The 42,295-nt window shown below is 69.5% G+C and carries 34 protein-coding genes and 3 pseudogenes; 11 read left to right on the top strand and 26 right to left on the bottom strand.

Annotated features, from left to right (window positions below; translation table 11 throughout):
- The 3 genes from ADK86_RS35935 to grpE all read left to right on the top strand — a co-directional run.
- Window positions 1-785, top strand: a 785-nt coding sequence (locus ADK86_RS35935) for an Hsp70 family protein (protein WP_159394041.1), incomplete at its 5' end; no start/stop codon positions are given.
- Window positions 786-787: 2 nt separating this feature from the next.
- Complete coding sequence (locus ADK86_RS45060; protein WP_234346270.1) at window positions 788-949, top strand: hypothetical protein; 162 nt, start codon at window positions 788-790, stop codon at window positions 947-949.
- On the top strand, window positions 943-1,293 hold the full coding sequence (gene grpE / locus ADK86_RS35930; RefSeq protein WP_234346268.1) for a nucleotide exchange factor GrpE: 351 nt from the start codon (window positions 943-945) through the stop codon (window positions 1,291-1,293). The genes ADK86_RS45060 and grpE overlap by 7 nt, the downstream gene beginning before the upstream one ends.
- 1,025 nt (window positions 1,294-2,318) lie before the next feature.
- Here grpE and ADK86_RS35925 read toward each other — a convergent pair.
- From ADK86_RS35925 to ADK86_RS35915, 4 genes are all read right to left on the bottom strand, one after another.
- Entirely contained in the window at window positions 2,319-2,960 is a 642-nt protein-coding gene (locus ADK86_RS35925) for an SMI1/KNR4 family protein (protein WP_053700401.1), read from the bottom strand.
- Window positions 2,961-3,442: 482 nt separating this feature from the next.
- The gene (locus ADK86_RS43540) at window positions 3,443-3,616 is read right to left on the bottom strand and encodes a hypothetical protein (protein ID WP_159394040.1); all 174 of its coding nucleotides are present in this window, start codon (window positions 3,614-3,616) and stop codon (window positions 3,443-3,445) included.
- A 329-nt stretch (window positions 3,617-3,945) separates the two neighbouring features.
- Window positions 3,946-4,089 (bottom strand): hypothetical protein, encoded by a 144-nt coding sequence (locus ADK86_RS35920; RefSeq protein WP_159394039.1) that lies wholly within the window; start codon window positions 4,087-4,089, stop codon window positions 3,946-3,948.
- A 166-nt stretch (window positions 4,090-4,255) separates the two neighbouring features.
- Entirely contained in the window at window positions 4,256-6,208 is a 1,953-nt protein-coding gene (locus ADK86_RS35915) for a hypothetical protein (protein WP_053700399.1), read from the bottom strand.
- 378 nt (window positions 6,209-6,586) lie between these two features.
- On the opposite strand from ADK86_RS35915, the gene ADK86_RS35910 reads away from it, so the two are divergent.
- Window positions 6,587-7,987 carry an SMI1/KNR4 family protein gene (locus ADK86_RS35910; protein WP_053700398.1) on the top strand — a complete coding sequence of 467 codons (1,401 nt, stop codon included), beginning with the start codon at window positions 6,587-6,589 and terminating at the stop codon, window positions 7,985-7,987.
- A 793-nt stretch (window positions 7,988-8,780) separates the two neighbouring features.
- On the opposite strand, the gene ADK86_RS35905 is transcribed toward ADK86_RS35910, so the two are convergent.
- The gene (locus tag ADK86_RS35905; RefSeq protein ID WP_234346266.1) at window positions 8,781-9,839 is read right to left on the bottom strand and encodes a cytochrome P450; all 1,059 of its coding nucleotides are present in this window, start codon (window positions 9,837-9,839) and stop codon (window positions 8,781-8,783) included.
- Window positions 9,840-10,797: 958 nt separating this feature from the next.
- Between ADK86_RS35905 and ADK86_RS35900 the strand changes: the two genes are divergently transcribed.
- On the top strand, window positions 10,798-11,184 hold the full coding sequence (locus tag ADK86_RS35900; protein ID WP_030594083.1) for a hypothetical protein: 387 nt from the start codon (window positions 10,798-10,800) through the stop codon (window positions 11,182-11,184).
- A gap of 655 nt (window positions 11,185-11,839) precedes the next feature.
- On the opposite strand, the gene ADK86_RS35895 is transcribed toward ADK86_RS35900, so the two are convergent.
- The 12 genes and pseudogenes from ADK86_RS35895 to ADK86_RS35855 form a co-directional block, all read right to left on the bottom strand.
- Complete coding sequence (locus ADK86_RS35895) at window positions 11,840-13,177, bottom strand: cytochrome P450 (protein ID WP_234346264.1); 1,338 nt, start codon at window positions 13,175-13,177, stop codon at window positions 11,840-11,842.
- Between the two features lie 271 nt (window positions 13,178-13,448).
- Complete coding sequence (locus ADK86_RS35890) at window positions 13,449-14,789, bottom strand: cytochrome P450 (protein WP_053700395.1); 1,341 nt, start codon at window positions 14,787-14,789, stop codon at window positions 13,449-13,451.
- Between the two features lie 500 nt (window positions 14,790-15,289).
- A pseudogene (locus ADK86_RS45050) lies at window positions 15,290-15,496 on the bottom strand (DUF6009 family protein); the annotation flags it as partial.
- Window positions 15,497-15,746: 250 nt separating this feature from the next.
- Complete coding sequence (locus ADK86_RS35885; protein WP_053700394.1) at window positions 15,747-16,079, bottom strand: hypothetical protein; 333 nt, start codon at window positions 16,077-16,079, stop codon at window positions 15,747-15,749.
- A gap of 48 nt (window positions 16,080-16,127) precedes the next feature.
- Window positions 16,128-16,658 (bottom strand): hypothetical protein, encoded by a 531-nt coding sequence (locus tag ADK86_RS35880; RefSeq protein ID WP_053700393.1) that lies wholly within the window; start codon window positions 16,656-16,658, stop codon window positions 16,128-16,130.
- Window positions 16,659-17,393: 735 nt separating this feature from the next.
- Window positions 17,394-17,633, bottom strand: a complete 240-nt coding sequence (locus tag ADK86_RS35875) for a PLDc N-terminal domain-containing protein (protein ID WP_063789171.1) — start codon at window positions 17,631-17,633, stop codon at window positions 17,394-17,396.
- 1,162 nt (window positions 17,634-18,795) lie between these two features.
- Complete coding sequence (locus ADK86_RS35870) at window positions 18,796-20,439, bottom strand: MFS transporter (RefSeq protein ID WP_078952493.1); 1,644 nt, start codon at window positions 20,437-20,439, stop codon at window positions 18,796-18,798.
- Window positions 20,440-20,584: 145 nt separating this feature from the next.
- Complete coding sequence (locus tag ADK86_RS35865; RefSeq protein ID WP_053700390.1) at window positions 20,585-21,058, bottom strand: MarR family winged helix-turn-helix transcriptional regulator; 474 nt, start codon at window positions 21,056-21,058, stop codon at window positions 20,585-20,587.
- 695 nt (window positions 21,059-21,753) lie between these two features.
- Window positions 21,754-21,864: pseudogene (locus tag ADK86_RS45840) on the bottom strand (BTAD domain-containing putative transcriptional regulator); the annotation flags it as partial.
- A 46-nt stretch (window positions 21,865-21,910) separates the two neighbouring features.
- Window positions 21,911-23,581: a nitronate monooxygenase gene (locus ADK86_RS35860; protein WP_053700389.1), complete on the bottom strand. Its 1,671-nt coding sequence runs from the start codon at window positions 23,579-23,581 to the stop codon at window positions 21,911-21,913.
- Window positions 23,582-23,760: 179 nt separating this feature from the next.
- Window positions 23,761-24,153 (bottom strand): hypothetical protein, encoded by a 393-nt coding sequence (locus ADK86_RS43535; protein WP_159394038.1) that lies wholly within the window; start codon window positions 24,151-24,153, stop codon window positions 23,761-23,763.
- Window positions 24,154-24,619: 466 nt separating this feature from the next.
- Complete coding sequence (locus ADK86_RS35855) at window positions 24,620-25,447, bottom strand: S1 family peptidase (RefSeq protein ID WP_420718904.1); 828 nt, start codon at window positions 25,445-25,447, stop codon at window positions 24,620-24,622.
- 1,187 nt (window positions 25,448-26,634) lie between these two features.
- On the opposite strand from ADK86_RS35855, the gene ADK86_RS43530 reads away from it, so the two are divergent.
- On the top strand, window positions 26,635-26,892 hold the full coding sequence (locus tag ADK86_RS43530; protein ID WP_159058076.1) for a hypothetical protein: 258 nt from the start codon (window positions 26,635-26,637) through the stop codon (window positions 26,890-26,892).
- Window positions 26,893-27,130: 238 nt separating this feature from the next.
- Here the strand turns inward: ADK86_RS43530 and ADK86_RS35850 are convergent, their stop codons facing one another.
- The 3 genes from ADK86_RS35850 to ADK86_RS35840 are packed head-to-tail and all read right to left on the bottom strand — an operon-like array spanning window position 27,131 to window position 29,702.
- Window positions 27,131-28,354 carry a beta-ketoacyl-[acyl-carrier-protein] synthase family protein gene (locus tag ADK86_RS35850; RefSeq protein ID WP_053700387.1) on the bottom strand — a complete coding sequence of 408 codons (1,224 nt, stop codon included), beginning with the start codon at window positions 28,352-28,354 and terminating at the stop codon, window positions 27,131-27,133.
- Window positions 28,351-28,617, bottom strand: coding sequence for an acyl carrier protein (locus ADK86_RS35845; RefSeq protein WP_030604099.1), 267 nt, complete (start codon window positions 28,615-28,617; stop codon window positions 28,351-28,353). Before ADK86_RS35845 ends, ADK86_RS35850 begins: the two co-directional genes overlap by 4 nt.
- A gap of 41 nt (window positions 28,618-28,658) precedes the next feature.
- A complete protein-coding gene (locus tag ADK86_RS35840) occupies window positions 28,659-29,702 on the bottom strand; it encodes a 3-oxoacyl-ACP synthase III family protein (protein WP_053700386.1) in 1,044 nt (347 codons plus the stop codon).
- 192 nt (window positions 29,703-29,894) lie between these two features.
- On the opposite strand from ADK86_RS35840, the gene ADK86_RS35835 reads away from it, so the two are divergent.
- A complete protein-coding gene (locus tag ADK86_RS35835) occupies window positions 29,895-32,147 on the top strand; it encodes an MMPL family transporter (protein ID WP_053700385.1) in 2,253 nt (750 codons plus the stop codon).
- Complete coding sequence (locus ADK86_RS35830) at window positions 32,147-33,049, top strand: AurF N-oxygenase family protein (RefSeq protein WP_053700384.1); 903 nt, start codon at window positions 32,147-32,149, stop codon at window positions 33,047-33,049. Before ADK86_RS35835 ends, ADK86_RS35830 begins: the two co-directional genes overlap by 1 nt.
- Window positions 33,050-33,052: 3 nt before the next feature.
- On the opposite strand, the gene ADK86_RS35825 is transcribed toward ADK86_RS35830, so the two are convergent.
- The 3 genes from ADK86_RS35825 to ADK86_RS45835 all read right to left on the bottom strand — a co-directional run bounded on the left by ADK86_RS35825 (window position 33,053) and on the right by ADK86_RS45835 (window position 35,275).
- Window positions 33,053-33,925, bottom strand: coding sequence for an SDR family NAD(P)-dependent oxidoreductase (locus ADK86_RS35825; protein ID WP_267888830.1), 873 nt, complete (start codon window positions 33,923-33,925; stop codon window positions 33,053-33,055).
- A 365-nt stretch (window positions 33,926-34,290) separates the two neighbouring features.
- Window positions 34,291-34,581 carry an Lrp/AsnC ligand binding domain-containing protein gene (locus ADK86_RS35820; protein WP_199834537.1) on the bottom strand — a complete coding sequence of 97 codons (291 nt, stop codon included), beginning with the start codon at window positions 34,579-34,581 and terminating at the stop codon, window positions 34,291-34,293.
- A 445-nt stretch (window positions 34,582-35,026) separates the two neighbouring features.
- Entirely contained in the window at window positions 35,027-35,275 is a 249-nt protein-coding gene (locus ADK86_RS45835; protein ID WP_078952490.1) for an AsnC family protein, read from the bottom strand.
- Window positions 35,276-35,913: 638 nt separating this feature from the next.
- On the opposite strand from ADK86_RS45835, the gene ADK86_RS35815 reads away from it, so the two are divergent.
- Together ADK86_RS35815 and ADK86_RS42800 are read left to right on the top strand one after the other, a co-directional pair.
- Window positions 35,914-36,837 carry an endo-beta-N-acetylglucosaminidase H gene (locus ADK86_RS35815; protein ID WP_053700381.1) on the top strand — a complete coding sequence of 308 codons (924 nt, stop codon included), beginning with the start codon at window positions 35,914-35,916 and terminating at the stop codon, window positions 36,835-36,837.
- Between the two features lie 102 nt (window positions 36,838-36,939).
- Window positions 36,940-37,190: pseudogene (locus tag ADK86_RS42800) on the top strand (leucine zipper domain-containing protein); the annotation flags it as partial.
- Between the two features lie 968 nt (window positions 37,191-38,158).
- On the opposite strand, the gene ADK86_RS35810 reads toward ADK86_RS42800, so the two are convergent.
- Entirely contained in the window at window positions 38,159-39,175 is a 1,017-nt protein-coding gene (locus ADK86_RS35810) for an amidohydrolase family protein (protein WP_053700380.1), read from the bottom strand.
- A gap of 98 nt (window positions 39,176-39,273) precedes the next feature.
- A complete protein-coding gene (locus ADK86_RS35805; RefSeq protein ID WP_053700379.1) occupies window positions 39,274-39,990 on the bottom strand; it encodes an SDR family NAD(P)-dependent oxidoreductase in 717 nt (238 codons plus the stop codon).
- 291 nt (window positions 39,991-40,281) lie between these two features.
- Between ADK86_RS35805 and ADK86_RS35800 the strand changes: the two genes are divergently transcribed.
- Window positions 40,282-41,319, top strand: a complete 1,038-nt coding sequence (locus ADK86_RS35800; protein ID WP_078952489.1) for an Lrp/AsnC family transcriptional regulator — start codon at window positions 40,282-40,284, stop codon at window positions 41,317-41,319.
- Window positions 41,320-41,813: 494 nt separating this feature from the next.
- On the opposite strand, the gene ADK86_RS43525 is transcribed toward ADK86_RS35800, so the two are convergent.
- Window positions 41,814-41,990 (bottom strand): hypothetical protein, encoded by a 177-nt coding sequence (locus ADK86_RS43525; protein WP_159394037.1) that lies wholly within the window; start codon window positions 41,988-41,990, stop codon window positions 41,814-41,816.
- Between the last annotated feature and the right edge of the window lie 305 nt (window positions 41,991-42,295).

Genomic DNA, 42,295 nt, shown 5'->3' with positions numbered 1-42,295 from the left:
TGGACGTCACCCCGCTGTCCCTCGGTATCGAGACCAAGGGCGGCATCATGACCAAGCTCATCGAGCGGAACACGACGATCCCGACCAAGCGCTCGGAGACCTTCACCACCGCCGAGGACAACCAGCCCTCCGTGGCCGTGCAGGTCTACCAGGGCGAACGGGAGATCGCCGCCTACAACAAGAAGCTCGGCATGTTCGAGCTGACCGGTCTGCCCCCGGCCCCGCGCGGCGTGCCGCAGATCGAGGTCACCTTCGACATCGACGCCAACGGCATCATGCACGTCGCGGCGAAGGACCTCGGCACCGGCAAGGAGCAGAAGATGACCGTCACCGGCGGCTCGGCGCTGCCCAAGGACGACATCGACCGCATGGTTCGGGAAGCGGAGCAGCACGCCGAGGAGGACCGCAGGCGGCGCGAGGCGGCCGAGACCCGCAACCAGGCCGAACAGCTCGTCTACCAGACCGAGAAGCTCATCGCGGACAACACCGACAAGATCCCCGCAGACGCGCGGAGCGAGACCGAGACGGCCCTCGCCACCTTGAAGGAGCGGCTGAAGGACGAGAAGGCGGACACGGCGTCGGTCCGGCAGGCCATGGACCGCGCCGCACAGGCGGCCCAGAAGATCGGCACGGCGCTGTACGAGCGGTCGCGCGCCGAGACCGCGGGCACGTCCGGGGCGCCCGGCGGCTCCGACGCTTCCGGCGGTTCCGGAGGGCCCGGCGGTTCCGACAACGAGGTGGTGGACGCCGAAATCGTCGACGACGACCGGCCGGAAGCGAGGTAGCCATGGGAAACGGCCGACCGCGCACGGAGAACACCGAGCTGCAGCGCCTGCTGGAGGAGCGCACAGCGGATCTCCAGCGGGTGAAGGCCGAATACGACAACTACCGCAAGCGGGTGCGGCGGGACCGGCTGGCCGTGCGCGAGCCGCCGTGGCCAATGTGCTGACCGCCTTGCTGCCGGTACTGGACGCCGTGGACCGCGCGTGCGAGCACGAGCCCATCACGCCGGGCCTCAAGGACATCACCAGCACGCTGGAGACCCAGCTCGCGACGCTCGGAATGCGGGAAGTCGGCGAGGAGGGAGAGAAGTTCGACCCCACCCGGCACGAAGCCGTGACCCACCACCTCGACACCACGGCCAGGCACCTGACGTGTACGAAGGTGCTGCGCTCCGGCTACCGGCTCGGTGACCGTCTGCTGCGTCCGGCGTACGTGGAGGTCACCGGGCCGCCTCCGGCCGACGGGCAGCCGGGCCCGGAACGAACCACGGGTGGCCGACAGCCGGGCTGAGAGACGGAACATTCCCGACCTTCACCGCTGGCGCCGAGTTGGTCAGCGACGCTGCGTGCCGGTTCAGTGGTGGTCGGCGACGACGGGCGGGCGCGTCGGGTATGAGTCCTGGTTGACGGGACCAGGTGATGCTGCCGGACTTCGATCCGGCGGTGGCGGGGATCTTCTCGCAGCCCTTCCGGTTGTTCTGGTCGGCGGCGAGCGGCCGACCGGTCTCGCACGCACCGGACTACTTCATCCGCCGCGAGGACGGGGGCGGCCGTCGTCGCCTGCCGTCCGGCCGTGCTGATCGGCTTCGGCCTAGGCATGCCCGTCAGCCATCTCGCCGACCTGTCGCTCGCCGAGATGGCTGACGGGGTTTCCGCCTCCGCGGCGCCGCCGGACACGAATCGAATGGCACCGTGGAACCTGCAGCGGCCCAGCAGCCAGCGCTGGTCTTCCTCGCGGGCCGCGGCCCCAGCTCTCCCCGACCTTGACCACCCAGCCCCCCGCGCACGACTGCCGTACGCGCGCACCTGCTTGTACGTGTGCAGCACACGGGAGACCCGGCTTATTGAGCGTTTTGAGCGGCCTCTACGCGCGCACGCGTACGGATCGCCGCTCGGCGCCCGGAGCGGATCACAAGACGACTGGATCGCGGACTTACTGCTGGACGTCGTACGGCAGCTGATAGAACACGTCGCCCGGCCGCGGGTGTCTCGGGGGTGGACTGGGTGTCAGGCACATGAGGCCAAGCCCGGGTCAGCTCATTACAGTGGTGGAATCGGCAACCGCCGCCACAGTCTCTGCGTCGGACGTATGGTCGCCCGCAGTCCGCCATCCGGTCTTCCTGTAGCCCTTGGCGTCCCTGGGTACAGAATTCTTGTGGTCGTGCTTCGTGCTCTTGAACAACAAATCACTTCTGCTCGTGTGGCGTTTTGTCGCTCCGTACATGGTCGCAATCCGGGCGAGTGACCGCCGTTCAGGTTCGCGGAGGCCGCGGACCATTGCTGAGCCGGAAGGAAACAGGCCGTCAGCTCTGTGATCTATAAACGGATCTCCCAGCCGATGCAGGTCCTGCCGGAGGAGTGCTCAAAGGTGGTGGGCCAGTAGGACAGGAACGGAGTGCCCGTTTCCAAGGCACCTGTCACAGCCCCGACGAACTCGGTCAGGCTTGGGCCCCAGAGCGTGCCGTCCAGATCACCGGAGCCGATGCCCATCTCAAAAGCGTGTCCGTACGTGGGCCCGGGCTGATGGTCGATGAACGCGACACCTCCGTCGTTGGGCAGCGCGAAGGGAACGCACTGGTGCAGATGGCCGGCGACCTCCTCTTCGTCCGTGAGGTCGGGATCGACGTGGTTCTCATGGACCTCCACGAGCAGCTGATGCGTCGATGGGATCTCAGCGGTGGAGAGGAGCCGATGTCTCAGCGGCAGGATGCCTCCGGCCGGGAAGACACCCGGCACAGGGCCGCCGTCCTGCTCCGGCTCGGCAACGCCGTTTCGGCGCTCCAGCAGCCTCCTGAGCTGAGGATGGAGGGCGAAGCCCAGCTGTTCCTCCACCGCGGCGATCTCCGTGGCGGTGGCCGGCGGCCGAAGCGCGGCGTGATCCGCAGGTGCGTGGGCAGCGAGCCAGGATTCCAAGCGGTCCCACGCCTGATCAAACGAAGCAAGATCCATTGATGCCATGAGCAGACGGTAAGCGACGGGACTGACAGACCGGTGGTCGAGCTGTCCACCATCGAGCTCCGCGCACAACCGGCCTCGCCCGCCTCCTCGCCGTCACGGAGGCAGGAGCGCGCCCCGGCCGGCCGCGCTCACCGTGCGGCGGCCTCCGGCGCACGGTGGACTGAGGGCGCCCCGAGGTAGTGGCGGGGCCGGCACCTGGAAGAGCAGCGGGTACCGGCCCCGCACGCGTGCCGGCATGGCAGTGGTCGGCCGCGGGCCCCGCCGGTCCGGTGCGCCGCGGGCCGGCGGCAAAAGCCTGCCCGGTTCGGCGGGGCAGCGTACGGCCCCCCGATCACTTATCCCAAGGCAGCTTCCTCGACCACGCGCCGACGTGGCTACCGAGAACCACTTTCCTGTTGTTCACCCCTACAGCGCACCGACGCCACATCGTCATGTGCCGAGCACTAAGGCCATAGCAATGAAGATCCAGAGCGTCATGGACATCATGCTACACACGCGTTGAGGAACGTCACCCAGCTTCCGTGTCTCGCATTCTCCACCGAGACGGAGAGGTCGTCCTTGCCGCCATCGGCGTCCATCAGCGCCCACGGCTTCTTGGTCTTGTCCTCCCGATAGCCACTGATCTGGTAGCCCTCGGCCTCCAGCTTCTTGCGCATGGCGCGGATCGCCTTGCCGTGCTCGGCCTCCGGAACTGTGGCCCGTACCGCATACGTCAGGTCGAAACGGCCGTCGGAGGGGGACCCACCCTTCCTTCCGTAGCAGTGCCGGAACTCCGCAATGGACGGTCTTGCTGTCCACTTTCAGGCCGTACTCCCCGGCCGGCGAGTCGACCAGGCTCCGGACCAGGTGTTCGGCCTGTCCCCGGCTCTGGACCGGAAGCGGGTCGTTTCCTCCGCCGTCGTTCATACATCCCCTGTCACGAACAGGGGTGTCAGAGCGATTCCCAGCATTCCGACGCGGCAGGCCCGCTTGGATATCGGCTCAGTCATGAGTGGTAATCGCCTTCCGGGGGATCCATGCCGACGATGATGCGGCCATAGTTGCGCAGGCTCCGACTGCCCTCGTTCCAGTAGCCGTCGTGCTTATGAGTGTCCACCTCGAAGACCTTGCCGCCGAACTCTTTCTCCATGGGGTCTTCGCCCAACGTCAGTTCCGAGGTGTGATTGGAGACGAAATCGTCTGTGACACCGCTGGCCCACACATGATCGGGTTCGATGTTCAGGTCCTTGGCATGCTACGGAGGGAAGCCGGGCCGCCGCTTCCCGAGGACAGCGACGCGGAGCGAACCCACTCGTTCATTGCTCCCCCGGGCGCGGTGCACAGTGTTTCTCCATCTCCGCCGCCGCCCACCGGATCGACGGCAGCGGGTCGTCATGCAGGTGGCGCAGGGCGGGCAGTACCGCCCGCACCGCGGCCCGGTTCTCTTCGCAGTCGCAGTCGGCGATGTCCGCGATGAGCAGCAGCAGAGTGGGGCGGGCCTGGTTGTCGGGGTCGGTCATCAGCTCCGTGAGGAACGGCACCGCGGGTACCGCCGCGGTCAGCCCCGGGCTCTTGGAGACCAACAGCCGGTAGAGGTCGTGGACCGCGTCCATGGCGGTCTTCTGGTGGTCGGAGGCTACTTTGCCGATCAGGCCGGGCACCGCATGCGCGGGACCGCGCGCGCACCACAACGCGCCCCAGTCGACCTCCTTCAGGCGGAGCATGAGTTCGCGGTGCGGCCAGAGCCGCTGGGTATCGAGGCGCAGCGGCACCGGGCCGGACGGCCCGGTGACGTGCAGCGTCCCATCGTTTTCCAGGGTCAGGTCCGTGATGCCGGTGCCGAGCGGCAGCCGGGCCACTGCGCCGGAGCGCAGGTCCCAGATGCGGACCAGCCCGTCCGCCCAGGCGCAGGCCATAGCAGGGCCGGTGGCCAGGCCGACGGCGGTGAGCGCGGTGACGGCGGTGCGCCGCCGGTCGAACGGCAAGGGCCGCGGAGCGCAGTCCGTGCGCCAGTAGCGCAGCACGCCGTGGGCGTCGCCGCTGACCACGGCCCGGTGGACGTCGTTGAGCCGGACACAGGCGAGGGCGGTCACCGGGGCACGGTGCAGAGACCGGCTGACGGCCGCGGAGGGCCCGGCGGCCGCCTCGGCGGCAGACTCGTACAGGTGGACGTGCCCCTCACTGTCACCCACCGCGGCCAGGGTGGCTTCCTCGTCGAGGGCGGTGGCGGTGCGGTCCGGTACAGCGCGGAGCACGGCAGGGGCAGTGACGGCGGCGGGGGCGCTGCCGGTGGACTCCACCTGCCAGCGTCCGCGGTCGTCGGTGTCGCCCTCGGTGAACGCGAACGGGTCGAGGTCTTCCAGGGGTTCGGGGATCTCGCTGGGCGGCTTGATGTCCTTGTCGGTGCAGGCGATCCCCAGCGTTTCGACGGCCTGGAGCAGCGCCTCGCGGGTCCGGCCGTGGATCACCAGGACGAAGTCGGAGCCCGGGGCGCGGCTGTGGGAGATGAGCACGTCCGGCCCGCCGTACATCAGCGCATCGCAGTCCAGCTCCTGCCACGGCAGCAGCCCCAGCTCCCGGTACGAGGCCGTCAGCCGGTCCAGCGCCGCCGGGGCCTCCTCAAGGTCCGCGTGGCGCACCTGGACGGTCCAGCCGTAGGTGCCGGGCAGCCGCTGAAGGGCCAGCTGGAGGAAGAACTCCGAGAGCGACCGGCTCTGCAGTTGCCACCCGTCGCTGGTGCTGACCAGCACTCGGGGGTCGGGGCGGGAAGCCTCGGCGGCGAGATAGCCCCACTGGTTGCAGTAGTGGTACTCGGACATGAAGACGCAGATCCGCCGGTCTACGACATCCGGCGGCAGCAGTGGGTTGTTCTTGGGCAGTCCGTCGGCCCGCGCCGGATCCAAGTTCGCGTCGTCCTCGGCGTCCCCACCGTCGGAGTCCTCGCAGAGGTTCTCGTCGGCGTCCGACCCACCGTACTCATCGACCCAGATGCTCGGCGGCCACTGGGTGTGTGTCCAGTACAACCGCGGCCGGAACGCGAAGGAGTTGACCGGCGAGTCCCACCATTCGGCGAGCGCCGCAGGGGCGGGCAGGCTCCCGTCGACACCGTAGCCAGCGTTCTCCCCATCCCGGCGGGAAGCGACCGGCTCACCTCCCGGGTCCTCGTACCCCCACTCGCGCTGTACTGCGTCGAGCAAATCCCACCGGGGCCGCTGCTGCTGGTGCCGGAGCCGCTCCGCGAACTGTCCGTAGTCGATGATCTCTGCCACGCGGGCATCGTACGAGCGTTCCCGTCGGTGCTGTTGGCCAGCCCTGATGTCGGCTACGCACGCAGGTACCGATCCGGCTGGAGGCGCCGATCGAACGCAGGCATTTTCCCCACAGCAGGTCCGAGTCACCGCACGCACCGTGAGCCCGGGGCGCGCCTGGCGCGGCCGGCCGTCACCGCTCACGTAGGCCCATGGCCCGAAGGCGCGGCCCCTTCGTTCGTCGGTCGCGGACGGGAGGGCAAGGCCGGGCTCAATGAGCGTGGTGTGACGGAACACTGTAATCGGTCCTGGCCTGCCCAATGGCCCGAGCGCGCGTCCAGCAGGAGCAAGGCGCAGCCCGGGGCCTGGAGTGTCAGTCGGCCCGCATACGGTCTGTGCATGGTTGATCAAGGATCCATCGTGCCGCCGATACGCGACTTCGCGACCTGGGAGCCCGTACTGAAGCTCTTGCTGGCCGCCAAGGCTGACAGGCCTGCCGCCGAGCCCGTCCGCGTGGCGGGGCGCATCGGCCGGCACAGCTGGAGTCTCGGCCTGCGGCGCCGCCAGCCGCCGCCCGGACGAGCTCTGCGGAGCGAGGACATGCAGGACGAGCTCGACGCCGTGGACCGGGTGCGGAAGGCGATCGTGGACGCCGGCGTCGACGAGATCTCGTTCACCGCGACGATCACACCGACGGGTAAGGCCGTGCTGCGCCTGCTGGGCCCCAGCCCGGCCGTGGAATCCGGGATCGGCAGCGCGCACCCGGGGGCGCTCATCCTGGTCGAGGGCGCGCTGCCCGAGCCCTGGCGCCGCCTCCCCGATCCGCACCCCGCAGCGGTGCCGGCCCCTTCGGCAGACCTCGAACTGCTGGAACGGACGCTGCGCGAGCGACTGCCCGATGCCATCGGCGCGACGGAGGAGGAGATCACCGCGGCCGAAGCACGCCTCGGCATCGCCCTGCCCGAGGAGCTGAAGGTGCTCTACCGGGTGACGCGTGCACGGTGGCAGGACTGGTCGGTCGACCGCGAGGCAGCGAACCGTGTCGCCGAGGCAGTCGGCTGCGAGCTCGGCGCCCTGAAGGAGCTGCAGATCGCCGACGCGTCGACCCGTGATTACCGCTGGGAGTTCGCGGCCCTGGAGGCAGTCATCACCCCGCCCGACGCCGCGGTGCAGGGCCTGGTCGGCTCACCCGGATGGATCGTGTTCGGCGAGAACGGCGGCGGCGACCAGCTGGCGGTCGACCTGACACCCGGCCCGTGCGGACACACCGGGCAGATCATCATGCTCAGCCACGAACTGAGCATCGGCGCCGACCTCATCGCCGATTCCCTCACCGACTTCGTCCTGGGCCAGGAGAAGCAAGAGGACAGGGGGCGTCATGAACAGCCCTCCCCCGTGGCCAGGGTCAACGTCGCACATCTCCAGAGCGTTCAGGAGGCCGCCCACCCCGGTCTGGAGGTTCTGTCCATCGGTGTGTGGGACGCCGCGCCGCTCAGCCTTGCTCCGGTCACCGGACTCCCCCGCCTGCGCACCCTGACCGCCTACCCCGGCACGCTCGCCGACCCGCTGGAGATCGCCCATCTGCGTGGCCTGGAGTTCCTGGAGCTCGGTCCTCAGGATTGGCGCGTCCTCCTCGACGCCGGAGCTGTCCCCCGCACCCTGTCAGCCGCCGCCGTCACGGTGCTCGGCGACCAGGACCCGCTGCCGATCGTGGCCATCGCCAACGAACTCCTCGCCCTCTGGGACCGGCCCCAGATCATTCAGACCGTGCTCGAAGGACACCTCGGACCCGCGACGTAGACCCTTCGAAGGCTGGAAGGCCGGCGAGCCGCGTGGCTGCTCGCCGGGCCGTGACGGGTTCTCCGCAACGGCGGCCCGGCAGCACCGCGCCACGCCGCGCCACGAGTCGCGGCTGCAACGTCCGGTGCAGTGAGGACGTCGTCAGCACTGCCGAACAACCTGGTCCGTTCCTGGGCCTGTTCTCCGTGTGGACGGCACCGGGACTGTCTACGGCGACGCTGCGCGTATGGACCGGGAGTCCGAGGCCGCCCTGTGCATGTCCCTGGGACTGGAGTTGACTCGTCCAGTTCCAGGGTGCCGACGGCCCCGGTGGGGACGTGCAGGAAGTACGCGCCGGAGACCGCGCTGTCGTGATGGGCGTGCAGCAGATGAGATCCGCCGCGCTGGTAGTGGACAGCTCCGGCGGTGGCCGCCAGGCGGGGTCGGACCGGGCGTCGGGGCACTGAGGGTGTGGCAAGGGCCGGCGATCTCGCGGGGCGGGAACTGCTGGGCCAGTCGGTCGGTGTCCGGGCCGGTGCGCACGGTGCACCGGTAGAGGGGGTTTGGCCGCGGCAGCAGCACCTTGGACGAGATGCCCGCCGCTCTCACCCTGAATCCGCAGACCATACGGGCCTCGGGGGCTACGCCGTCGGAGACAACCGGGGAGGCCGGGGACGGTCAAGTGGCCCGCGCGCCATTGGCCATGGCACGCGGGCGACCGGGGTACACCGGGTTTTCTAGAGCCAAACGTCCGGCTCCCAGTAACTGGCGGGCTTGTCCCAGATGATGCGTCGGATAGCAGCGATCATGTCATTCACCTCCCTTCGTCCTTCGTCAGCGCGGGCTTGGCGGGGGCTTTGAGGGTGCGTCGCAGGGTGAAGGGACGCGGGAGGACGGAGCCGGACACCAGGGGCCGGGCATCGCCGCCGCTGATGGTCAGGTGGGTGTCCCGTGCCAGGGCGGTGATCGCCTCGGTGGCCAGGCTGTGTGCGACGGCTGCCCCGGCACACGTGAAGGGGCCGGTGCTGAAGGGGAGGTAGGGGCCTTGTCCGCCTGGTTCGTTCCAGCGTTCGGGCCGGAACATCTCGGGACGGTCCCAGCGGTGCGTGTCGTGGTGCAGCAGGTAAGGGCTGACCGACAAGATCGTGCCCGCTGCGAACGGCAGGCCACCGAATTCGAGGGGATACGGGACGGGTCGGCCGACCATCCAGACGAACGGGCGGTGGCGTGCGGCCTCGCGCACCAGCCACTCCGCGGGCCACGGCCATGGTGGGCCGGACGAATGGTGCAGACCGGCCAGCAGGAGCGTCCATGCCACCGCGTAGCCGATGTTGCCCACGATCGACTGGAACAGCAGGATGTACAGGTTTGCCACGGTTCGGTCGGTGAGTTCCTCTGGGCAGGCTCCGATCACGGTGTCCAGTACGTCCCGCGACTCTCCCGCTGCGGAACCCTCCGTCCGGCGGCTTCGGACATGCTCAGTGATCGCGGCCAGCAGCTTGGGGCGCAGGATTTCCGCCCGTGCCCGCTGTCGCATGGACGGCTGGCGGGCGGTCAGGCCGGCCGACACGGCATGTGCCAACTGCCGCCGCAGTGCAGGTGGGGCATCGGGATGCAGCAGTACGTCCGCGGTGCACCGGTACACCAGCAGCGGTCCCGCTTCGGGCCAATGGCTGACCGCGGCCAGACCGGCTGCTGCCTCGGCCACGCACTCGCGGTAGGCGGGCAGGTGCGCCCGCATCAGGTTCCGGACGGCGCGGCCGAGGGTGATCTGGGCAGTCCGTGAGGGCAGCATGCCGCCGAAGAAAGTGGACCTGCCACTGTGGAAGAGAGGGTCGCGCAGCACTGTGAGCGCCAGTTCGGTGTCCCTCACGCACCAGGCGCCCCAGGGGAGCCGGAACACCTTAGCCGGACTCCGGCGTGCGCAGTCTTCGATGTACCCCAGCGGATCACGCCGGAACCGGCGCATTTCTCTCACACTCACCGTACGCCCTTTCAAAGGGCCGTCCCCCGGACCACCCGATTCCCCACCTGTACCGAGTGTTTGCCCACCGACAACCTTCCCCAATGCCGCGAGAGCGGCACTTCGCCCGTAATGGTGAATACACCGGATACTCGGGCTCGCCGCCTTTGGGGTCGACGGCCGCGCCCAGGATGTGGGCGACGGCATCTGAGCCGTACGGCAGGAGCGACCGACCGAGTCGTGGCCAGCTTGCAGTTCGCCTGTCGACGTCCTTGATGGCACACGGGTGCCGGGAATCCGTACGGTCCATCGCTTCGTGCGGCTGACGATCATCTACGGTGCGCTGGGGTGAGGACGAGCGCCACGGCTGCCAGCCCGCCGGAGGCTCGGGCGCCGGCAGCGCACCGGTGACGCGTGGGACGCGTTCCCAAGGCCCCGGCCGGTCCAGCAGCTCGCATGCTCGGCTGGCACGATCCGTTCGATGCGGCCCGTACCGCCAGCGCCGTACGCAATGGCGAGCTGCGGCGGCCCTGGCCCTCCCATGCCACCGTCCACATGCCATGTCGGTGCCGCATCACGTGAACATCGCGTCGATGGCCGCCTGCCACGGATACGCGGCGATGTCGGCGCGGCGGGACGGGACGGATGGGGTACGTAACCGCCTTCCCTGAGCAGCACGGTCACGTCCGCGGCGTGCAGGACGGCGACGCGGTGGCGACGGCGGGGTGGCAGTCCTGAGCGGCGGACCATGATCTCGAAGACGGTGAAGGTGCGCCGATCGTCCTCCACGAGCTGTAGATCGTTCCGCCCGCAATATGACAGACCTTCGAGGTCCAACTCCTAAGCTATTTCCATCAGGAGGAACGACATGACCAGCAAGAGGAAACTCGCCGCTCGCACGGGCGTTATTGCGCTTACCGCCACGTTGTCGCTCACAGCCGCCACCGCTGCGTACGCCGGGACGGACCAGCGCATCACAGTCGCCGGGGGCCAGGTGTCCTTTACACACCAGGGCGACTACATCGATGCCTACGACCTGAAAAAGGACGGCTACTGCCTGACGGCCGAACTGAAGGTCAACAAGTTCCACCATTGGAGCACCACGGCCTGCGGGTACAACACCTACAAGTACAAAAGCCTGAAGAGGATCAATGAAGGCACGAAGGTGTACCTCAGGGCGTGCTACACCAAGAAGCACAGCAACGGGTCCTACACCCGAGTGAAATGCAGCGGCTGGCAGAGCGCACGCACCTGACTCCCGGTTCTCGACCTGAACGGCGCCGCGTCGATGCAGACTTACCGCCATCAACGAATGGCTCCGCCTCATTTGCGAAGCGCCCTGGAATTGGGATGTAGCGGCGTCACAATGCCGGTGCCCGAGTACGCCCTGGGGCCTCGGGCATCGGCATCCAGCAAAAGGACAGCGCTCCCGCGCCACCGCGGCGACCAGTCCAAGACGGACGCGCCGCACCCACCCCTGCTTTCGCGGCTGTATAGACGGGCCGTCCACTCGGTCACACCGACGAGCCACATCTCGTTGGCATCGCACCTCCACTCCCCCGTGCCCGTGCTCTGTCGGCGCCAAAGAACGTTACGCAATCAAGATGCGCCGCCGGTATGTCTACAACGGACTCCGCACACGCCAGGAGCGACCGGAGCGCTGAGAATGTCGCGGCCCGCTTTCCCAAACTCACCGACCGGGCCCGGACCACCGCAGCCGCCGAGGGCAGCATCGCGGTAAGCCAGGCGGTGGCCGCGCGTTTGGCGGCGTACGGCTCCGGCCTGCAAGCTGAGCCGCCAAGCGCACGCCCAGGCTTCGTCCCGTCAGGACGCGTACTGGCTGCGGCCGGGCCGGCAGCCCTCCGTCCGGCCGCAGGCCAAGAGCCCCCTACTAGGCAGTACCAACCCACCTACCCACCCGCTACCCCCACAGCAGCCTCCGGCTGCGCAACACGCACCCCCCTGGCCCGCGGCGGAGTGAACGTCACCGGCAAGGACAGCAGGCGGCGGGAGACCCAGGCCGACTGCCACTGCAGCTCTGCCTCGGGGACTGCCAGTTCCAGGTCCCGGAGCGTACTCAGCAGGATGTCGATGCCGGTCTCCGCGATGGCCTGCCCGATGTCGCGGCCGGGACACTCGTGGGGGCCCGTGGAGAAGGCGAGGTGCCCCGAGTTGTGGACGACGGGGCGTCCGGGCTCCCGGGCGGCGGGGTCCGTGTTGGCGGCCTCGATCCCCAGGATGATCATGTCTCCGGCCTTGATCTGCTGGCCCGCGATGGTCATGTCCCCGGCCGCCCAGCGGGTGGGCAGCAGCCCGATCGGCGGGTGGTCCCACAGCACGCGCTCCAGGGCCTCGGGCAGCGTCATCTGGCCGCTGGTCAGGTCACGGCTGAACTGACGCTGGGTCAGCAGCACCAGCAGCGTGTTCGCGATCAGCGCGACCGTCGGCGTGTAGCCGGCGACGAAAATCATACGCAGGTGCTCGACGACCTCCTGCTCGCTGAGGCCCGCCTCGTGGTCCAGGAGACGGCTGACGAAGTCCCGGCCACCAATGGCGTGGTCGGCGCCCTCGCCGGACCGCCTGCGCCGGACGAGCTCCTCCATCGTGCGGGTGACGAACGCGTTGCCCTCGGCGGCCCGCTCGTTGCCGCTGGTCAGGTCCCGTACCGCGGCCACCAGGGCGGGGCTCTCCTCCTCGGGCATGCCGTACATCCAGGCCATCACGAGGGCGGGCAGCTGCGCGGCGTACTCGGTGACCAGGTCGGCGGTGCCGCGGGAGGCGACGCAGTCGATGAGGCGGTTGGCGTACCGGCCGATGTAGCGGCGCAGGGAGTGCCGGTTGAAGTCCAGGCTGTCGACCACGGCGCTGCGCAGGCGGGCGTGGGCCACGCCGTCCTCGAACGCCACGATCGGCTGGTACGCGGTCATCGGCGCCAGGGGGTGGTCCGCCGGGATCCGGCCGTCCTGGTAGACGCGGCCGCGGCGGGAGTCGCAGACCACGCGGGAGTTGCTCTGCATGACATCGCGTATCGCGTTGTAGCCCAGGACCAGGTAGGCCGGGATGTCGCCGGGGACGAGGACCGGCGCGACGTCCCCGTACTGCCTGCGCAGCTGTTCCAGCACCGGGCCCAGGGGCTCGGCGTCGGGGCCGTAGATCCGCTGCCAGGGACCGCCGGCATTCTGGGCGTGCGCAGGACAGCCGGGAGGCGGTGCCGGTACGGACGAGGAACGGGGGTCTGGATACGTCATGGTGCCTCCCAGCGGCGTTGCGAGCGGGTCCTGCTGTCCAGCCCGCCGTTGTTGCGCTGTGGCTTCCGGCTCCCCCGGTGCTGGGACACATCACGCCCTGTGCGACGGCACGGCACACAGGGCGTGATGATCAGCATTGTCAGCAGCCTACCGTCCAACCGGGCGTGTGATCAGCTGAGTCGGACCGGTGGGTGGCGGGACGTCAGGAGCCCACCTGCCTGCGGTAGTCGGCGGCAAAGCGGTCCTCCTCGCTGTTCAGCTGTTCGGTTGTTCAGCTGCTCGGTCGGCTGGGTGCGGGGTTACGGGGCTGTACGGTCATGGGTACTCGGTCGGGCCGGGCGACAGCGGAGATCACCTGCTTCGGAGTGTGGCCGCCGGCGGGCGACATGCGCCAGTCGCGCAGCACCTCCGCGATGGCGATGGTGGTCTCGGCCAGGGCGAACTGATCGCCGATGCACTTGCGGTTGCCGCCGCCGAAGGGCATGAACGACCGTTTGGTCCCGGGATCCAGCCACCGGTCCGGGTTGAAGGTATGGGGGTCCTCGAATGCCTCGGGATCGCGGTGGATGGCGTACATGCTGAACGCCACCTCGGTGCCCGCGGGCAGCGTGACATCGGCGAGGGTCACCGGCGCGGTGCTGCGGCGCATCAGGAACGTGACACCGTGCAGGCGGATCACCTCGTCCAGCACCCGGCGGATCACGGTCAGCCGGGGGACGTCTTCGATGGTCACCGCGCGGTCGGGGCCGACGACCTCCAGTACCTCGGCCACCACCTTCCGGTCGAACTCGGGATGGTGCGCCAGATAGTGCCAGGCCCAGGCCAGGGTCGAGGCCGTGGTTTCGGCCCCGGCGAAAAGCAGCGTGGCCACCTCGTCGCGGATCTGGACGTCGCTGAGGCGGACCGGAACGTCGTCGTGGACCTGCGCCCGCAGCAGCTGCGCGAGCAGGTCGTCGTGCTCCTCGGCGTGGCCGCCGGCGTGTGCGGTGCTGATGACCTGGTCGATCACCCCGGTCAACTGCGCGGACGCCCGGTCGAAAACGCGGTTGTAGCGCACCGGTAGACGGTCCAGGATCTTCGGTGAGGCAGCGCGCTTGAGGAGCATGTCCAGCAGCACCGGCAGTTCGGTACGGATCGTTTCCACCGCCGGCGTCCCGACGTCCGTGCTGAACAGCGACATGGCGATGGAGTCGATGGAGTAAGCGGCGGCCTCCTTGTAGATGTCCACCTGCTGACCCGGCTGCCAGGAAGCGGACAGCCGCCGGGCATTGCGGCTCATGACCAGGGAGTAGCCCTTGATGCGCTGCGCACCGAAAAGGGGCGCGAGGAAGCGGCGGTTACGTTTGTGCAGCTCCCCGTCCGCGGTGCTCAGCCCCTCGCCGGCCAGTCGCTTGAGGCGCTGGAAGAACCGGCCCTTCTCGAACCACCGCCCCTTGTCCACCAGGACCTCGTGCAGCCGCTCGGGTGTGGTGGCCATGTAGACGGGCATCGATCCGAGCCGGATGCGGACCAGGCCGCGGTCGTCGGCGTGGTCCCGCAGCGACAGGAAGAAGCCGAAGGGATCGCGAATGAGCGCGGGCGCGTGCCCGACGAGGGGCAAGGCACCCGGCACACGCGGTATCGGTCTCGCTGCGACGGAGGGGGCGGCGTCCACTGCCACGTCGTATGTCCTTTGCTGTTGACGGCGCTGAGCACCGGATCCGGACTGACTGATGATCAAGTCTGCCCACAACGTGCCGCAACAACGCCAAAAACGGAACATGGGGGTCCAGGCTGTTGCTGCGTTCTCCTGTACTCCCGGTGAGGGCTGGTCCCCCACACCGGTGGCGGGCCTGACAATCGGCGTACCGAAGTGTTCTGTTCCTCCGGCGCGCTTCGACTCAAGATTCCGCCCTGGACCGGGGCGCACCCGGTCAACGGGGGCGGGCCGGCGCGGGGCCGGCGGGCAGTGGGAACGGCGGCACGAACGGGGTGTACCCGCGATGGGTCCGGCCCGGTCGGTGTGCCGCTGCGGACCGCTCCGCCGCCCAGGCGCACACGTCCCGCGTCGCCCTGTCCTCGCTGGCGCACAGTGGCCAAGACGGTCCCCACGCCACAGCGTGTGCGGACGGACTACGCCTTGGGAAGGGTTATTCCCATTTCGCGCATGGTGTCCGAGGCGGGGCCACCCTCGGAGCGTTCGGTCTTGTAGCCCTTGACGCCCGGGCGCAGGGTGCGCGGGTCGACGGCTTCGGAGGGGGCGCCGCTGGAGTACAGGCCGTCGGGCTACTGATCGCGGTCGTGGGGGGCGAGCCAGAAGACGCGGCGCAGGTGGGTGCCCTGTCCGACACCAAGACCAGGCGCGCCAAACCCACCCCGACAAACTCCAGCCGCCGGCCGCCCTCGGGCTGGACTGGGCGGCAGCCTGAGCCGGGATGCGCAGCGGGGCCGTACCGAACACAGTCGGTACGGCCCCGGCCGGGCACCGCTGCCTCCTTCTCCGGCTGACTCTCCATGGCCGGGGAAATACTCACGGCGGGCCGTGACTGTGGCGGCGGATTCTTGGTGTGTCTCGTGGAACCGCTGCCTGCTAAGACGCGTCGTCCACGACATCCTTGACGAGTTGGTAGGCAGCCGTGAGTGTCAGGCTGGGAACAGCCTGACGCAGCGACTTCACCGCGCCCTCCAGGTCTCGTCCGGTATCGGCCCCCGCCGCCTTGAGGATGCCGCGCACCCAGTCCTTACGCACCTGCTCGTCCGTGAGAGCAGCGGTGGCCTCCGCGATGCCCACCGCCCGCTCCAGACCTGAGTGCTCCGCGGGGCCCGTGGACTCCAACGCCTGACGCAGGCGCATCAGAACCTCCTGGCTGTCACGTACGACGACCACCGGCTCCTTCTGCGCCTTGCCCGAAAAGAATGCCATGTCTTCTTGCCGCTCCCAGCTTTCGTGTACCGGATATACAGCCCTCGATCAGAAACAGTTGTTCTGGATGGCCGAGATACCCAGGATGTTCAAGGCGGCGTTTCCGGCGGCCTTCTTGAACTCGGCTACGCTGCCCGCTTTGATCACGAGCTTCGCGGCTTCTGCCACTCCACCGAGCCCCTTGATCGCCTTGTAGGCCTTGGTCGCGGGGATGAACGCGGCGCCGACGGCCGCGACACACTTGGTGTACTTCCAGGCGCTTCCCCATAAGCCCCTCGTCTGCGCCCCACCACCGAGGTGTTTCAGGACCTCCCGCTGCGCTGCCGGGTCATCCGGGTACATCGCGGCGACAACCTGCTCGGTGGTTCTGTCGTGCGGGAGTGCGGCGAGCCGCTGATCGAGTCCGTCCTCCTTGATCTGTGGTGCTTCTGCGGCGTCCGCGAGCTGAACCGCTGCGGTGTGTTCCATCGAGATCCGGGCGTGATCCGCCTCGGTGGCAGAGGCCATCGGCCCGGTGATTCTGAGGAAGACGGCTGCACCGACCGCGGCTGCGGCTATTCGGAGATGGTTCTTGTTCACGTACGCTTTCTCCTTGCAAGCGGGGGAAGAGGACATACAGGGCTACCGGAAGGCGTGGAGACTCAATGCCCTGAGTCTTCTTCCTCTCGGTTGTTTCGAAGTCCGCAGCGCGGTCATCGCCAGGCGGACAGAACTGACGCTAACTCAGTTTTTAGACGAGAGGACAGGTAAAAGGTCCTGAGAAACGGCCCCAAGGTCATGACCCACTCGACCGTATTCCACACACCCGCCCGAGTGTTAGCTGTCGGCCTCTTAGCGTGGGACACTCTGGCCGGGCCCGACACCTGTCGTTCGGAGTTCGTCCTGCCGGCTGCCCTACTCGCCCACGCCTTGCTGCGTACGCTGAACCAGGACCTCAAGCACCCTGACGACGGACGGGGAAGAGATGAAGCTGAGGGTCCTGGCGAACAGCCAGAGACGCCGGGCCCACCTGAGCGTCGACAAGCTCTAGGCGCTAGCCGACCTCGGAACGGAGTGGGCAGCATGAAGCCGAGCAGGGCGATACGAATCCGGTAAAACCCTCGGAACCGTTCACTCGATATGAGCCGCACTGGGGACAGGCACGCGACACAAAGCGCCTATCGCACCGGTAGCAGCGACGTCGGCCTGCCGTGGTCTCGGAGGTGCCGATGCTTCCACAGCCGGTACAATGCGCCGATTCGCTGTTCACTGCGACCATGGCACCCTCCTCTCGTACCGTGACGGCCTGTCACAGACACAAGCCGGTCGCGGAAGTCAGAGGGCGACCGGTGCGCTCCGGGCCTGAGGTCGGCCGACGAGGAACCACAACACGATGCCTAGAAGCGGCGCCATCAAAACGAATATTACCCAGGCACATTTCATTCCCTTCCCGGCGGGAGAGGTGATAATGCTGATGAGCGCACCGATGTACATCCCTCCGACGACGAGGATGAAAAACATAACCACAGCAGCGAGCGGGTGACCGGCTGCCTGACCGTCCGCGACAATAACCATCAGGTGTTCGTGTGATATGTACATGCCTTTATTCGATCTGATTGATGGTGAAGGATGCGACTTCGCGTACGGATGGAGCGTCTACCATCGGCAGCCGAAGTAGTAATCGAATGGTGAGTCGACGTTGGGATAGTAATACACACCAGGGCTTTCTTGTCGACGGATACACCGAAGGAATACCGGGTTCGGGACTGTAGTCCCGGCTCAGTAAGGCTAAGGTCCCGAACTGCGTTTCCCCAGATGCTCCTACCGGGGTAGCGAAAGCTTCGTCCACCAGGAAGAGGGGGGGGGTGATCTCGTCTTCGGTGATCTGCCTGCAGCGCGAGATTCGGGGCGGCCTGCCGCACAGCCCACCCCCATGGCCAGAGGAGCCAGCGCGTGTCGGCTCGGACAGCGGGGCAGGATCGGCTCGCTTCGTTCCTTGGGGAAGGTGGACAGGCACGCGGGTCCGAGCCGGCGGCGGCCAAATGCCGGTGACGACCCCAGCCCGGCCCGCCTATCCCCGACCGCTCTCCTCTTCCTCCTCGAAGTCCGGCATCGGTGCGGGCTCGGCATCGAGCATCCGCTGCGCCGTCCAGTACCGCTCCACCGCAGCAGGATCCTGCTGCGCCGAAAAGACCACCGTGGGCTCGGCGGGCGCGACATCCTCCGCCCGGCCGTCCGGTCAGCTTCGGGCGCAGCGCTGCAGGGCGGCACGCTGTCCGTCTTCGTACGCGATCCGGCGGGCCAGGACGGTACGGTCGATGTGTGGTTCAACGGCTGCGAGGACCAGCGCTTCAGCTCTTCCGGGGCCAGGGCTTCGACTTCCCACTGCACGGGATGGGCGGGGTCAAGGCCGTGGCGGCGGGCGAAGGCCGGCCAGTCCGGCCCCGCACCCGACGACACCGTCCCGCCCCGCCTCGCCGAGCCCGGGCCTCCCGCTGCGGCACCGACAGCGCCCCGACGGCCGCCGCCTCTGGGCACTGCTGGACCTGTAGTCACCGACGGACGCCCCCGGTCATCGCCGCCGTTTCCCACCTGGTCTTCAACGGTCTGCTGATCGTCATCATCACCTCGGCCGGCGGGGAGAGGGCCGGGCGGGAGCCTTCGCAAGCCGACGGCCCAGCCGGGGCCACCCGCGCCTTCGCCGGCGCGCGTCCCCGGCCGGGCCGGTCCTTCGGCGTCAGTTCCCCGTGTCGGCCCGCGGGTTGGGCCGTATGCCGGCCGCGGCGAGCACCGCGCCGACCACGCACAGCACGCCGGTGACCAGGGCTGCCGTACGCACCCCGTTGATGAACGCCTGACCGCTGCCCTCCACGACCGCGGACTTCAGCCATTCCGGCATGTCGCCGGTGACCGGTGAGACCCCCATGGCGACCGCGTCCTTGGCCTCATGCAGGCGCGCGGTCATGGAGCCGGGAACCCCGGCCGCGGTCAGCTCGTCAGTCAGGGTGGATCCGACCCTGCTGCTGATCAGGGACATCAGTACGGAAGTGCCCAGCGCGCCGCCGACCTGCAACGCGGTGGCCTGCAGGCCACCGGCCACCCCCGCGTCGCTGACCGGCGCATTGCCGACGATCGCGTCGGAGGAGGCGGCCATCACCATGCCCACGCCGAGGCCGAGCGCGATGAACGGCGGCCACATCGCGGCGTACGGGGACTGCACGCCCCAACCGAGCATGCCGAAGGACGCGCCCGCCTGCAGCACCATGCCCAGCGGCATGGACACCCGGGCACCGAACTGCTCGGTGAGCTTCGCCCCCACAGGCGAGGCGACCACGGAGGCCAGGCTCAGCGGCAGGGTGCGCACACCGGCCTCGACGGGCGTGAAACCGCGGACATTTTGCAGGTAGAGCATGACGAAGAAGATCGAGCCGAGCAGGACGAAGAAGTTGACGGCGCTGATGACCGTACCGATGGCGAGTGTACGGCTGCGGAACAACCTCATCGGCAGAAGGGGGTGCCCCCGGCGCGCGGCATCCGCTCCGGTCCGCGAGCCGGACACAGGGCGTTCGAGGCGCCTCTCGTACCAGCCGAAGGCCAGCACAACGACGACGCCCGCCGCGAGCACGCCGAGAGTCGACCCTGCGCCCCAGCCCCACGTCTCCCCCTTGACGACGCCGAAGACGACCAGGAGCAGACCGAGCGCGAGAAGAACCACGCCCGGAATGTCGAAGCGGTGCCGACCGGCGGGGCTCTTGCTCTGCGGCAGGACGAACGCGCTGAACGCGAGGGCCACGCCACCAATGGGAGCGTTGATGTAGAAGACGGACTCCCAGTTGACGTGCTCGACGAGCAGTCCGCCCACGATCGGCCCGAGCGCCGTGGACACGGACGACACCATCGCCCAAATCCCCACCGCCATGGCGAACTTCCTCGGCGGGAAGGCCGCACGCAGCAGACCCAGCGTGTTGGGCATGAGCAGCGCACCGAAGAAGCCCTGCACCGCGCGGAAGGCGATGACACCCCCGATCGAGCCGGACAGGCCGATGGCGACAGAGGCCAGCGCGAAACCGGCGACACCGACCAGGTAGTAGGTGCGCCGTCCGAACCGGTCGCCGAGCTTCCCGCCGAGAATCAGAGCGGCGGCGAGAGCCAGCAGGTAGGAGTTGGTGACCCACTGGAGGTCAGCGGCGGAAGCATGCAGGTCCCGGCCGATCTCCGGGTTCGCGATCGAGACGACCGAGCCGTCCAGACCGACCATGAACAGCCCGAAGGCGACGGCGATGAGCGTCAGCCAGGGATGGCCGCGCCGGCCACGGGGGACATCCGGTACGGGCGGGGAGTGGGCGGGCACGGGCGAGCGGCCCATGAGGGAAGAGGACATGAAGGTGCCTTGCTTCTTCGAAGGGTGGGAACAGGGGGCACAGGGTCGCCGGGAACGCCGAAGGGTCAGGCCGAGAACACGGCCTGACGGCCCGGAACACGGCGTTGCCGTAGAGGTCGGCGCACTACTCGCGGCCGATGGGGCCTCAGTGCGCAGCGGGGTGGATCCGCTGCGCCAATCCCCGGAGGGCGCCGAGGGCGGACCCGATGGCATCGAGGTCCCCGTCGGAGAGGGCGTGCAGCGCCTCGACGAGGTAGCCGTCCACGAGGCTGTCGACCTCGGCGACCCGGCGGCGTGCCTTCGCCGTCAGATGCAGGTGCGCCACACGCTTGTCCACGGCGTCCTGCCGACGCTCCAGCAGGCCCTGGGCGGCCAGTTGAGTGACCAGGGCACTGACGTTGTTGGGCTTGACGAGCAGCGCGTCGGCCGCCGCGCGTACGGTGACCCCGTCATGTTCGGCGACGTACCGCAGCAGCGCGAGCTGGCCATCGGGAAGCCCGGGAAACGGAAGGTCCTGGACGACCCGCCGGTCGATCGCCCGGTGCAGTGCGGGCAGGACAGCCGTGAGCCCGGAGGCAATACGGCGGATGTCCTGGCCGGACGCACTGGAGGCGGGCATACAAAGAACTTTAGGTATGCCGACATACCTAAGTCAAAGTGCGCCATTGCTGAGACGGAGCCCAGACACCCCTATCCCGCACCTCAGCCTCCGCACCTCTGGGCCAGCGCCGGACCGGCGGGCCGTCCCGTGACCCGCACGTCACAGCCAGGCACCCGAACCGGCCTTGGTCGGGATTCACCCAGGCGGCGAGGGCGCGGATCGCAAGGAGAGGACTCTTTCGGGGCCTGGGGATCATCAGCCCGACGGCGGTCGGCGTGCAGCTCAGCGCAGCGCTCACAGGCAGCGTCGGCGGACAGATACGACCGAGCTGCCCGACGCCGACTCCGGAACCCGTCGCCAGGTGACGGAGCACCGGCTGCACAAGGCCGTGACCGCCGACCCGGCCCGGGACGAGCAACGGCGCCGGCGGGCCGCCGAGGCGAAGTCACCCGGACGGCCGTCGCGCAGCACTCCCGGACCGAGCCGGCGGCCTTGGCCGCCGCCGCGACGCATCCGTGCCGTCCGCGCCGGTACCAGCGGTACCCCTGCCCGGACCTGCACGCCCGCCGCACCTCGGCATCGGCCTCCACGGCCCGGCCCAACCGCGCCAGGGCTCTGCTGCGGCACTCCAGCAGGACCTGCCCATTCACCGGCGCCGCTCTGCCTCATCCACCGCCCTCAGTACGACCAAAGCGCGACTCAGAGCCCCCGCGACCGGGACCGACACCGAGCTTCTGCTCCAGCAACCGGCGGGTAACGGTGTAGACGGCCAGAGCCTCGGCCTGGCGACCGCCACGGTAGAGCGCCGACAGCAGCAACCCCCGGCTACCATTCGGCCACAAGCTCACCCGGCGCAGCCCGTTGCCACAGTCATCGGCGTCGGAGGCCCGGTCCGATTGTCCGGGGTGGGGCCCCGACTCCGCGGTCCCCCGTCAGCCACTCCACCACCTCGACTGCCCGGTAGGGGCCGCCGTCCGGGCTCAATTCCGCCAGGAAATCCAGGTCCTGACCCAAGGTGATGACCGGTGGTTCGTCGCGTCCGAGGGGATGACGCTGGCCGAGCCCGACGGTGGCCAGCAGCCCGTTGCACAGGCAGAGACGGCCCTCGGTGTCGGCAGCCGAGCCGCCCTTGCGCAGGTAGGCGGCCTCCGGTTCGGCGGGGCAGCGATAGCCGATCGCGCCTTCGGCGGTCCGGTAGGGGACCCGCAGGTAACCAAGGTCGCACACGCGGCGACGGGCTGTCCGGACCGCGGGGTCGGACAGTGTGCCCGCCACCTCGGCGACCTTGAAGGGAAAGCCGGTGGGGGACGCCAGCGGATCGTTTCGCACTTCCAGCGCCCCGGCGCGGGCCTGCGTCCTGAGCACCTTGCGCAGGCCGGGCTCCAGGCCCGACTCTTCGCACAGCGCGAACACACTGCCTACCTGCACACCGGCTGCGCCCAGGGCTCGTGCCGCCGCGAGCCGTTCGGGGTGGGCGGCACCACCCGCGAGCCAGAAGGGAAGACCGATCCCCACCATCTTCGCGAGATCGGGGTGATCGCGCGGCCCATAGACAGGCTCGCCCCTCGCATCAAGCTTCAGAGCGCCGCGGGGCGGAGCGCTGTGGCCGCCCGCGCGATGGGTCTCGATCACAAATCCATCGGGAGCCGTGGCTTCGTCACGGACCAGGTACGAGGCCAGCAGCGGCAGCGACACGATGGCGAGCACGTTCGGCCGTCGCAACGGTCGGGCGAAAACCGGCGAGGGGGTGACACGGGTCGTCTCGGCCGTGGATGGCCTCGCAGCGGGGGCGGGCGACTCGATCCGCACATCTTGTACCTGTCGCTTCCCTTGTGTCGGCGCCTTTCCACGGCACCCAGTCCTCTCGCCCCCGCCGCCGTTACCGCCCCCGCACCGACAGCCCTGGTCCGCCCCGAAGCCCGTGCGGCCCAGCAGAGCGGCCGGATCGAAGCGATGGTCGTAGTCTTCCTCGGACCCGTCGAACCTGACACGCACGGTCACCGGCTCCATTCGCGCGAGTTTCCGCGCCAACTCGGGCACGTGCCCTGGGACGCCCGCACCCACCAGGACGTAGTCCACTCCCGCGAGGATCGCTCCGAACATGCCGGGGGCGAGTCCCAGTTGGACCTTCTCCAGATAGTTGATCCCGACCGGGCCCGTGTGCCCCTCCTTGGCGAGCCACACCTCCACGAAGTTCCCGAGGACGGTGAGCAGCTCGGCCTGCTCCCCACGCTCGACCCGCAGCATCGGCTGCGCACGAAGGCGCTCTCCCGCCGCGACACCGCCTTCGACGTAGAAGCGGTCCAGGACCGCGGCCGCCGGCTCCGGTACGGGAAAGGCCGCAAGGGCGCGGCGCACGCCACCGCCCGGGTCGCCGAGCTGGAGCCGCCGCGTCAGGAGAGCGTCCAGTGCCGTGCCCGATACGACACCGAGCTGCCCGACGGAGCTGACCGCGCGGGCCAGCCGCCAGCCGGAGACGCCAACACCCATCCCGCCCTGGATGACCTCCGGCAGTTCTCCGTCCATCCTGACCACCGGCATACCGCACCACCTCGCTGTTCGAGCTCCACAACCTACGGTTCCGTAAGTTTGGTCAGAGACCTAGTTTTGGCTACCGAAGTCCGCAGGCACCCCGGCGAAAGGCCCGACTTCAGGTGACCAAAGCCCCCCCGACAGCGACTCATGGGCCTCAACCACCTGTCCACATGGGCACGCGTGGGTCAGGAGGAGGACAGGGCCGACTGCGGCGAGGACCAGGCGCTGTAGTTCGTGCGGTTCGAGGGCCTCGACCTCCCATCGCACCGGGCGGGCGGGATCGAGGCCGTGGCGGCGGGCGAAGGCCGGCCACCGCGGGTCGTCGCGCTTGCCTTCGGTCGCCGGCAGACCGTACGCGCGCACCCGCTCGTACGTGAGCAGCACGCGGGTGCAAGGGCGGTGCGGCGGCGGACGACATCGGCGTAGGGCCGGGAGCCGAAACCGCGCACCACCAGGACGGGGATGCCGTACTCGGCCGGCCGGCCCGTCAGCTGCTGGCGCAGGATGCCCTTCTCGGCGGCAACGTACAGGACGTGCTGCTGGCCCGCGGCGCGGTCCAGACGAAACCACTCCGGCATCTGGCGTACGAGCGCATCGGCACCCGGCCAGGAGGGCGGTACGTGGACGTCGCGAACGTGTCGATCAAGTCGGGGAAGCGGCCCTCGCGGCGGGCCCGGGCCGGCCTCGCGGACAGCCGCCGGTACACCGGCGCCGTGTGCGGCAGCACCCCCGCCGAAACCAGGCGGTACAGCACCTGTCGCAACACACCTCACCCGACTTGTGCGGGCACTGTACGAACGCCTCGACCGCCTGGAAGCCGCAGCGCCAACCTCCTCTTGACGGCACCCCAGCCCCAGTCACGGCAGGGGCTGTTCCCCACCATCAGTCTCGATGAACAACTTCCCGTACGGCCGGCGCTTCTTACCAGACCGCACGAACACGATGACACCGCACGGCACCCGGCATGACGAGAGGGCGCACCTGAACCCCGCTCATAAGATCACGAGGCGGAACGAGCACACCGGCACAGCGTCGCATCCCGGATCAGCCGTTGCGGTACATCGTCCGGTGGATCCAGCCCGCGTACGCGGGCGCGCTGGTGTAGAGCCCCGGGCCTTCGCTGCATCGCACGCCCGGGACGCCCGGGCCCGAGGTGACGCCGATGAGTTCCCAGCGTCCCTTCCGGTCGCGCCGGAGCTGGGGGCCGCCCGAGTCGCCGTGGCACGCCATGGCCTTCGGCACCTGGCTGACCGTACACAGGCGGGTGCTGCCCGCGAAACCCGGCGCGCACTCGGAGACCGCTGCCCTGCGCGTGTCGAGCTCCTGGAGCCGGTTGGGGAAGACCCCCTTGGCGGGGTCGGAGGCGGTGTCGTCGACAGTGCCGAAGCCCAGAAGCCGGGTCGGGGTGCCGGGCCGTCCCGGGGTGTCGGCGATGCGGACGGGCTTCTCGGAGACCGGGCGGTCCAGGCGGAGCAGAGCGAGGTCATCGCGGTTGGCAACAACGTTCTCGCCGTTCCTGTAGCCCGGGTGGGACATCGTCTTCGCGATGGAGCGGACCGTGCCCCCGGACTTCTTCCACACACTGCCGATACGGACGGTGCCGTCCAGGGTGACGAGCTTCGGATCCACGCAGTGCGCCGCGGTGAGCACCCACTTCGAGTCGATCAGCGTTCCCCCGCAGACCGCCTTGAAAGCTGGGTCGTCCACGCTCCTCACCGGGATCGACACCATGAACGGGTAACGCTGCGTCGAATCCTTGCCGTTGACGATGGCTTCGGCACTGCCGGTCATCATGGCGGCGCACACCGCGCCCGCCAGGAACACCGCGGCGGTGCGCGCCACCGTGCGGCGCGAGGACTTCGGACTGGACACTGGTTCTCCGATCGGACGAGCCGTTGCGACGTGCTCAGCCTCCGCCATCAAGAGGAACTGATCCATCCGGCCAGCAGGCCTGTCCAGGTTCGGTCAGCGCCCCCTCCAGGGTAGGGAAAACCCCAGGCCGTACGGTTCGCCAAGGACGACCTGCAGGGCGTGCGGCACCTTCACCGCCGTCCGACGCGACAGCGCCTCGCCAGACGCGGCGCTGCGCGCGTACGCCGGTACCAGACCTGTCCGGGGCCGACCAGATGGCCACACCGGGCGTGCCGCGTCGTTCCGTACCACCTACCGCTCCGCGCGGACGGTGGCCGCCTGCGGTGTCTGGACGGCGACGAACGCGTCCCGGCTGCCGGGGCCCGAGCACACGCCCCCGAAACTTCGGTCCCGACAGCGCACCGGATCGGTAGTCCTGACCACGGCCCGCCCGCACTGACCGGCTGTACGCCGGCCGCGGCGCCGGGCTCTCGTACCACGGAGCCCGCCTTCACACACCGGTCTGCCGAGACCAGATGGACCCGGTCGGCTTCAGACATCGGGCCAGGAGACGAGGACAATGCCTCCGGAACCACCAAGCGCCCCTCCCCCGTAGAGCACGGCAACGAAGAAGACAGCCAGCGGGCCAGGACAGCGTACGCAAAAGCGCCCACACGCCCAAGGAGGCCGGTGGCAAGAGGGCCATCGCCACGGCACCGGTCAAGAAGGCCACGGCGCAGAAGAAGGCGACCGGCGACCGTCGCACCAGCTGACCGCAGCGCACTGGCCGCTTACGAAGTGCGAATCTCAACGCCGGTGGTCGCGGGCCGGCGTCCGCGTCGGTGTCCTGGCTGCACGGGCTCTGACGCGCGCAGCTGAAGGGCTGTGTGGCGCAGCGAATGTGAACTAAGGATAGGGATGCAAATTCGCAGGACGCCTTCGTGCGAGTCGGCAGTAGTGCCTGCGGAGCGTTGGTGAAGGACTTGTAACGATAGCCCAAACCCCCCTTGAAGTGTCTTCTGGCCGATGTTTCTACTGAAATCTCCCGTGGCGTCACGGGGGCACCCTCGAAGCAGGAGGAAATTTTGCGCACAGCAATGAACAGGACTGTAGTGGCAGCCGCTGGCGCGACCCTACTGGTGGGCACAGTCGGCGTTGGGCCGGCGGAAGCACAAGGCAAGGATGTGATAGTTCAAAATTCCCGAGGCATGGCCAAGTTCGACCACCGGGGCGACAAGGTGGTCGCATGGGACAAGAAGCCCGACGGTCGCTGGATCGAGGCGGAAATCATGTGGAACCTCGGAGGCAAGCCGGGTACCGAAGGTTTCAGCGTTTACGCCAAAGGGGCCGGCACGCTGAAGACGAAACGTGCCCGCATCCCTGAGGGCAGGAAAGTAGCGATCCGGATGTGCGTATGGAAGCCTGGTCGCACGGATTGCTCGGCTTGGCATTATGGGCGCGCCTGATTATCGAATACGAATGCCTTGCCCCCGTCTTGGAGGGGCAGGGCACTCGGAAAATTGGTCAAATGGCATCGCCGTCCACTTTCTTGCGGGCCGCGGCGCTGGGTCCGAAGGCCAGCAGTGCCTCCTCTTCCACGCCGTCACATCCACTGCGGCTATGAGGTAGAAGCGCAGGCCACCTTCGCCCCGCACCGCTTCGGGTGAAGACGCCCGAATTCCATGAATACGCCGGCACACAAGCTCAGGCCCGCTGCAAGATCAGCACCGTGTTGTGCCCCCCGAATCCGCAGGAGTTGCTGGCGACCGCGTCCATGCGGTGCGGGCGCGGGGCTTTGGCGACAACGTCGAGGGCGATGTCGGGGTCGAGGTGTTGGAGGTTGGCCGTGGGCGGGATGGTCTGGTGGCCGAGGGCCAGGGCGGCCAGCGCCGCTTCGATGGCGCCTGCCGCGCCGAGGGGGTGGCCGGTGACTCCCTTGGTGGAGGTGACGGGGGGCGGGTGGCCGTCGAAGATGCGGGTGAGGGCGGCACCTTCGATGCGGTCGTTCAGCGGTGTTCCGGTGCCGTGGGCGTTGACGTGCCCGATGTCGCAGGTGGTGAGCCCGGCGTCGGCGAGGGCGGCCGTGAACGCATGCTCGATGCCCACGCCGTCGGGGTGGGGGGCCGCGTAGTGGTAGCCGTCGGTGGAGGTGCCGTATCCGCTGAAGTACGCGTGGGGCCGGGCGCCGCGGGACCGGGCGTCGGCCGCGCGTTCCAGGACCATCAGGCCGGCGCCTTCGGCGAGGACGAAGCCGTCGCGGTCCACGTCGAAGGGGCGGCTGGCGCCCTCGGGGTCGTGCAGGCGGGTGGACAGGGCCCCCATCTGCGCGAAGCACGCGGAGGGCAGCGGGTGGCAGGGGGCTTCGGCGCCGCCGGCGAGGGCGATGTCGCAGCGGCCGGCCAGGAGCAGGTCGCGTGCGGTGCCGAGGGCGGTCGCGCCGGAGGCGCAAGCGGTGGTGACGGCCATGCTGGGGCCGTGGGCGCCGAGGGCGATGCAGATCTCCGCCGCGGCGGCGTTGGCGGTGGTGCGGGGGATCAGGAGCGGGGAGAGCTTCTCGTAGGCGCCGTCGATGAGTTTGCGTACGGCGGGGATGACGAGGTCCTTGCTGTCGTAGCCGACTCCGACGACCACGCCGATCCGGGCGCCGTCCCAGGTGGCCGGGTCCAGGCCGGCGTCGTCGACGGCCTGCCGGGCGGCGGTCAGGGCCAGGTGCGTGAAGCGGTCCATGCGCCATACCTGCGGTCCGAGCACGGCTTGGGCGTCGAACGGCGGTACACGGCAGCTGATGGGCACCGGCACCTCGCCCAGGGACGGGTCGACAGCGGCGGTGGGGGTCCCGGAGCAGACCGTGCTCCAGGTGGCTTCGGTGCCGACTCCGGCGGGGGTGACCAGGCCGATGCCGGTGACGGCGATGTCGTCGCCCCTCATGCGAGCGCCTCCGGCACCGGGGCGGGCTGGGCCTGGTCGAGCACGGCCGCCGCCTGGGCCAGGGTGACCTGGAGGGACTTGAGCGCGTCGTCGCCCGTGGGAACGCGCAGGCCCAGTTCGTCCTGGAGGACGCAGAGCAGTTCGACGACGGCGAGGGAGTCCAGGCCGATGTCCTCCAGGGTGGCCTCGGGCCGGATGGTGTCCTCGGGGATGTTGAAGTGGCTGATCAGTACGGACTTGACTGCTTCGTAGACAGGCGTCATCGGACATTCCTCGGTCGTCGGGACGGGAGCGGGAGGCGGCTTCACAGCCGCAGCGTCATCAGGCCGGCACTGCTGCCGGCGGCCAGACCGATGAGGGCGACGAGGTCGCCGGGGTTGGCCCGGCCGGTTTCGAGGGCGCGGGTGAGCTGAAGGGGGAGGGAGGCGGAGGCGACATTGCCGTGCTCGGGGAGGGTGATGATCAGTTTGTCGCGGGGGACGCCGATCTCCGGCCCGCACAGTTCGTCGAGGTCGGCCAGGGCGACCTGGTGGGCGCCGATGAAGGCGAAGTCGTCGAAGGTCAGGCCGAGTTCGTCCAGTGCGCGGTGCAGGTGGGCGCGGCCGAGGGCTCGCAGGCTGTCGCGCATCCGGACGCTGTCCATGCGGAAACAGGCGGCTGCTTCCGGGCCCGAGCGGTGGCGCAGGGAGGCGATGCCGCCGTGCAGCACGGTCGCCGAGGGCCAGGCCGCGGAGTCGGCGGCGAAGCGGCAGCCCAGGATGCCCCGGGGCGGCAGTGGGCGGGGAGTCTCCTGGGCCGTCCACAGGAGGGCGGCACCGGCGTCGGAGAAACCGTAGGCAGGCAGTGCGCGCGCGAACGCCGCCGCGTCGGGGATGCGCAACTGGGCGGCGACGGAGGGCGCCTCGCCGCAGGTGATCAGGATGGTGCGGTACCGCCCGGACGCGATCAGCGCCTGCGTGATCTCCATGGCGTTGAGCACACTGTTGCAGGCGTTCTTCACGTCGAAGACCGGGCAGGTCAGGGCGAGTTTGGCGGCCACGACGTGGGATGTCGCCGGCTCGATCATGTCCTGGCTGGCCGCCGCGAAGATCATCAGGTCGATGTCGGCGGGCCGGACGCCCTGGTCGGCCAAGAGCTTGCGGGCGGCGCCGGCCGCCAGATCGGACGCCTGCTGCTCGTCGTCGATCAGGTGAACACCCGTCACCCCGGTCAGCTGGGTGATCAGCCCGGGAGGCGGGGTGAAGCCGCCGCTGGCGGCCGCGATCTGGGCCTCCCGTTCGCCCATGCTGACCCAGCGCTCGGGCAGGTACGTGGTGGCCCCCGCCAGGCAGGCCCGAAGGTCGCTCATGGCCTCACGCTAGGGCGGCGCCACCGGGCGCCACGGCTTCCCACGCCGTTGATGTGTTTAAGTGCCCGCGTTTGGCGCTACCGGACGTTCGCCTGAAGAGGTGGCGATGTGTTGCCGGGCCCGCTCCCTGTCTACACATGGTGGCGACAAGGGAGTGCGGAAGCCCGTCCCGCGAAGGGGTGAGTCACGACGATGCGCAGCCTCCGGTGCCGCGTTCCGTGGGTCGTTCTGGCGCTGGCCGCGGGGCTGGCGGCGGTCTGCGCCTGGTTCGGGGCAGCGGTGGACGGGCAGCTGTCGCCGGGAGGGGTCGTGCCGGCGGCGACCGAGGCCGCCCGTGCCGACCGGCTGCTGCGCGAAGGTTTCGCCTCCGCCCCGCCCCACCTCGTACTCGTCACCCGCGTGTCCGGCGCCACCCGGTCGGTCGAAGACCGCGCCGCGGCGGCCCAGGGGGACCGGCTGGTACGGCAGCTGAGCGCCGACCGGTCCGTCGCCCAGGTGGTCTCCTACTGGCAGGCCAAGGCGCCGTCGCTGCGCTCGGCGGACCGGCGCAGCGCCCTGGTACTGGTGCGGCTGCACGGACGCGAGCAGGAGGCGACGGCGGCGGCCGGACGGCTGGTACCGCGGATGGCCGGCCGCCATGGCCCGTTGCAGGTCGAGGTCACCGGCGAGGCGGCCTCCCGCGCCGAGGCACTGCGGCTGGCCGGGCGGGACCAGATCCGCGCGGAACTGCTGGCCCTGCCGCTGACCGCGCTGCTGCTGCTCGTGGTGTTCGGCTCGGCGGTGGCCGCCCTTCTGCCCGTTGCCGTCGGTGCACTGGCCGTACTGGGAGCCCAGGCCGTCCTGCGACTGCTCACCTTCTGCACCGAGGTGGCGGTGAGCGCGACCAACATCTCCTCCGCGCTCGGGTTCGCCCTCGCCGTCGACTACAGCCTCTTCCTGCTCGCCCGCTACCAGGAAGAGGCCGCGACCGGCGCCGAACCCGGCGCCGCCCTGCGCACGGCACTGCGGACCGCGGGCCGGGCCGTGCTGTTCTCCGCAGGCATGGTCATCCTGTCCCTGGCCTCGCTGCTCGTCTTCCCGCACACCATCCTGCGCTCCGTCGCCTACGGCGGCATCGCGGTCACCGCCTTCGCGGCCCTGGCCGGCCTGGTCGTGCTCCCGGCTCTCCTGACGGTCCTGGGGCCCCGCGTCCACCGGCCGGGCGTCCTCACGCGACGGCGCCGCCGTATCGGTCCCGGCCCGCTCTCCGGGAGCCGGGCCGCCGGGCCGGGAAGGTGGGGGCGCACGGCCCGGGCCGTCCAACGGCGGCCCGGACTCGTGGCCGTCGGCGTCACCGCGGTGCTGCTGGTGCTCGCCACCCCTTTCACCCGTGTGCAGATCGGTCTGTTCGACGACCGCGTCCAGCCTGCCTCCTCCACCGTCGCCAAAGCCGGTACGGTGCTGCGCCACGACTACCGGCTCGGCGCCGTGATCACTCCGGCGACCCTGGTCCTGCCGCACTTCGACCTCCGGCAGCGCGCCGCCGAGCTCGACGCCTACGCCCGGCGCGTCTCCCTCCAAAAGAGCGTGGAACGGGTGGAAACGGCCACCGGCTCCTACGCCCGCGGCGTCCACACGCCTCCGGCGGGCACCACGGCATCCGCCTTCGCCTCGCCCCGCGGCGTCTGGCTGGCGGTCGCCACCCCCGGCGAGCCCTACTCCCCCGCCAACCGCGACCTCGCCCGGACCCTGCGCGGGCTGCCCGCCCCCGCGCCCGTCCTCGTCGGCGGGCCCGGCGCCGTCCTAGACGACGTCCAGCGAGCGCTCCTCTCCCGCCTGCCCTGGTGCCTGCTGCTGGCAGGGTTGACGCTCCTGTCGCTGACCCTGCTGCTGACCCGGCGGCCGGTCATGGCCCTCACGGCGCTGCTGCTCAACGCCCTGAGTCTGGCAGCCAGTTTCGGCGCCCTGGTCTTCGTCTTCCAGGAAGGTCATCTGGCCGGCCTCCTGGGCGGCTTTCCCGTCACCGGCACCACGGACGTGCTCATGCCGGCGCTCATCTTCGGCATCGCCTTCGGCCTGTCCATGGACTACGAGATCTTTCTCCTCGCCCGCGTCTGCGAGGAGTACGAACGGGCCCCCGACGCCGCGACCGCCGTGGTCCGGGGCCTGGACCGCACCGCGCGCCTGTTCACCTGGGCCGCGCTCACCCTGGCCGTCGTCATGGCCGCGCTGGCCACGTCGGACCTGGTGATGCTGAAGATCATCGGTGTCGGCCTCGCCCTCGCGGTCCTGCTCGACGCCACCGTCGTCCGCGGGCTGCTCGCCCCTGCCGTACTGGCCCTGGCCGGACGCGCCGCCTGGTGGAGCCCCTGGCCCCGCCCGTCGGCCCCCATCCCGCGGCCCCTGCCACAACGTCGGCCCCTCACCGGGCCGGCCGGTACGAAACACCCCAGGAGTGACCCCTGATGACCGACCAGGCCCTGCGGCCCCGCAGCCCCCAGACCACCGCCCAGCGTCTGCTGGACGCCTCCGCGGCCCGCTCCTACGACCCCGCGACGGACATCGACTGGGACACCCCCCTGCTGGACGACGCCTGGTTCTGGCCGCCCGAGCGGCTCGCGCTCTACGGCACTCCCCTGTGGGAGCGCATGGACCACCGGCAGCGCCTCGAACTCTCCCGCCACGAAGCAGCCCACATGGCCCAGATGGGGCACTGGTTCGAGCTGGCCATCATCCGCATGTTCACCCGCCACCTGATGAACCGTGACGTCCTGGACGCACGCGCCTTCTACGCGCTGACGGAAATGGGCGACGAGACCCGGCACATCACCATGTTCGGGCGGCTGCTGGCCACACTCGGCTGCCCGGCCCACCGCGTCCCGGCCCGCGTCCGGCTCCCCTTCCCGCCGGCCGCGGCCGCGTTCCAGGACATCACCACCTTCACCAGCGCCCTGATCATCGAAGAAGTGCTCGACCGCCTCCAGCGGGAGGCCGCCCAGGACGACCGCGTCCAGCCCCTGGTGCGGTCGGTGTGCCGTCTGCACGTGGCCGAAGAAGCACGCCACGTCAGCTTCGCCCGCGCCGAACTGCGCGAGGCAGTGACGCACGCCTCCCGGGGCCGGCTGGCCCGCCACCGCCTCCTGACGGCCCTGGTCGCCTCCCACACCGTCCCGCCGCTCCTGCGCCCCGACCGGTACGGCGACCTCGGGCTCACCCCCGGCGAAGCCCGCCGCCAGGCACGCCACAACCCCCACCACCGCGCCACGATGCTCTGCTGCGGGGAGAAGCTGATCGCCTTCCTCACCGAAGTGGACCTGATCAGGCGCCCCCAGCACCACCTGTGGCGCCGCTCCGGCCTGCTGGCCTGACCGTCACCACGGCGTGCACCAGCGCCGCGCCGCGTACTCGACCAGCGGATGGGCGGGAGCGCCCATCGCCACCCGCTTGAAGTGGTCCCTCACACGTACGGGGACCAGCGCGTCGGCAAGCAGCCCCGCCTTCGCCTGCCTGCCGACCACATACCGGTGGCGCGGCCGACGGGCTACGAGCGCCCGGCAGACAGCCGACACGACCGGATCCGCGCTCGGCAGCCGCGTACCGGACTCCCGTAGCGCCGCCTCCGCCACCCGGTACATGTCACCGAACAACGTCGGCCGGCCCGCCAGCGCCGCCAGACCATCGGCGGCCCGGCCCTGAATGGCACTCGCGTACGCGCCCGCCTCGACGACCGCGACCTGCACCCCACCGGGCCCGGCCTCCATCCTCAGCGCATCGTTCAAGGCCCCCAACGCCGCCTTGCCCGCGCAGTACCAGCCCATACCCGGAGCCGTGATGCGGCCCGCGAGCGACGAGACGTTCACGATGCGCCCCTCCCCGCGCTCACGCATCCCCGGCAGCACCAGCCGGGCCATGCGCGCGGCTCCCACCACATTGACTTCCAGCAACTGCCGCACCGCCGCGTCCTCAAGGTCCTCCACCGCCCCCACCAGCGGGACACCGGCGTTGTTCACCAAGGCCCACGGTCCGCCTCCGGTGGCCTCCGCGACCTCCGCACACGCTCTGCGGCAGGAATCGGCATCCGCCACATCCAGCAGCACCGTCCGCAGCCCCACAGCGCACTCGGCCGCCACAGCCCGAAGCTTCTCGGCCTTCGGCTCGTCACGCGCCGTGGCGAAAACGTCGAACCCGGCCCCGGCCAGACGCAGCGCCACCCCCAGACCCACACCACTCGTCGCACCCGTCACCAGAACACTTCGACGCACCACACACCTCCACAGAAGCGACACCCGCCCACCATGCGCACCCACCCCTCCCGGCAGCTGAAGGCCGCTCCGGTGTGTCGCACAACCACCCTGCGAGTTCAGCCGTTCACCTCGGTTGGCAGGCGGCGCGGACTGGCGGTGGGTCCGGATCGCCAGGCGGTGGTGGTTCGAGGGGCGGCGGCGCTCTATCGCAGCGGCGGCGCTCTACCGCAGCGGAAACCCGGGTGCGGCCGCGGGGTGTGGCCGTGACCCGCGCGTTTCGATTGAAGTCCTGCAGCAGTTCGCGTGCGGCTTGCAAGGTGTTGCCGTCATCGGCAGCGATGAACTGCGCTTGGGAGTGTCGGCCGTCATCTCCTGGTGCGGTCGCTGCTCGGGCCGCGGGCATGTAAGAGGAAGGGGGTGGCGAGGCGTTTGACCTCGCGCAGGGTGGGAGCGGTGTCGATGCTGTGGGTGCCTGGCAGGGCACTGAGGTCCTGATCGATATTGGCGTACAGATTGGCCGGAATGCGGAAGATGCCGTTGGCGACGAGGTTGGCGGGTCCGGTGACGGCGGCGGCGATCTCAGGGTGGGTGGCGAGGGTTTCGCCGACGTTGCGCAGGTGGGCGGGCGCCACCGTCAGCCACAACTGGGTGCTCATGTGGTGACCGAGCAGCTGGGGGTCGAAGTCGACGAAGAGGCCGAGCGCGCTGTGGTGGCGCAGGCGCTGGAGGTGGCGCTGGACGCTGGAGGCCGAACGAACGGCGGCTTGCTCAGTGCTGGCAGGGTGGCGCGGCCGTCACGAGCGAATGCGGCGAGCAGGGCTTGGTCGGTGGCGTCGAGGCGGAGTGGAACGACGCCGTCGAGGGAGGTTGCCACAGGGGCAGGGGTGCAAAAGCGGGTGGCGTGCCAGGTGGTGGTGGCGCCCTTGAAGATCCGCATCATGCAATGGGCACCGACGGACACGAGGTTCAAGGTCCGAGGAAGGGCGGACAGCAGCAAGGCGTTGCGTTCGTCTGTGGTGCGGGCGTTCAGGGCGCCAGTAGAGCTCGGTGCCGCCGGAGGCGAGGGTGACCCAGCTGGTGTCGGGGCGGCGGACGAGGCTGTCAGCCAGGGAGCCGGCCACGTCGGGGGCGCAACGCAGGCGCAGCAGCCAGCGGGTGTGCCCCAGCCGTTCGGGGTTGGGTCGACCGACGATCCGCAGGGCCGAGGCCGCGCAGGCGGCGGTAGCGGCGGGCGGCGGTGTGCTCGGAGACGCCCAGGGTACGGGCGAGTTGGCTGAAGGGGGCCCGGCCGTCGAGCTGGAGGGTGTGCAGCAGATGCTGCTCGATATCGTCCGGGCTGCCGGAATCCATCGCGCTCCCCCATCCCGTCGCCGGTTCTTTTCGTATCCGAGGGTACGGGCGGCGAGGGCGCGCGGGTCAGCCTGGTCCGTACGGACCAGGCCGTCGACCTGATGCTGTTCGAGGAGTGAGCGGAGAACGGCCCGGCTTGCGCAACCGAGTCCGTCGGGGCGAGTGGCAGCGGCGCCCAGAGCGAGAAGCGAGGAGCCCCCGGGGACGGGAACCAATGCACCGGCAAGGCCGTCATCGTCACCGGCGGGAGGACCGGTATCGGCAGCGCCGCCGGCGCACCCGCCGGTTCGATCGGCGTCATACGAGTTGCTGACACCTGACGACAAGTCCGCCATCACCGTGCCGACCATGGCCCTGACGCCCCTGGGCCGGCCAGCCTCTACGGCACGGTGGCCGACAGGTCGTACCCGGGAGACAGCAGTTTCCCCGGAGACGAGAACGGCCCGGTGGGCTCTGCCGCAGACCCACTGTGACACGGCGCGGGCCGACCTCCCAGATCTGAGCCATATCTGGAAGCTCACCTACAAAGTCAGTGGACCTCTTCCGGAACATCTGAATGGAGTGTAAAACTCGCAGATCTCACCCGGCGCTATCGAACAGGTCGGGCGCCGGCCCCTACGACGGGAGACCGATCCCCCATGTTGAACCTGGTACGGCGCAGAGTGCGGACGGCCGCACTCACGCTCTCGACCATCGCGGCCCTCGCCCTCGGCGCGACCGCCCCGACCGGCACGGCAGCCGCCACCACCCCCGCTCCCCGGAAGCAGGGGCCGACCTCGGTGGCCTACGTCGAGGTGAACAACCACAGCATGCTCAACGTGGGCAAGTACACCCTCGCCAACGGCGGCGGCAATGCCTTCGACGTCGCCGTGATCTTCGCAGCGAACATCAACTACAACACGGACACGAAGACGGCGTACCTGCACTTCAACGAGAACGTGCAGCGCGTCCTTGACAACGTTGCCACCGAGGTTCGGCCGTTGCAGCGGAAAGGCATAAAGGTCACCCTCTCGGTACTCGGCAACCACCAGGGCGCGGGCTTCGCCAACTTCCCGTCGCAGCAGGCGGCTTCGGCGTTCGCGAAACAGCTGTCGGACACCGTGGCCAAGTACGGCCTGGACGGCATCGACTTCGACGACGAGTACGCCAAGTACGGCACCAACGGCACCGGCCAGCCCAACAGCAGCTCGTTCGTGCACCTGGTGATGGCGCTGCGCGCCAACATGCCGGACAAGATCATCAGCCTCTACAACATCGGCCCGTCCGCGTCGCGCCTCTCCTACGGCGGCGTCAACATCTCCTCCAAGTTCGACTACGCCTGGAACCCGTACTACGGCACCTGGCAGGTCCCCGGCATCGCACTGCCCAAGTCGAAGCTCTCACCGGCGGCCGTCGAGATCGGCCGGACCCCGCAGAGCACGACCGCCGGCCTCGCCCGCCGCACCGTCCGCGAAGGGTACGGCGTATACCTCACGTACAACCTCGACGGCATCGACCGCAGCGCCGACGTCTCCGCATTCACCAGGGAGCTGTACGGCAGCGAGGCCGTGTACACGCCCTAAGTGCGCTGCCCGCGAGCGTTGTTAACAGCCCGCTCGATTTGATCATGGCGAAGACCTCCGGTGCGGTGAAGGTGACTAGGCTTCACCGCACCGGAGGTTTTCGTGTCCCACCGCAATGCCCGGCCGACCGGCTTTGGCAGGCGGCTGCTGGTCGACCGGGGCCGCTTCGCCGACCCGTGGCCCGGGCCGCCGCGGAGATGGGCGTTTCGCGTCCGACCGCTCACAAGCGGATGCGCTGGTGGCGGGCGGAAGGCGACGCGGGCCTGTACGACCGCCCCAGCCGACCGCACACGCCCCCGCCCGCACCCCCGGGTCTCGAAGCGTCGGTGTGCCGATTGCGGAGCGAGCGGAGAACGGAGCGGCAGGCGGATCCGGATCCGCCGGGGCGAGCGCAATCGGCACCCTGAGCGAGGAGTTGCTGTGGACGGGGCTGTTTCATCGGCAAGGTCGTCATCGACACCCGCGGCGGGTCCGGCATCGGCGCCGGTGGCCGCGGATCGCCTCACGCGAGATGCCACGGTGCTCAGCGCCGGGCAGACCGAGGGCCCGCGGAAGCAGGCCGCCGCCAGCCCACCCGCCGGTCCGGCCATCATCACACGAGCCGCTGACATCCCCGGCGAGTCCGCCACCACCCGGCTGGCAGTGGGTGCGACAAGGAAGACGGCCGGTCGAATCTGCCGGTCAACAACGCAGGTTCCGGTGCGCCCAGCACTGTCGACACACCGACACCGCCACCTGGCGCCTCGTCCTGGCCGTCAATGCCGACAGGTGTCTCCTCGCCTCCAGAGCGCCGCTTCCTTCTTCCGCGGCGCGTCGGCAGCTGCGTCGACAACGCCGATCCGGTGTCCGGGCCCAGCACGCCCCGGGGCCTGGCCGCCCATCACGCCGCCGAACGGGCGCGGCTCTGGGACAGGTGACGCTGCGCGCTGACTGCCGCCACCGCTGCCGGACCCGTTCCCGGCTCCGGGGCATACGCAAGGGCGGAAGTCGCGGAGAGGATCGACGCCAGCGCGGCCGCAGTCGCCCCGTAGCCGAAATAGCATCGGGCAACGGAAGTGGAGGCCGAGGCAGAATGGAAGCGCTGGCCAATATCGACCAGCACCATGGCACCCGACCACGGCGACGAGAGCGGACGCGCCAACGCCGTGCACCCGAGCCTCACCCGCACCCCTCATCGAGAACGAGGACACGCTCGCCGCGCTCCGTCAGCCCCCCCGGCAACGCCCTGCCACACCAACCGAAGCCGCCGATGCCCTCGCCTTCCTCGGCGACCCGAACACTCGCTTCAGCAACGCCACCCATCCCCTACCGCCGACCGCCATCACCGAACATCACCCAGCCGGAACAGGGCCTCCGCATTGCCGGAAGCGATCCTGACGCGATCCGCGGGGCCGGGAACGGCATCGAAGAACTGCTCGACTGCCGCCGCGTCGGGCCGGTGGAAGGGGTAGTCGGTGGAGAACAACACACGGTCTGCGCCGGTGAAGTCCAGGGTGTGGCGCAGCAGCCGCTCCTGCAGCATCCCGCTGCAGGTGATGTGCATGTTGGTCCTGATGTAGTCCGACACCCGGCGTTCGAGATGCGTGGCAACACGGGAGAGGCTGTCGACCCGGTCCATCCAGAACAGCAGCATCTCGCCCCAGTGGCCGAGGACGAGCTGGAGACCGGGGTGGCGGTCGAACGTGCCCCGCAGGATGAGCCGCAGCGCGGCCAGGCCCGCGTCCATGTGCCAGCCCCAGCCGAAGCTCGCCAGAGCGAGGTCGATCTGTGGGTCCAGTCCCCGGTAGGCGGCATCGCGCAGCTCGTTGGAGGCGATCTGCGGGTGGAGGAAGACCGGCTGGCGCAGGCGGGCCGCGGTGGCGAGCAGGTCGTCGTAGGCGGGATCGTCCAGCATCCGGCTGCCGGTCCGGCCGAAGACCATGGCGCCGACGTGCCCCAGCCGGGTGGCGCACCGTTCGAGTTCCGCTGCCGCGGCCTGCGGATCGCCGGTCGGCAGCGTCGCGAACGCGCGCAAGCGGTCCGGATGCGCGCGCACCGCATCGGCGGCCTCGTCGTTCGCGTCTCTGGCCAGCACGATCGCCTCGCGGGCAGGGAGAGCCTGGGTGGCGGGCGTGACGACCGACAGAACGGAGACGTCGATGCCGGCGGCGTCCATCGCCTCGATACGGCCCTGTCCGATGTCCTCGAGCCGGGCCTGTCCGATGTCCTCGAGCCGGGCCTGGTTGTCACCCATGGTGTTGAAGACGACGCTTTCGTCCCGCGCCCCGCTCGGCAGGCGATCGAGCGCGTCGCGAATGGTGACGCTGTTCCAGTGTTCTTCGACTGCGACGACTTTCACGGTCAGGCCCTCCGGGCCGCCAACGGTGTCCCGACCAGCGGCCTCCACAGGTGCTCTGGGTGTGGTCGGGGGTGTGGTGGGAGGTATGCCGACGGGATTCACCACGGGACGGTCCGGCCGAAGCGGTCCAGGTACGCAAGGCCCGGCTTTCCCCGTCTCGACAGGAGTACGTCCACGATTTCCGGAACGGTCTCCTCGACGGTGAACGGCGCATCCTGCCCTCCCAGGTCCGTGCGGATCCAGCCCGGTGCCAGGAGCAGGAGGGCGCGCCGGGTCCCGGACTGCCGGACCGCAAAGCTGCGCATAAACATGTTCAGGGCTGCTTTGCTGCCACGGTAGACCTCGCGCAACCCGGTCGTGTTGTTCGTGATGCTGCCTTGCCCGGAGGACATCGCCCCGATCAGTCCGGTCGGAGACACGAGGTCTTCGAGGGCTTCGATGACGCGCAGGGGACTGAGCGCGTTGGTAATCATCACCTCGGCGAATTCGGCCGCCGGAACCGCGCCGATCGGCGTCGGCTCATTGTTCGTGGTCCCCGCATTGACAAAGAGGATGTCCAGTTCGCGTTGCGCCAGACGCTCGTGCAACGGCGCCAGCTGTGCGGGCTCGTTGATGTCGAGATGCTCGACAAGAACACGCCCGCCGGCCCGGTCCGCGAGGTCGTGCAACAGCGTTCGGGCAGCGGTGTTGCGGACCGTGCCGATGACGTTCCACCCCCTGCCGACCAGTTCGGCCGCCATCGCATAACCCAGGCCGCGGGACGCTCCGACAATAAGAGCGGTCGGCGTGTGCCGGCCCGCGTCAGCTGGTGACACTTGCGTTGATGACACTTCCGCGTCATCTCCTTTCTTCGAGTTGCAGGCTCGAACCAGGCCGCGAGCCCATACCGAGTCGCGGGCTCAGGCCGAGTTGCGGGCTCAGGCCGAGTTGCGGGCTCAGGCCGAGTTGCGGGCTCAGGCCGAGTTGCGGGCTCAGGCCGAGTTGCGGGCTCAGGCCGAGTGGTGAGCCAGGCGAGCCCCGATGCGCTGCAAGTTTCACCACTCCGCCGCCTCCGGCTCGCCCTCGTGAGGCAGATTTGTACGATTGCCCGCATGATGGGAGCCGCCATGACCGAATCCGCCGCCGTACAGCCCGACGATGTGCGAATCATTCGCGCGCTCCAGATCGCCCCGCGGGCCTCGTTCGCCTCGATCGCGGCCGTGCTCGGCCTCACCGAAGGCGCCGTCGGCCGCAGGTACCGACGGCTGCGCGCCGATGGCGTCCTCCGCGTCACGGGCGTCGTCGATCCCGGGGCCCTGGGACAGAGCAGGTGGCTGGTACGACTGCGCTGCCGCCCCGGCAGCGCCACGGCAACCGCCCACGCACTCGCCAAGCGCGACGACGTCAGCTGGGTGGCCCTCGGCGCCGCAGGCTCCGAAATCACCTGCGCAGTCCGGTCACGGACCCGCAAACAGCGTGAAGACCTCCTCGGCCAGCGGCTTCCGCGCACCGCATCCGTCATCGACATCAACGCCTCCGCCGTACTGCGCCAATTCGCCGGCGGCCGCGGTCACTACTGGGCCGCACTGAGCGGCACGCTGACTCCGCAGGAAGAATCGAGGCTCGGCAGCGAAGGCCCCCCTTTCACGGAATCCCCGGTCGTCACCCGCGAACCAGTACACCTCACCCCCGGGGACGAGAAAATGCTCGAAGCCCTCGCCGCAGACGGCCGCGCCAGCCTCGTCGATCTCGGCAGGGCAAACGACCTCACACCCGGGCGCGCATCACGCCGCCTACAGGCCTTGCTCCGGCACCGCGTCGTCTACCTAGATGTCGACATCGCCCCAGCCGCCCTGGGCTATCACGCTCGGGCACACCTTTGGCTGCGCGTACACCCCTCGGCAGTCAAAACCGTGGGACGCACACTCGCACACGAACCCGACATCGCCTTCGCCGCCGCCATCACCGGACCCCACAACATCCTGGCCACCGCACACTGCCGAGACCTCGACGAACTCTTCGAGTTCACCGCGGACCGCATCGGGCCGTTGCCCGGAGTCCAGAACATGGAAATCACCCCACTGCTCGAGCAGATCAAGCAGGTCGGCACACGCGTGTCCGGCGACCGCCTCGTCGAGCCGCGAAGCGCACCGGCACGACGCTGAGCAGCACACACCGCAGCCGCTGCCGCGCCGCGCCAATACCCTCCGTGGCAGGGCCGCGGTCGCGCGGGACGTGACGCGCAGCCCGTGTCCCGTACGAAACAGACTCCGGCCGCGGCCTCTTCGAGCGCAAGCTCCAGCGCCGCCACCACGGCGATTCGGCGGCGGCGAACGCATGGCCGGACCGGGGGCCGGTGGTAGGACGCAGGGCCGTACGCGGCGTGGAATGCGGAAGGCGCTGTGGTGCGTGTGCCCCGCCCAGGGCCCGGATTCCTGAAGGCGGCTTTGAGCGGCAACCGATCACGGGCCGACCGATTTCAGGATGCGGCACGTGAACGTGGAAGTGCTCAACTTCCACCTCCGACCGCGTTCGCGGAGTACCGCCCGTAATCCGATCAACGTCGAGGAAGTCGGCTCCAAAGCACCACGAAAGAATGGCCGACTATGGAGATCTGCTCCCATGCACGGCTGTCACCCCGCCGCGGCCCACCACAAGATCACGTATCGGACGCGCCGGCAGAGTCCGCGATGGCGATGGCAAGAGCGGCCGGCTGCGCCAGGAACGGCGAGTGCGAGCTGACGAGTTCGCGGACGGTTGTCGGCGCGTTGGAGACGGCGTCGATCTCATGGCTGAAGCGACGTTGTGAGGCTGCCGAGGTCACGTCGTCCTTCATGCAGACCACATAGGCATGCGGCACGGTGCCGTACCCACCGCGAGGTCAGCGCAATGAGGCCGATGACCACCGTGCGGGGTTCACGCCAGAGGGCCAGGCAGGGGCGACGTGCCGTGGCCTGGGGCGGGCCGACCGTGCGGGGTGCGGCCCCGGAGAGAAGACGCCCGGCGGCTACAGGCGGCGCGAAGACGGCGAGGTGACAACGTCTAGAGATCTTTAATGGTGGGAGTTCTCTGTCCCGGTGACGGCTGGTGGTGTCCTCGGTATGCCGGAGGGATGAGGTATCCCGATGGTGGCGGGCTGAC

It is taken from the genome of Streptomyces sp. NRRL F-5755, from assembly GCF_001279365.1.
Classification (GTDB): Bacteria; Actinomycetota; Actinomycetes; order Streptomycetales; family Streptomycetaceae; genus Streptomyces; species Streptomyces rimosus.
This window is presented reverse-complemented; position numbering and strand designations above follow the sequence as displayed.

Coding starts and splice junctions, on each gene's coding strand:
- ADK86_RS45060 (WP_234346270.1), top strand. CDS start 788: ATGGGAAACGGCCGACCGCGCACGGAGAACACCGAGCTGCAGCGCCTG.
- ADK86_RS35925 (WP_053700401.1), bottom strand. CDS start 2,960: ATGGCATCAATGGATCTTGCTTCGTTTGATCAGGCGTGGGACCGCTTG.
- ADK86_RS43540 (WP_159394040.1), bottom strand. CDS start 3,616: ATGCGCAAGAAGCTGGAGGCCGAGGGCTACCAGATCAGTGGCTATCGG.
- ADK86_RS35920 (WP_159394039.1), bottom strand. CDS start 4,089: ATGGAGAAAGAGTTCGGCGGCAAGGTCTTCGAGGTGGACACTCATAAG.
- ADK86_RS35910 (WP_053700398.1), top strand. CDS start 6,587: ATGGTTGATCAAGGATCCATCGTGCCGCCGATACGCGACTTCGCGACC.
- ADK86_RS35900 (WP_030594083.1), top strand. CDS start 10,798: ATGACCAGCAAGAGGAAACTCGCCGCTCGCACGGGCGTTATTGCGCTT.
- ADK86_RS35895 (WP_234346264.1), bottom strand. CDS start 13,177: ATGACGTATCCAGACCCCCGTTCCTCGTCCGTACCGGCACCGCCTCCC.
- ADK86_RS35885 (WP_053700394.1), bottom strand. CDS start 16,079: ATGGCATTCTTTTCGGGCAAGGCGCAGAAGGAGCCGGTGGTCGTCGTA.
- ADK86_RS35875 (WP_063789171.1), bottom strand. CDS start 17,633: ATGGTTATTGTCGCGGACGGTCAGGCAGCCGGTCACCCGCTCGCTGCT.
- ADK86_RS35870 (WP_078952493.1), bottom strand. CDS start 20,439: ATGTCCTCTTCCCTCATGGGCCGCTCGCCCGTGCCCGCCCACTCCCCG.
- ADK86_RS35865 (WP_053700390.1), bottom strand. CDS start 21,058: ATGCCCGCCTCCAGTGCGTCCGGCCAGGACATCCGCCGTATTGCCTCC.
- ADK86_RS35860 (WP_053700389.1), bottom strand. CDS start 23,581: ATGCCGGTGGTCAGGATGGACGGAGAACTGCCGGAGGTCATCCAGGGC.
- ADK86_RS43535 (WP_159394038.1), bottom strand. CDS start 24,153: ATGCCGGAGTGGTTTCGTCTGGACCGCGCCGCGGGCCAGCAGCACGTC.
- ADK86_RS43530 (WP_159058076.1), top strand. CDS start 26,635: ATGGCCAAGTTCGACCACCGGGGCGACAAGGTGGTCGCATGGGACAAG.
- ADK86_RS35850 (WP_053700387.1), bottom strand. CDS start 28,354: ATGAGGGGCGACGACATCGCCGTCACCGGCATCGGCCTGGTCACCCCC.
- ADK86_RS35845 (WP_030604099.1), bottom strand. CDS start 28,617: ATGACGCCTGTCTACGAAGCAGTCAAGTCCGTACTGATCAGCCACTTC.
- ADK86_RS35840 (WP_053700386.1), bottom strand. CDS start 29,702: ATGAGCGACCTTCGGGCCTGCCTGGCGGGGGCCACCACGTACCTGCCC.
- ADK86_RS35835 (WP_053700385.1), top strand. CDS start 29,895: ATGCGCAGCCTCCGGTGCCGCGTTCCGTGGGTCGTTCTGGCGCTGGCC.
- ADK86_RS35830 (WP_053700384.1), top strand. CDS start 32,147: ATGACCGACCAGGCCCTGCGGCCCCGCAGCCCCCAGACCACCGCCCAG.
- ADK86_RS35820 (WP_199834537.1), bottom strand. CDS start 34,581: ATGAGCACCCAGTTGTGGCTGACGGTGGCGCCCGCCCACCTGCGCAAC.
- ADK86_RS45835 (WP_078952490.1), bottom strand. CDS start 35,275: ATGGATTCCGGCAGCCCGGACGATATCGAGCAGCATCTGCTGCACACC.
- ADK86_RS35815 (WP_053700381.1), top strand. CDS start 35,914: ATGTTGAACCTGGTACGGCGCAGAGTGCGGACGGCCGCACTCACGCTC.
- ADK86_RS35800 (WP_078952489.1), top strand. CDS start 40,282: ATGACCGAATCCGCCGCCGTACAGCCCGACGATGTGCGAATCATTCGC.
- ADK86_RS43525 (WP_159394037.1), bottom strand. CDS start 41,990: ATGAAGGACGACGTGACCTCGGCAGCCTCACAACGTCGCTTCAGCCAT.